Here is a 55,278-nt window from a genome sequence, read left to right on the forward strand (position 1 = left end):
TCCCGTCTTTCTCAAGGAGACTGAATTCCGCTTCAACACACGCGATCAGAACCTCTATAAACTCCTGCTCAGATCGTGCAGAATAAAACCGCTCAGGCGCTGAGCTGGAATAGACCCTTCTGAATTTACGGTCTCACGCCTGACGGCTGAGCAGCTCCACCCCCAGCACCGTCAGCACCTTTTCCTCGATATGCTTCGCGTCGAGCCCGGCGCTTTCATACATATCGTCGGGGCTGGCGTGGTCGATAAACGTATCCGGCAGCACCATGGAGCGGAACTTCAGCCCGTGGTCGAACACCCCCTCATCGGCGAGCAATTGCGCCACATGGCTGCCGAAGCCGCCCACGGCGCCTTCCTCGATGGTGATCAGCGCCTCATGCTCCGCCGCCAGCCGCAGGATCAGCTCGCGGTCGAGCGGCTTGGCAAAGCGGGCATCCGCGACGCTGGGTGAAATCCCCCGCGCTTCGAGCTTTTCGCAGGCCTTCATCACTTCCGAGAGCCGCGTGCCGAAGCTGAGCAGCGCCACGCGCTTGCCCTCGCGGATCATCCGGCCCTTGCCGATCTCCAGCAACTCGCCCTTTTCCGGCATCTCGACGCCCGATCCCTCGCCGCGCGGATAGCGGAAGGCGATGGGGCCGTCGTCATGCGCGGCGGCGGTGGCGACCATGTGCTTGAGCTCCGCCTCATCGGCGGCGGCCATCACCACCATGCCCGGCAGGTTCGCCATATAGGCGATGTCGAAGGCGCCCGCATGGGTGGCGCCGTCTGCGCCCACCAGCCCGGCGCGGTCGATGGCGAAGCGCACCGGCAGGCGCTGGATCGCAACGTCATGCACGACCTGATCGTAGCCGCGTTGCAGGAAGGTCGAATACATTGCGCAAAAAGGCCGCATCCCGCCCGCCGCGAGACCGGCGGAAAAGGTCACCCCGTGCTGCTCGGCAATGGCCACGTCGAACACCCGCGAGGGGTAGCGCTCGGCCATCAAGTCGAGCCCGGTGCCGTCGGGCATGGCGGCAGTCACCGCGCAGATCCGCGGATCCTCGGAGGCAAGCCGCGTCAGCTCGCGCGCAAAGACCTTGGTATAGGAGGGCGCGTTGGAGGGCGCTTTCTTCTGCTCGCCGGTGGCCACGTCGAACTTGGCGCGGGCATGGCCCTTGTCGGCGGCGCCCTCGGCCGGGGCATAGCCCTTGCCCTTGGTGGTCAGCATATGCAGCAGGATCGGCCCGGTGGCGCGCGCCTTGACCGTGCGCAGCACCGGCAGAAGCTGGTGCAGGTCATGCCCGTCGAGCGGCCCGATATAGGAAAAGCCCATCTCTTCGAAGAGCGTGCCGCCCACGGCCATGCCCTTGAGCATCTCCTTGGCGCGCTTGGCGCCTTCGCGGAAGGGTTCGGGCAGCAGCGAGACGGCGCCCTTGGCGGCGGCTTTCAGATCCTGAAACGGTGCCTCGGCATAGAGCCGCGAGAGATAGGAAGACATCGCACCGGTGGGCGGCGCGATGGACATCTCGTTGTCGTTCAGGATGACGATCAGGCGCTTTTTCAGGTGGCCGGCATTGTTCATCGCCTCATAGGCCATGCCAGCCGACATCGCGCCGTCGCCGATCACGGCAATCGCATCGCCCGCGCCGGTGTCGCAGACCCCGCCGAGATCGCGCGCCACGGCAAAGCCGAGCGCGGCAGAGATCGAAGTGGAGCTGTGGCCGGCGCCGAACGGATCGAAGGGGCTTTCGCTGCGCTTGGTAAAGCCCGAGAGCCCGTCCTTCTGGCGGATGGTGCGGATACGCTCGCGGCGTCCGGTGAGGATCTTGTGCGGATAGGCCTGATGGCTCACATCCCAGATGATCTTGTCGCGCGGCGTGTCGAACACCGCGTGCAGCGCCACGGTCAGCTCAACGACCCCAAGCCCGGCGCCGAGATGGCCGCCGGTTTCCGACACCGCCGAAATAGTCTCCGCCCGCAGCTCATGGGCGAGCTGATCCAGCTCGGCATCGGAGAAGCGTTTGAGATCGGCGGGGGTGGCGACCTTGTCGAGCAGCGGTGTTTGGGGCTTGTGAGGCATGGCGTCCCTTGGCACTCAGTTCCGGCGGGAGATAACGAAACGGGCGGCCTCCCGCAAGGTATCGGCCCGTTTACCATAGGGAGATAGGGCGTCGCAGGCCTCTGTCACAAGGGTTTGTGCACGCGCCTTTGCGCCGTCGAGCCCGAGCAGCGACACAAAGGTCGCCTTGCCGCGATCCGCGTCCTTGCCGACGGCCTTGCCGACCGTCGCCGCGTCGCCCTCGACATCGAGAATGTCGTCGGCGATCTGGAAGGCGAGCCCGAGCCGCTGCGCATAGGCGGTGAGCGGTGCCAGATCGGCCTCAGCCAGCCGCGCGCCGGCCTCTGCCGACCACAGGATCAGCGCGCCGGTCTTGCCGGCCTGAAGGGCGGTGATCTCGTCCAGCGTGAGCGGCGTGGCGGTGCTTTCGGCGGCCATGTCCAGCGCCTGGCCCAGCACCATGCCGCGCGCCCCCGCCGCGCGGGCAAGGCTCAGCGTCAGATCGGCGCGCACCTCCGAGCGGTCATGGCAGCGCGGGTCCCCCAGCATCTCGAAACCGAGCGCCTGGAGCGCGTCGCCCGCCAGCACGGCGGTCGCCTCGTCCCATTTGCGATGCACCGTCGGCAGGCCCCGGCGCAGCGCGTCGTCGTCCATGCAAGGCAGATCGTCATGCACGAGGCTGTAGGCGTGGATCGCCTCGATGGCACAGGCGGGCCAGAGCGCCTGCGCCTGCGGCACCTCGTGCAGCCGGGCGCTTTCCAGCACCAGCCAGCCGCGCAGACCCTTGCCGCCGGTCACCGCGTAGCGCATCGCATGGGTCACCGGCAGATCGGCGAAACCGCTCAGCACCATGTCGAAATGATCGGCCACGGCGCCTGCGCCGGCCTCCAGAGACTCGCTGAACATGGGGTGTCAGAGCCCTTCGGCGGCTTTCAGGCCGGCGGGCTGGCCCTCGGCGTCGAGGGTGATCTGGGCGACCTTTTCCTCGGCGTCCTTGAGCTTTTTCTCGCAATGCGCCTTGAGCTTGGCGCCGCGCGTATAGAGGTCGATGGACTGATCCAGCGGCACCTCGCCGCGTTCGAGCTGGTTCACCACCTGTTCCAGCTCGGCCATGGCCTGCTCGAAACTCATCTCCTCGACCGGTGTGTCGCTCATTTTCCTGCCTCGATCAGTTCTTCCACATGCGCCTTGGCCGACGCGGCCAGCGCGGAAAGATCATAGCCGCCTTCCAGCAGGGAGACCACCCGCCCGCGCGCATGTTCCGCCGCGATCCGGCAGAGCTCATGCGTGAGCCAGCGGAAATCCTCCGCCGACCAGGCGAGCTGCGCCAGCGGGTCGTCGCGATGCGCGTCGAAGCCGGCGGACATCACGATCAGGTTGGGCTTGAACGCGGCGAGCCGGGGAAAGGCGTCGCGCCGATAGGCGGCGCGCATCTCGTCGCCGCCGCTGCCCGGGGGCAGGGGGATGTTCAGCACATTGTCATGGCCACCGCGCTCGGTGGCGGCGCCGCTGCCCGGCCAGAGTGGGAATTGCTGCGACGAGATCAGGAGCGCGCGGGGTTCGTCCCAGAGCAGATCCTGCGTGCCGTTGCCGTGATGCACGTCGAAATCCACCACCGCCACGCGGTCGATCCCGTGATGATCGAGCGCGTATGTCGCCGCGAGCGCGGCATTGCCGAACAGGCAGAACCCCATGGGTTTCTCGCGCTCGGCATGGTGGCCGGGCGGGCGCGTGGCGCAGAAGGCATTCGCCACCTCGCGCGAGATCACCGCATCGACCGCCCGAATCGCCGCCCCCGCCGCGCGCCGCGCCGCCCGCATCGAGCCGGGCGACATCCAGGTGTCTTCGTCGAGCGGATGCTCGCCCGCTTCGGGCTCGGCAGCCTTGATGCGGTCGATATAGCGCTGCGGATGGACGCGGGCGAGATCGGCATCGCTGGCCGGCGGTGCCGCCAGCCGCAAGAGATCGAGCGGCGCCAGCGCGTGCAGCACATGGTCGAGTCGGGCGACCTGCTCGGGGTGGCCCGGCGGCGTGACGTGATCCAGACACTCGGCATGGGTGATCAGCGCGGTTGTCATGACGGAGCCTCCCTGACGTCACTCCGCGACAGGATTCCGCGAATGCCGCGCCCGGGCAAGCCGCGATTTGCGGAGATTTGAGCCGCATTGCCCGGATCGCGCGCATCTGCCGAAAAAGCGGCGTTCAGTCGGGGGCGAGCATGTAGCCGGCGCCGCGCACTGTTTGCAGATAGCGTGGCTGTTTTGGATCGCTCTCGATCTTGCGGCGCAGCCGGGTGATCTGCACATCCACGGCGCGCTCCTGCGCCTGACCCTTGTCGCGGCCGAGCTCTTCGACAAGCTTGCCCCGGCTCAGCGCCTCGCCCGGGCGGGCGGAGAAAATCCGCATGAGCTGGCTTTCGGTGGCGGTGAGCCGGACCATGTCCTCGCCTTTCCACATCTCGCCGCGTTCGATGTCGTAGCGGATCGGGCCGAGGCTCAGCAGCTTGGGCGTGGCCTCGTCGGCGGTGGTCTCGGGCATGCGCCGCAGGATCGCGTTGATGCGCAGCAGCAGCTCTTTGGGCTCGAAGGGCTTGGAGAGGTAATCGTCGGCCCCGGCCTCGAGCCCGGCGATGCGGTCTTCGGTCTCGCCCTTGGCGGTGAGCAGCATGATCGGCGTGGTGCTGGTCTGGCGGATCGCGCGGGTCAGGCTAACGCCATCCTCTCCCGGCATCATCACATCCAGCACGATCATGTCGAATTCCAGCCCTTCGAGCAGGCGCCTTGCATGCGCCGCGTCGCGCGCGGCGCTGACCAGGAAACCGTGGCGCATCAGGAATTTCTGAAGCAGGCCGCGAATGCGCTCGTCGTCATCGACGATCAGCAGGTGGGCGTCGGGATCGCTCATCCGCGTGCCTCCCTCAGGCCGGAGTAGTGGCGGTGCATGTCGGGATCCATCATCGCTTCGAGCACCTGGCGAAAGCCCGCCACCGCCTCGGGGCCGACCTGCCGATAGGCGGCGCGCATGCGCGCGCGCTGGGCATCTGACAGCTTGTGTTCGAGCTCCTTGCCCGCCTCGGTGAGATAGAGATGCCGCTCGCGCTTGTCGGCGCGGCCGATCCGGCTTTCGACCAGCCCGTCGCCGATCAGCGTGCGCAGCACGCGGTTGAGCGATTGCTTCGTGACGCCGAGGATCGACAGAAGGTTGTTGACCGTCGTGCCCGGAGCGCAGTTGATGAAGTGGATCGCGCGGTGATGCGCGCGGCCGTAATCCATGCTCTGCAAGATCCGGTCGGGATCTGCGGTAAATCCCCGATAGGCAAAGAACATTGCCTCGATTCCCTGCCGCAGCTGCTCGTCCGTCAGATACAGCAGCGACTCGCCGCCATGCCCCTGCGTGCCCGGCCCGTCTGCCATTGCCTTGCCTCTCGCCTCCCGTCTTTTGCGGCATTTTAAGTCAGTCTTGTTGACATTCCAAGAGCGAACTGTTAGCGAGTCTCAGTTTTTACGCAACATTGTGTCCGAAGCGGACGTAAGGCGCGCAACAAAAGTAAAAAGCACCTAGAAGGAGATCGACAATGGAAGGGGCTTATGACGACCGCGACGGCAAGATCTGGCTGGACGGCAAGCTGGTGGAGTGGCGGGACGCGCAGGTACATGTCCTGACCCATGCGCTGCATTACGCCAGCTCGGTCTTTGAGGGGGAGCGCGCCTATAACGGCAAGATCTTCCTCGGCCACGAACATTCCGAACGTCTGCATTTCTCTGCGGGCGAGCTGGATTTCGAGATCCCCTTTACCGCCGATGAGATCGACGCGGCCAAGGACGAGGTGCTCAAGGTCAACGGCTTCACCGATGCCTATGTGCGCGCGGTGGCCTGGCGCGGTGCCGGTCCGGATATGGGGGTCGCCTCGGCGCGCAACCCGGTGCGCCTCGCGATCGCGGCCTGGGAATGGGGCAATTACTATGGCGACGCCAAGATGAAGGGCGCAAAGCTCGACATCGCGCGCTGGAAACGCCCGAGCCCCGAGACCATCCCGGTTCATGCCAAGGCTGCGGGTCTCTATATGATCTGCACCATGTCCAAGCACGAGGCCGAGGCCAAGGGCTGCTCGGACGCGCTGTTCATGGATTACCGTGGCTATGTGGCCGAGGCGACAGGCGCCAACATCTTCTTCGTGAAGGACGGCGAGGTGCACACCCCCGAGGCGGACTGCTTCCTTAACGGGCTGACCCGTCAGACGGTGATCGGCATGCTGAAGGAGCGTCAGGTCAAGGTGCATGAGCGCCACATCATGCCGGGCGAGCTGGAAGGGTTCGAGCAGTGCTGGCTGACCGGCACTGCCGCCGAGGTCACCCCGGTCGGTCAGATCGGCGACTACAACTTCGAGGTCGGTGCGATGGCCAAGGACATCGCCGGCGCCTACGAAACGCTGGTGCGCAGCTAAGACAGATGTCCGGGGCGGGTGCTCTGCCCGCCCCGGTGGCCGCGCCGAAACGCGGCAGGCGCCAGCGTCCCCGCGCGTCGGAACCTTGCCGGGCGTGTCCCGCTTGGATCGCAGGCGCCGGCCGTACGGCGGGCCCGATGGCCGGTCCTCCGGCGCTGCCGGTTTTCCCCACAATTTGCTGCGAAAGCCGCCCGGGCGCATGGCTGGGGAGTTGCGTCCGGCATCCATACGTGTGCTAACATCCGGCGCAGACCGGCCAGGCGCCGGAGACGCTTTTCCGGGAGATATCAAGATGGACGGCACCCTCACGCAAAACGATCTCAGCCACGTTGTCGAGGCAGACAAGGCCCATGTCTGGCACCATCTGGTGCAGCACAAGGCGTTCGAGACCACCGATCCGCGCATCATCGTCGAGGGCAAGGGCATGCGCGTCTGGGACCAGCACGGGCGCGAGGCGCTCGACGCCGTGTCCGGCGCGGTCTGGACGGTGAATGTGGGCTATGGCCGCAAGACCATCGTCGATGCGATCTCGGAACAACTGCTGAAGCTCAACTATTTCGCTGGCGCCCTGGGCTCGGTGCCCGGCGCGCTCTTTGCCGAGAAGCTGATCGAGAAGATGCCGGGCATGAGCCGGGTCTATTACACCAACTCCGGTTCCGAGGCGAACGAGAAGGCCTTCAAGATGGTCCGCCAGATTGCGCACAAGCGCTATGGCGGCAAGAAGCACAAGATCCTCTACCGCGAGCGCGACTATCACGGCACCACCATCGGGGCGCTCTCGGCGGGCGGGCAACTGGAGCGCAATGCGCAATACGGCCCCTTCGCGCCCGGTTTTGTCGAGGTGCCGCATTGCCTGGAATACCGTGCGCAGTGGGATCTGACCGGCGAGGCCTATGGCAAGCGCGCCGCTGACGCCATCGAAGAGGTGATCCTGCGCGAAGGCCCCGACACCGTGGGCGCGATCTGCCTGGAGCCGGTGACCGCCGGCGGTGGCGTGATCGTGCCGCCCCCGGGCTACTGGGAGCGGGTGCAGGAGATCTGCCGCAAATACGACGTGCTGCTGCATATCGACGAGGTGGTCTGCGGCGTCGGTCGCACCGGCACCTGGTTCGGCTACCAGCATTACGGCATCGAGCCGGATTTCGTCACCATGGCCAAGGGCGTGGCCTCGGGCTATGCGGCCATTGCCTGCTGCGTCACCTCCGAGCGCGTCTTCGATCTCTTCAAGGACGATGCCAGCGATCCGATGAACTACTTCCGCGACATTTCGACCTTTGGCGGCTGCACCGCCGGGCCGGCGGCGGCGCTTGAAAACATGCGAATCATCGAAGATGAAGGGCTGCTCGACAACACCATTGCCATGGGGGACTACATGCTCGACCGCCTGTCCGAGCTGAAGGACAAGCACGCCGTGATTGGCGATGTGCGCGGCAAGGGCCTGTTCCTCGGCGCCGAACTGGTTGCCGACCGCACCACCAAAGAGCCCGTCTCGGAGAAAGAGGTAGGCGCGGTGGTCGCGGGCTGCAACGCGGCGGGTGTCATCATCGGGGCCACCAACCGCTCGGTGCCCGGCCTCAACAACACGCTCTGCTTTGCGCCTGCGCTGATTGCCACCAGGGACGATATCGACCAGATCGTCGACGCGGTGGACCAGAGCCTTACGAAAGTCTTTGCCTGACCCATGTCCCAGAACAGGATGAACGATCTCGGTCAGCCCGTCGGCCTTCCGGTCGACGGGTCTTTTCCGCGACCCCGCCCGCCGCATGAACCGCTCGACGGGCGCTATGTGCGGCTGGAACCGCTGAGCCCCGCCCATGCGGCAGGGCTCTACGCGGCCTTTGCCGAGGATGCCGCCGGGCGCAACTGGACCTATCTGCCACGCGGCCCCTTTGTCGATCTCGCCGAGGCCGAGAGCTGGGCGGCGGAGGCGGCGCAGAGCGCGGATCCGCTGTTCTTCGCCATCTGCGATCCTGACGGCACGCCGCAGGGGTTTTGCTCCTATCTGCGCATCGACCCTGCCAACGGGGTGATCGAGGTGGGCAATATCCACTACGCGCCAAAGCTCCAGAAGAGCGCCGCCGCCACCGAGGCGATGTATCTGATGATGGCGCGCGCCTTCGACACGCTGGGGTATCGCCGCTACGAATGGAAATGCGACGCGCTGAACACGCCGTCGCGCCGGGCGGCGCAGCGGCTGGGGTTCAAATATGAGGGCACCTTCCGGCAGGCGGTGATCGTCAAGGGCCGCAACCGCGACACCGCGTGGTTCTCGATCATCGACCGGGAATGGCCCGAGGTGAAAGCCCGGCTTGAGGCCTGGCTCGCGCCCGCGAACTTCACCGAAGACGGGCGACAGAAGGCGGCGCTCGCCAGCCTGGGCTGAGCGCGACGGAAAGGCCGGGACGCCTCCGGCGGGAGTATTTTGCGGAAAGATGAAAGCGCAAGTGCCGAGCCGGTGGGCAGTTTTTGCCCGCCCGCTTTGCGATGCGCGAAACCCGGCGCCGATCCGCAGCCATGTTTCGACAAATACCGCGCCATGGCCTAAGACGGGGAGAGGACGGGCGCGCGGCGGGTGCCGCCAGCGCCCCCAACCGGAGGGCCACGCGTCATGCGCATCAAATTCGGCTGCCGCTTTCATCTCGACCTGCCGCAGCCCACCCCGATGATCGCCCTGCTCAGCGCGCATTACTCGCGCGCCGGCGATCTCGAACGCCCCGATTATGTCGTCACCACGCCGTCGGTCCCGCTGACCGCCTATCGCGACGGGTTCGGCAACTGGTGCACCAAGCTGGTGGCCCCCGCAGGCGCCTTCAGCATCGGCAGTTCCGGCGTGCTGCACGATACGGGCGCGCCCGATCCGGTGCCGCCCGACCTGCCGCAGACACCGGTGGAGGCACTGCCGGAGGACACGCTGACCTATCTGCTGGGCAGCCGCTATTGCGACACCGACCTGCTCTCGGACGAGGCCTGGCGGCTCTTCGAGGCGGTGCCCTCGGGCAGCCGGCGGGTGCAGGCGATCTGCGATTTCGCCCACCGGCATGTCACCTTCGGCTATGAATACGCCCGTGCCACCCGTACCGCCTCGCAGACCTATGCCGAGGCGCGCGGGGTGTGCCGCGATTTCACCCATCTCGCGGTCACGCTCTGCCGCTGCATGAACATTCCGGCGCGCTACTGCACCGGCTATCTGGGCGATATCGGCGTGCCGCCGCCCTATCCGCCGGGGGATTTCTCGGCCTGGATGGAGGTCTATCTGGGCGGCGCCTGGTGGGTTTTCGACCCGCGCAACAACGACACGATGCCGCGCATCGGGCGGGTGCTTGTGGCGCGCGGGCGCGACGCGGCGGATGTGCCGCTGATCCACAGCTTCGGGCAGAACACCCTTACAGGGTTCGAGGTCTGGACCGAAGAGACCGTCTGACATTCGGGCAAGAAAAAAGGGCCGCCGGAGCGACCCTTGGTGCTTGCAGGCAGCGGAGGCGGATTAGCCGTTCACGCTGTCCTTGAGAGCCTTGGCAATGGTCATCTTGACCTGCTTGTCGGCCTCTTTCTTGAACTGCTCGCCGGTGGCGGGGTTGCGCACCATGCGCTCGGGGCGCTCGCGGCAGTAGATCTTGCCAACACCGGGCAGGGTCACGGCGCCGCCGGCGGCCACTTCCTTGGTGATGATATCGGTGATCGCGTCCAGCGCGGTGGTCGCGGTCTTTTTGTCGGCGCCCATCTCTTCGGCCAGAGCAGCCACCAGCTGGGTCTTGGTCATCGGTTTCGCCATTTCATGGTCTCCTTAACTGCCCGAAGGATTGGGCCTCATCGCGAGAATATAACATCATATGGAGTTCAATCACAACGATTAGGGGAGGTTTGCAAGTGAAAACTGCGCATTTTGTGCCGGTTTTGGCCGTTTTCCGCTGCGTCAGAGAAAAGCTGTTTCCTCGAAGCTACGCAACTTCCGGCTGTGCAGCCGTTCCAGCGGCATCCCCCTCAGTCGTTCCATGGCGCGTATACCGATCATCAGGTGACGCGCAACCTGAGTCTTGTAGAAATCGCTCGCCATGCCGGGCAGTTTGAGCTCTCCGTGCAGCGGTTTATCGCTCACGCAGAGCAGTGTCCCGTAGGGCACGCGGAAACGAAAGCCGTTGGCGGCGATGGTGGCGCTCTCCATGTCGAGCGCCACGGCACGGGATTGCGACAGGCGCTGCACCGGGCCGGACTGGTCGCGCAGCTCCCAGTTACGGTTGTCGACGCTGGCCACGGTGCCGGTGCGCATGATCCGCTTGAGATCGTAGCCGTCGAGCTGGGTCTCCTCGGCCACGGCGGTCTCCAGCGCCACCTGGATCTCGGCCAGCGCCGGGATCGGCACCCAGACCGGCAGGTCGTCGTCGAGCACCTTGTCCTCGCGCAGATAGGCATGCGCGAGCACGAAATCGCCAAGGCTCTGCGAGCTGCGCAGGCCGGCGCAATGGCCCACCATCAGCCAGGCATGCGGGCGCAGCACCGCGATATGGTCGGTGGCGGTCTTGGCGTTGGACGGGCCGACGCCGATATTGACCAGCGTGATCCCCGAGCCATTGGCGCGCTTGAGATGATAGGTCGGCATCTGCGGCATCTTGGGGCTGGGCGGGATCTCGGCGTCCGGGTCGGTGATCTCGACATTCCCGGTCGAGACAAAGCTCACATAACCGCTGTCGGGATCGGCCAGCCGCTCGCGGGCATAGGCCTCGAACTCGCTGACATAGAACTGGTAGTTGGTGAAGAGAACGTGGTTCTGGAAATGCACCGGATCGGTGGCGGTGTAATGCGCCAGCCGGGCGAGCGAATAATCGACCCTCTGCGCGGTGAAGGGCGCGAGCGGCCCGGCGCCGTCCGCCGCCGGCTTGGCGACGCCGTTGACGATGTCGTCATTGGTCACACCGAGGTCCGGCACGTCGAACACGTCGCGCAGGATGAAGCGTCCCGCCCCCTCCTGTGGCACCGAGAGGTCTGGGTAATTGGCGACGGCGAAATGCACGGGCATCGGGGTGGTCGAAAGCCCGATCTGCACCGGCACGCCGTGATTGGTGAGCAGGAGCCCGATCTGCTGCTTGAGATAGTGCCGGAAGAGATCGGGCCGAGTGATACTGGTGGCATGGGTTCCGGGTGCGGGGACGTGGCCGAAGCTCAGCCGGCTGTCGACCTTGGCATGGGTCGAGGTAGTGATCCGTACTTCCGGATAGAAGGCGCGATAGCGCGCGCCGGGATGGCCGCTGGCCATGGCATCGAGGAAGCGATCGTGCAGAAAGCCAACTGAGAGATCGTAGAGCTCGCAAAGCCGGTCGACAGCGGCGCTGGCATCGGAGAACAGCTCCGGATCCGGTGCGTCGGGAGAAACGATTTCCAGCGGTGCCTGACTGTCCTGCATTCCTGCCTCTTCTGCTTGCCGTTTTTCGCAGCGTGACACCAAGGGCGGGAGCGTTCAAGCCGCGCTGCGCCGGCATGTTGCGGAAAGGCGTTGGCAGCGGGAATGGCGGGCTGCCTGGGGTGGGCGGGAGTGCCCACCGTCCGGGCTATTCACCGGTCGCTTCGGAACTCATCCCGTCGAGCATCTGCAACAGCGCTGTCACCTGCCCGTCGAGCCACAGCCGCAGCCCATCGACCTGCGCCACATAGCCGTCGAGCGCCGGTGCGATGCCGGGCATCATCTCCGAAAGCTTGGGAGCGGCGAGATATAGCGCCACGGCGAAGATGGCGAGCCCCAGAACCAGCCGGAAACCGCTGGTGAAGCCGCCGCGCCTTGCGTCGTCCTCTTCCTCGATGGCGGCCCGGCCCTGCGGTGTTTCCATGCTGCGGCGCTCGGAGGAGGCGCGCAGCGTCTGGTTGATCTCTTCGATATCGGGCAGCAATTCGCGGCGTGAGCCGGCGGCGGCGGCAGCTGCCACGGTTTCCGGGGCTTCGTCTACCTGAGCCTCGGGCTCTTCCTCTTCGCCGCGCATCCGCGACATGCGTTCGCGCGCCTCGCGGGATCGGCGGGCGGCCTCGTCCTCGGCTGGTTCGGAGAGGCCCAGCTCCGGCTGGCTTTCCAGTGATCCGGCCTCGGCAGCGCGGCGGGCGGCCTCGCGCTGGGCCTCTTCGCGCAGCACCTCCGCCACGGACGGGTCTAGCCCGCGCGCTCGCTGCGCCGGTTGCGGCGCCGGCTCTTCGTCGGGTTCCGGTTCGGGTTCCCGGGCAGGTTCTGGCTCGGGCGCTTCGACGGTCATATCGGATTCCGGCTCGGGCTCCGGTTCGGGCGACCAGTCCGTATCGGGCAGGGCGCGGCCCAGCTCGTCGGCCAGATCGGCGTCGTCGTCAGGATGCGCCTGGAACCATGTGTGGCCGCAATTCGAGCATTGCACATCTCGCCCGCCCTCGGGGATGACGTTGGCGGGCACTTCGTATTGAGCGCCACAATTCGGGCAAATCAGCCGCATCTGGCCCCATCTTCCTGCATGTGTTCGGGCGGTCCTTATTGCGGGACAATAGGTTACCGCGATTGGCGGGGAAAGCCCATTTTCGGGCAGTGCGGCGGATTGCATATGCGGCGCGGCTCATGCACAACAGGGGCTGACTTCCCTGGGGTGCTTGCGCGTGATCGAGCTCGAAAATGTGGCCTATAGCTATGGCGGCGGAGAGCTTCTGTCCGATCTGTCGCTGCAACTGGGGGCCGGGTCGTTCCATTTCCTCACAGGCCCGTCCGGGGCCGGCAAGACGACGCTGCTCAAGCTCTGCTACGGCGCGCTGCGCCCGACCTCGGGGCAGGTGCGGCTCTTCGGCAGCGATGTGACGCATATGGACCGCGACGCGATTGCGCTGTCGCGCCGCCGCGTCGGGGTCGTGCATCAGGATTGCCAGTTTCTCGATCACCTGCCGGTTGCCGAGAACGTGGCGCTGCCGCTGGCCGTTGCCGGGCAGGCGGTGCCGGGGCAGGACGAGAACCTGCGCGAGCTTCTCGCCTGGGTCGGGCTGACCGGGCGCGCCATGGCGCTGCCGCCGGAGCTTTCGGGCGGCGAACGCCAGCGCGCGGCGCTGGCCCGCGCGGTGATCATGTCGCCCGAGGTGGTGCTGGCCGACGAGCCAACCGGCAATGTCGACTGGGAGATGTCGCAGCGGCTGCTGACGCTGCTGGTGGAGCTGAACCGCATGGGCAAGACCATCCTCATCGCAACCCACGATCTGCAACTGATCCGCGCTGCCAAGGCACAGGTGCAGGCGCGGGTGCTGCGGATCTCCAACCGCCGGCTCCAGACCGCGGGGGCGGATCTTTGAAGCTCTCGCCCGCCACCTTCCGCGCGCTCGCCAAGGGCGACAAGGCCGCCGACCGGGTGGTGCCGCCCACCGGCTTCACCGCGCGGCTGACGCTCTTTGTGGCCGCGGCGATGGCCTTTCTCGCGGTCTTCGCACTGGCGCTGTCGCTGGCCGCCGGGCGGCTCGCAGCAAGCTGGGGCGACGAGCTGGCCCGTGCCTCCACCGTGCGCATCTCGGCCCCCGAGGGGCAGATGGCGGCGCAGACCGCCGCCGCGCTGCGGCTTCTGGAACAGACCACCGGTGTCGCCTCGGCCCGCGCGCTGAGCGAGGCCGAGCAGCAGGCGCTGCTCGAACCCTGGTTCGGCCCGGATCTGCCGGTGGCCTCGCTGCCGGTGCCGCAGCTCATCGAGGTGATCGAAACCGAACAGGGCTACGATCCGGCGGGGCTGCGGCTGCGCTTGCAGGCCGAGGTGCCGGGCGCTGTGCTCGACGATCACGCGCGCTGGCGCAAGCCGCTGGTGGCGGCGGCGGCGCGGCTGAACCTGCTGGGCTGGGTCTCGGCGCTGCTGATCGCCGCCACGGTGGGCGCGATGGTGACGCTGGCGGCCAATGCGGCGCTGGCGGCGAATGCGCAGGTCATCGCGGTGCTGCGGCTGGTGGGCGCCACCGATATCTATATCGCCCGCGCCTTCGTGCGCCGCTTTACCCTGCGCGCGCTCACCGGGGCTGCGGCGGGCACGGCGCTGGGCATCGTCGCGGTGCTGCTGATGCCCGCCGGAAGCGAGACCGCCGGGTTCCTCACCGGGCTCGGCTTTCGCGACTGGCACTGGCTCATTCCGCTGCTGGTGCCGCCGTTGGCGGCGGCGGTGGCCTTTATCGCCACGGCGGTGGCCGCGCGCCGCGTATTGGGAGGCTTGAGCTGATGAGATATGCGTTCCGCTGGCTGCGTTCGCTGATCTTTGTCGGGCAGGTCTATGGGGCCATGGCGGTGATCGGCATCCTGTTCTTTCCCTGGGCGATGGTGTCGCGCCGGGGCGCCCGCGTGGCCTGCCAGCTCTGGTGCCGCTGGTCGCGCTGGACGGCGGCCTGGATGGTCGGGCTTAAATCCGAGATCCGCGGCACGCCGCCCACCGGCGAGGTGTTGATCGCCTCCAAGCATCAGAGCTTTTTCGACATCATCATGATCTTCAGCGCCGTTCCGGCGGCGAAATTCATCATGAAACGCGAGCTGCTCTGGGCACCGGTTCTGGGGCAATACGCGCTGCGCATCGGCTGCGTGCCGGTGGATCGCGGCAAGCGCGGCGCCGCCATCTCGCAGATGTTGAGCGATGTCGAGCGCGGCGCGGCGGAGCCCGGGCAGCTCATCATCTATCCGCAGGGCACCCGCGTGGCGCCCGGGGTGCACAAGCCCTACAAGGTAGGCGCGGCGCTGCTCTATGCGCAGAGCGGCCAGCCATGCGTGCCGGCGGCGACCAACGTGGGTGTGTTCTGGCCGCGCAAGGGCATCTATCGCAAGCCCGGCCTTGCCGTGGTCGAGTTCCTGCCGGTGATCGAGCCGGGGCTGCCGAAGGACGTCTTTCTCAAGCGGCTTGAGACCGAGGTCGAGACGGCGAGCGACGCGCTTTACGAGGAGGCGACAGGCCATGCGGCGGATTGAGGATATCGCGGAGCTGGAGACGCTCTATGGCACGCCCGGCGGCGCCTCGCTGCGCAAGGTCGCGCAGCGCATGACCCCGGCCTACCGGCGCTGGATCACCGCGTCGCGCTTCTGCGTGGTCTCGACCGTGGGGCCGGAGGGCACGGACGGCACGCCGCGCGGCGATGACGGTCCGGTGGTGCTGGAGCTCGATCCCGGCACGCTGGCACTGCCCGACTGGCGCGGCAACAACCGGCTCGATTCGCTGCGCAATATCGTGCGGGACGGGCGCATTTCGCTGATGTTCATGGTGCCGGGCGATACGCTTGTCGTGCGGGTGAACGGCACCGCCTGGCTCACCGACGACGCGGAGCTGCGCGCCCGGTTCGAGCACAAGGGCAAGCTGCCGGCCACGGTCGCGGTGATCGAGATCGCCGAGCTCTACGCGCAATGCCCCAAGGCGCTGCTGCGCTCAGGGATCTGGGGGCGCGACGACAGCGCCGAAACGCCGAGCATGGGCGAGATCCTTGCCGAGATGACCAGCGGCGAGATCGAGGCCGGCGCCTGGGACCGCAGCTATCCCGAGCGGGCGAAGACCACGCTCTGGTAACCCGCGAAAACGTGAAAAGGGTTTGGGACGGGCCTTTGCCGCCGTCGCGTTACACTCTGGATGATCACAATTCCGGAGACCCCCGATGTCCGCAGACCGTCCCGAGATCCCCCGCCGCGCCCTGCTGGCTGGCTTTGCCGCCTCCCCCATCGCCGCTTTCGGCATCGGCGTTTTTTCCCGGGCGGCGCGCGCCGAGGCACAATCCGCCGGGCTGATCACGCCGAATGTCTGCATGGTCATGCCCGAGGTGACCGAGGGGCCCTACTATCTGGGTGAGGGGCTGGTGCGCAGCGATATCACCGAAGATCGCGAGGGCGTGCCGATGCGGCTGCGCATGCAGGTGGTGACGGCGTCCTGCGAGCCGGTGCCGGGCGCGCGGGTGGATGTCTGGCATTGCGATGCGGAAGGGAACTACTCGGGCTATGCGCGGCAGGGCAGCGACCGGCGCGCCGATACGCGGGGCGAGACCTTTCTGCGCGGCACGCAGATGACCGGGGACGACGGGGTGGCGCGGTTCGCGACCATCTATCCCGGCTGGTATCGCGGGCGCTCGACCCATATTCATTACAAGGTTTATCTCGACGACCGTTCGGTGCTGACCAGCCAGATCTTCTTTCCCGACGCGCTGAGCCAGGTGCTGTTCCGCACGCGACCGCCCTATAATGCGCGGGGCGAGAGCGACACGAGGAACCGGAACGACCGGATCGCACAGCGCGCGGGCGAGGGGGCCTATGCGGCAATGCGCGAAGAGCCCGGCGGGTATGACGCCGCGCTGGTGGTGGGGATCGACGCCGGGATTTGAGCGGGCTTTCGTGCGAAGGTGGGTTGGAAACCCACCCTAGGGGCGACGCGCGATTGTGGTTGCAGGGCGGGCAATTTCCTTCGAAGGAAATTGCAAAAGCCTTCGAAGGCTTTTGACGCGAAAGGCCCCTGCGGTTGCGCGGGGGCCTTTGCCTTGTCTCGGGATCTTGGGGGCTCAGACGTGGATCGGGCCGTCGCCGCAGGCCAGCGCCGCCTCGCGCACCGCCTCGGAATAGGTCGGGTGGGCGTGGCAGGTCAGGGCCAGATCCTCGGCGGAGGCGCCGAATTCCATCGCCACGCAGACCTCGTGGATCAGATCGCCGGCGCCCGGGCCGATGATATGCGCGCCGAGGATGCGGTCGGTTTCCTTGTCGGCGAGGATCTTGACGAAGCCTTCGCTGGCGAACATCGCCTTGGCGCGGGCATTGCCCATGAACGGGAACTTGCCCACCTTGTAGGCCTTGCCCTCGTTCTTCAGCTCCTGCTCGGTGGCGCCGACCGAAGCGACCTCGGGCCAGGTGTAGATCACGCTGGGGATGACGCCGTAATTCACATGGCCGTGCTTGCCGGCGATCACCTCGGCGCAGGCCATGCCCTCGTCCTCAGCCTTATGCGCCAGCATCGGCCCGTCGATGGCGTCGCCGATGGCGTAGATGCCCTTCACATTGGTCTGCCAGTGGCCGTCCGTCTTGATCTGGCCGCGCTCGCTCACCGCGACGCCAAGCTTGTCGAGCCCCAGACCGTCGGTGAAGGGGCGTCGTCCGGTGGCGACGAGCACCACATCGGCGTCGACCTCATGCTCGCTGTCATCCTTGCGCAGCTTGTAGGTGACCTTGGCCTTGGTCTTGGAGGCCTCGACCTTCTGCACCGCCGCGCCGAGGGTGAAGTCCAGCCCCTGCTTGGTCAGCATCTTCTGGAAGCTGCGCTGCACCTCGGTGTCCATGCTGGGGGTGATGACGTCGAGGAATTCGATCACCGAGACCTCGGAGCCGAGGCGTTTGTAGACCGATCCCAGTTCCAGCCCGATCACGCCGGCGCCGATGACGACCATCTTCTTCGGCACTTTCGGCAGCTCCAGCGCGCCGGTGGAGCTGACCACGACCTTCTCGTCGATCTCGACGCCGGGCAGCGAGCTGGGCTCGGAGCCGCTGGCGACGATGATGTTCTTGGTCTCGTAGGTATCGTCGCCGACCACGACCTTGCCGGCTTCGGGGATGCTGGCCCAGCCCTTGATCCAGTCGATCTTGTTCTTCTTGAACAGGAACTCGATGCCCTTGGTGTTCTGGCCGATCACGTCGTCCTTGTAGGAGAGCATCTGTTTCCAGTCGACCGACGGCGCCTTGCCCTTCAGCCCCATGCTGGCGAAGTTGTGTTCGGCCTCGTGCAGCTGGTGGGAGGCGTGCAGCAGCGCCTTCGACGGGATGCAGCCGACGTTGAGGCAGGTGCCGCCGAGGGTGTCGCGGCCCTCGACGCAGGCGGTCTTGAGACCCAGCTGCGCGCAGCGGATGGCGGCGACATAGCCGCCCGGGCCCGCGCCGATCACGATGACGTCGTATTGTGCCATGGGATGTCCTTTCCTCTTTTGTTCGGGGAGGGGCCAGCCCCTCTGCGGCTGCGCCGCATTCACCCCGGGATATTTGGTGCCAATGGAAACGCTAGAAAAGCGCGGCGATCAGCAGAATTGTCGTTGCGAGCAGGCCAATGGCCCAGATGAGCGAGCGCCAGGGCGTCCAGGCGAAGAGATAGGCGGGTACATAGAGCACCCGGGCGATCAGGTAGGTCAGCGCGCAGAGCACGGTGATGGCGCTGGTCTTGTCGGTATAGGTGACAAGCAGCGTGGCGATGGCGAAGAGCAGCAGCCCCTCGAAATGGTTGTTCATCGCCCGCTGGGCGCGGCCCGCATGGCCGCTGAGCGTGCGCGGCGTGTCGCGCGGCGAGGCGGCATAGTCGCGGCCCACCTGTTTCTGTGCCAGCACGGAGAAGAGCGCCATCTGGCCGATCTGCAACAGCGCGGCGAGGGCGAGGGCGGTGAGTTCGGGGGTCATTCAGAAAACGCTCAACAGGATCATGGCAAGGGTGCTGACGAAACCGACCAGCCAGATGACCGACCGCCAGGGGACCCAGCCGAAGGCATAGGCGGGCAGGTAGAGCGCCCGCGCGGCCACGTAGATCCAGGCGAAGAGGGCGGTCAGCACGCCGTTGCTTTCAGTGAACTCGACGAGCATGACGGCTATGATGAACAGGCCGGTGTTCTCGACATGGTTGGCCAGCGCGCGGCGCATGCGTTTCGTGCGGTCCGAGAGACGGTCTTCGATGCCGTCGCGGGGGCCGGTGTTGCCCTCGCGACCGACATCGGCCTCGAGCGAACGCTGCGACCACATCATCGCGGCGAGATGGACGAACACGGTGGCGGCGAGGGCAGCGAGTTCGGGCGTCATGCGGTCCTCAGGAAATGTGCGGAACTGGGGGCGTGGCCGAGGCTTTGCGCCTTGCTCAGCCAGTTCTGTGCCCTGGCCCGGTCGTTGGCCTCGTAGAGCAGCCAGGTGGCGCCGCCCTCGGTTTCTGTCCAGCGTTGTAGCAAGGTGAGGCCGGCATTGGCGCGGTTCTCGGCGTCGGCGTCGTGATGCGCCTCGTCGAAGCTGGTGTGGCGGGTGAGAAGTTGCAGGGTCATGCCTTGGTCTCCGGTCGCGTTGCAGGCCGGGCGCGGTCGCCCACGATGACCTCTGCCCGGGTCGCGCTGAGGCGATGGTAGGTCAACGTCCTGTCCTCCGGTCGGTTGCGCGGCATGGTGCGTCAGGGAGCCCCGGGCCGGGGGGAACCGGCCCGGGGCGATACGATTACAGATCCATCAGCAGCCGGCGCGGATCCTCCAGCGCTTCCTTGACGCGCACGAGGAAGGTCACGGCGCCCTTGCCGTCGACGATGCGGTGATCGTAGGAGAGCGCCAGATACATCATCGGGCGGATCTTGATCTCGCCGTTGATGACCATCGGGCGGTCCTGGATCTTGTGCATGCCGAGGATGCCCGATTGCGGCGGGTTCAGGATCGGCGAGGACATCAGCGAGCCGTAGACGCCGCCGTTCGAGATCGTGAAGGTGCCGCCCTGCATCTCGGCCATGGAGAGCTTGCCGTCGCGGGCGCGCTTGCCCTTCTCGGCGATCTCCGCCTCGATCTCGGCAAAGCTCTTGGCATCGACATCGCGCAGGACCGGAACGACCAGACCCTGCGGGGTGCCGGCGGCGATGCCCATATGCACGAAGTTCTTGTAGACCACGTCGGTGCCGTCGATCTCGGCGTTCACCTCGGGCACTTCCTTCAGCGCGTGGCAGCAGGCCTTGGTGAAGAAGGACATGAAGCCCAGACGCACGCCGTGCTTCTTCTCGAAGAGATCCTTGTACTGGTTCCGCAGCGCCATCACCTCGGTCATGTCCACCTCGTTATAGGTGGTGAGCATGGCGGCGGTGTTCTGCGCGTCCTTGAGGCGGCGCGCGATGGTCTGGCGCAGGCGGGTCATCTTGACGCGCTCTTCGCGGGCAGCATCCTCTGCCGGGCTCGGCGCGCGCTGCGCCTGGGCCGGAGCCGCCGCTGGGGCGGGGGCCGATTTCGCGGCGGAGATGGCGGCGGAAACATCCTCTTTCATGATGCGGCCGTCCTTGCCGGTGCCGGTGACCTGCTTGGGGTCGAGCCCGGCTTCGGCCATGGCCTTCTTTGCCGACGGCGCGTCCTCGACATCCTTGCCGCCGGAGGAGGCGGGGGCTTCGGCGGGCGCCTTGCTTTCCGCAGGCGCGGAGGCCGCGGCGCCGGCGCCGCCCGACATCACCGCCAGCTTGCCGCCGGCCTCGACCGTGGCGCCTTCCTCGGCGAGGATCTCGGTCAGCACACCGGAGGCGGGGGCGGGCACTTCGACCGACACCTTGTCGGTTTCCAGCTCGCAGAGCATCTCGTCCTGCTGCACCGCGTCGCCGACCTTCTTGAACCAGGTCGAGACGGTGGCTTCGGTCACCGATTCACCCAAGGTCGGCACCATCACGTCGATCGGGGTCGCGTCGTCCGACGACGGCTTGGCCTCGGGCTTGGTGGCGGAGGGGCGTTCCTCGACGGTGGTCGAGCCGGCTTCGCCCGCCGGGGCGATATTGGCCAGCAGGGCGTCGACGCCCACCGTGTCGCCTTCCTGTGCGACGATATCTTCCAGAACACCTTCGACGGGAGAGGGAACCTCGACGGTCACCTTGTCGGTTTCCAGTTCGCACAGCATCTCGTCCACGTCGACACTGTCGCCCGGCTTCTTGAACCAGGTGGCAACGGTTGCCTCGGTCACGGATTCCCCGAGCGTGGGGACGCGCACTTCGGTCGTCATTGTCTTAATTCCCTTCGATGGTCAGCGCTTCGTTCACAAGCGCCTCTTGTTGTGCCTTGTGCTGGCTGGCCAGACCCGTCGCGGGCGAGGCCGAGGTGGCGCGACCGACATAGACCGGCCGCTTGTGGGTGGCGTCGATACGCCCCAGCACCCATTCGATATTGGGCTCGATGAAGGTCCAGGCACCCTGGTTCTTGGGCTCTTCCTGGCACCAGATCATCTCGGCGCCCTTGAAGCGTTCCAGCTCCTTGACCAGCGACAGCGCCGGGAAGGGGTAGAACTGCTCGATCCGCAGCAGATAGACGTCGTCGAGCCCGCGCGCGTCGCGCTCTTCCAGCAGGTCGTAATAGACCTTGCCGGAACACATCACCACGCGCTTGATCTCGGCATCGGGCTTCAGATTGGTTTCCGAATGCCCCTTCTCGGCGTCGTCCCACAGCACCCGGTGGAAGCTCGACCCGGTGGTGAAGGAGTCGGCATCCGAGACCGCCAGCTTGTGACGCAGCAGCGATTTCGGCGTCATCATGATCAGCGGCTTGCGGTAGGAGCGGTGCAGCTGCCGGCGCAGGATGTGGAAGTAGTTCGCCGGGGTCGAGCAGTTGGCGACGATCCAGTTGTCCTGACCGCACATTTGCAGAAAGCGCTCCAGACGGGCGGAGGAGTGCTCCGGCCCCTGGCCTTCGAAGCCGTGCGGCAGCAGGCAGACGAGGCCCGACATGCGCAGCCACTTGCTTTCGCCCGAAGAGACGAACTGGTCGAACATGATCTGCGCGCCGTTGGCGAAATCGCCGAACTGCGCTTCCCAGAGCACCAGCGCGTTGGGCTCGGCCAGCGAATAGCCGTACTCGAAGCCGCAGACCGCGTATTCCGATAGCGCCGAGTCGATCACCTCATAGCGCGCCTGACCCTCGCGGATGTTGTTCAGCGGGTAGTAGCGGTCTTCGTTCTCCTGGTTGATCAGGCCGGAATGGCGCTGCGAGAAGGTGCCGCGCGTGCTGTCCTGACCGGCCAGACGCACCGGATACCCTTCGGTCAGCAGCGAGCCGAAGGCGATGCTCTCGGCGGTTGCCCAGTCGAAGCCCTGACCGCTCTCGAACATCTTCTTGCGGTGATCGAGGAAGCGGCCCACGGTCTTGTGCAGCGGGAAGCCCTCGGGAACAGTGGTGAGGCCAGTGCCGATCTCTGCCAGCGTCTCGGGCTTGATCGCGGTTTCGCCGCGCTGGTAATTGCCCTCTTTCTGCCGGTCGAGATGCGACCAGCGCCCGTCCAGCCAGTCGGCCTTGTTCGGTTTGTAGGTCTTGCCGGCCTCGAACTCTTCGTTGAGATGCGCCTGGAAGGCGGCCTTCATGTCCTCGATTTCGCCCTCGGGGATCAGACCGTCCTTGACCAGCCGCTCGGTATAGAGCGTCAGCGTGGTCTTGTGGCTCTTGATCTGCTTGTACATCACCGGGTTGGTGAACATGGGCTCGTCGCCCTCGTTGTGACCGAACCGGCGGTAGCAGAACATGTCGATGACCACGTCCTTGCCGAATTTCTGGCGGAACTCGGTGGCCACTTTGGCGGCGTGCACCACGGCCTCCGGGTCGTCGCCGTTGACGTGGAAGATCGGCGCCTCGACCACCAGCGCGTTGTCGGTGGGGTAGGGGGAGGAGCGCGAGAAATGCGGCGCGGTGGTAAAGCCGATCTGGTTGTTCACCACGATATGGATCGTGCCGCCGGTGCGATGGCCGCGCAGGCCCGAAAGCGCAAAGCACTCGGCCACGACGCCCTGGCCGGCAAAGGCCGCGTCGCCGTGCAGCAGGATCGACAGCACCGCGCGGCGTTCGGTGTCGCCGAGCTGGTCCTGCTTGGCGCGGACCTTGCCCAGCACCACCGGGTTCACCGCTTCGAGGTGCGAGGGGTTCGCGGTGAGCGACAGGTGCACGTTGTTGCCGTCGAACTCGCGGTCCGAGGAGGCGCCGAGGTGGTATTTCACATCGCCCGAGCCGTCCACGTCGTCAGGCTTGAAGCTGCCGCCCTGGAACTCGTTGAAGATTGCGCGGTAGGGCTTGTTCATCACGTTGGCGAGCACCGAGAGGCGGCCGCGGTGGGGCATGCCGACCACGACCTCTTTCAGCCCGAGATTGCCGCCGCGCTTGATGATCTGCTCCATCGCCGGGATCAGCGATTCACCGCCGTCGAGACCGAAGCGCTTGGTGCCCATGTACTTCACATGGAGGAATTTCTCGAAGCCCTCGGCCTCCACCATCTTATTGAGGATCGCCTTGCGGCCCTCGCGGGTGAACTTCACCTCCTTGCCGTAGCCTTCGATCCGCTCCTTGAGCCAGGCCGATTGCTCGGGGTCCGAGATGTGCATGTATTGCAGCGCGAAGGTGCCGCAATAGGTGCGCTTGAGCACGCCCATGATCTCGCGCATCGAGGCGATCTGGAGGCCCAGCACGTTGTCGATGAAGATCGGCCGGTCCATGTCGGCCTCGGTGAAGCCGTAGGCCTTGGGGTCGAGCTCGGGATGCGCGTCGCGGCCATGCAGGCCCAGCGGATCGAGATCGGCGGCGAGGTGGCCGCGGATCCGGTGGGCGCGGATGATCATCAGCGCGCGGATCGAGTCGAGCACGGCGCGCTTCACCTGGTCGTCGGTGAGGCTCACGCCCTTTTCGGCGGCCTTGTCGGCGATCTTCTTGCCGGCGCCTTTCGCCTCGGCGGGCGCGACGGGCAGGGGCCACTCGCCGGTGATCGCGGCGGTCAGGTCGTCATTTGGGCTCGGCGGCCAGTCGGCGCGCTCCCACGAGGCGCCCTGCGCCTCGGCCTTCACGCTGGTCTCGTCATCGCCCAGGGCTTTGAAGAACTCGGCCCAGGCCGCATCGACCGCGTTCGGGTCGTTGGCGTAGCGGGCGTACATCTGTTCGAGATATTCCGCGTTCGCCCCCTGCATGAAGCTTGAGGCATGAAACTGGTCGTTGGGGCTTTGGTCCGTCATGGCGTCCTCTGATCTTCTCCGGCGGGAGTGTCTGCGTAACCAGCGTAGTCGAACAGCCATCCGTAGATCTTTTTAATGCTGTTCGCGGTTTTGTTATCGTAGTAGTCGGCTACGGAGAGGCCGCAGCGCATATTGCTTGTGCGTTTCGTGACCGGTAGCTGGCTGTATTCGAAGGGCAGGCCGAGCGCGTCGCACACGGCCTCGAGATCCTGTTCCATCGCTTCCTGACGTACCAGGAGCTGGGGCACGAACTGCCCTCTGTCAAACACGACGACATCGCTCGACCGCCACTTTTGCGTTCGCACGGCCTTGCGAAAGGCGGCGACATGGGCGTCGGGATCGTCGGGCAGGGCGGTGCCACGCGTCTCGTTGCGGAAATAGAATTGCGACACCGCGAGATCGAACGGATTCCGGACCGTCGCGATCTTGCGGTAGGAGCGCCAGGCGTCTTCGCCGATCTGCGTGCGGACGTCGCTGGCGGGCATGTGGTTGTACCACACGAGGTCGAGCGCGTTGCGCTCGTCTTCGGGAATGCGGCGACGCCCCACGATATAGTGCGGCGTCACAAGGGCATGCGTCTTCTCGACAGGCGGGCCGTCATCGGCCGCACAGAGCGATTGCAGGAACATCTCGACGGATGTTCCTGCGGTCTTCCGCGTTTTCAGGAAGACGAACCGCTTATCGTGGCACACCAGGACCATGGGTCGCGTTAGGCGCCCTTGATCGCTGCCATGACCGCCTCGCCGAGCGTGGCGGGGCTGTCGGCGACGACGATCCCGGCGGATTTCATCGCCTCGATCTTCGATTCCGCGTCGCCCTTGCCACCAGCGACGATGGCGCCGGCATGGCCCATGCGGCGGCCCGGAGGGGCGGTACGGCCGGCGATGAACCCGGCGGTCGGCTTCCAGCGGCCCTTCTTCTTCTGCTCGGCGAGGAACTCGGCGGCCTCTTCCTCGGCGGAACCGCCGATTTCACCGATCATGATGATGGATTCGGTCTCGTCATCGTCAAGGAACATGTCGAGCACGTCGATATGCTCGGTGCCCTTGATCGGGTCGCCGCCGATGCCCACGGCGGAGGACTGGCCGAGGCCCATGTCGGTGGTCTGCTTCACCGCCTCATAGGTCAGCGTGCCGGAGCGCGAGACGACGCCGACGGAGCCGCGCTTGTGGATGTGGCCGGGCATGATGCCGATCTTGCAGGCGTCCGGCGTGATGACACCGGGGCAGTTCGGACCGATCAGGCGGCAGGGGCTGTCGATCAGCGCGCGCTTCACCTTCATCATGTCGAGTACCGGGATGCCCTCGGTGATGCAGACGATGAGCGGGATCTCGGCGTCGATGGCTTCGAGGATCGAATCCGCTGCGAAGGGCGGCGGAACGTAGATCACCGAGGCGTTGGCTTCGGTCACATGCACGGCCTCGTGGACCGAGTTGAAGACCGGCAGGCCGAGATGCTCGGTGCCGCCTTTGCCGGGGGTCACGCCGCCGACCATCTTGGTGCCGTAGGCGATGGCCTGTTCGGAGTGGAAGGTGCCCTGCGAGCCGGTGAAGCCCTGACAGATGACTTTGGTATTTGCGTCTACGAGGACAGCCATTGCGGCCTCCTATTTTGCAGTTTCAAGTTTCGAAGCGTCGCGTTTGCGGGCTTCGATCCATAATCTGATGCTCAGGCCCAGCACGCTGATCGCGCCGGTCGCCAGAAAGGCGTGCATTCCGAAAAGCAGGGCCACCGCGCCGATGCCCCCCGGTCCGTCGACCTCGCCCGTGGCGAGACCCTGCCGGATCGGAAAGGTGACGCGCTGCCAGACCTGCCAGAGCAGAGCCAGAGCGGCGATAGAAGAGAACGGGATCGAGACGCGCGTCGCCTTCGCAAGCAGAGCGGCCAGAATCATGAGTACGCCGGCGGACACTGCGCCCGCAATCGCGCCCAGACAGACCGCTATGCCATAGATGAAGACCAACACGCACGGAGTCTCTTAGCCCTTCACGGCCTTCACGATCTTCTCGGCGCCATCGGCGAGGTCGTCGGCGGCGATCACGTCCATACCGGACTCGTTGATGATCTTCTTGCCGAGATCCACGTTGGTGCCTTCGAGACGCACGACCAGCGGAACCTGGAGGCCGACCTCTTTCACCGCGGCGATCACGCCCTCGGCGATGACGTCGCAGCGCATGATGCCGCCGAAGATGTTCACGAGGATGCCTTTGACGTTCTCGTCCGAGGTGATGATCTTGAACGCCTCGGTCACCTTCTCCTTGGTGGCGCCACCGCCCACGTCGAGGAAGTTGGCCGGTTCCGCACCGTAGAGCTTGATGATGTCCATGGTCGCCATGGCTAGGCCCGCGCCGTTCACCATGCAGCCGATCTCACCGTCGAGCGCGATATAGTTCAGATCGTGCTGGGAGGCGGCGAGTTCCTTGGGGTCTTCCTCGGTCTCGTCGCGCAGGCCGACGATATCGGGGTGACGGTAGAGCGCGTTGGAGTCGAACCCGGCCTTGCAGTCGAGGCATTTCAGATTGCCGTCGGTGGTCAGGATCAGCGGGTTGATCTCCAGCATCTCCATGTCCTTCTCGACGAACATCCGGTAGAGATTGCCGAGCAGGTTCTGGCACTGGCGGACGGTCTTGCCTTCCAGACCCAGCGCAAATGCGACGCGGCGGCCGTGGAAGCCCTGATAGCCGACGGCAGGGTCGATGGAGAAGGACAGGATCTTTTCCGGAGTGGAGGCGGCGACCTCTTCGATGTCCATGCCGCCCTCGGTCGAGCAGACGATCGAGATGCGCGAGGTCACGCGGTCGACCAGCAGCGCGAGGTAGAATTCGGATTCGATGTCCGAGCCGTCCTCGATATAGATGCGGTTGACCTGCTTGCCGGCGGGGCCGGTCTGGTGGGTCACCAGCGTGTGGCCGAGCATGCGGTTGGTTTCCTCGGCGGCCTCTTCGACCGATTTGGTCAGGCGCACGCCGCCCTTTTCGCCGGCGTCATGCTCTTTGAACGAGCCCTTGCCGCGACCCCCCGCATGGATCTGAGCCTTCACCACCCAGAGCGGGCCGTCGAGCTCGCCCGCCGCGGTCTTGGCGTCGTTGGCGGTCAGAACGACACGGCCGTCCGAGACCGGGCAGCCATAGTCGCGCAGAAGCGCCTTCGCCTGATATTCATGGATGTTCATGAAAGAATCTTCCCGTCTTGCTGCGATTTCGTTGCCGGTATACCCATGCATAGCGGCCTGCGTTAAACGAAATATCGTCAGGTCCCTCGAATTGCGAGGAATTTCTGCGATTTGTGATCACGCTTTTTGGAGCTGTGATCACAAACAAAAATTCTGTTTGCCCGATGTTAGCGATGTGATGGGAGAATCAGCGTTTTTATGCCGATTTGCCTTTGCGATTGTCGCCCGGCGAGGGCGGCGGTAACGAGGGGAAACAGCGCGCGGAGGGGCCAAAATGCGAAATCTGGAGAGATACGGGCCGGATCGCCACGATCCCGAGGCGCTGCCGGTGGTGGTGCTGGCCCATAACGAGGCCAATATCCTGCCGGACTTTCTCGACCATTACCGGCGCATCTGCCGCCCCAGCTTTCTCATCGTCGACGACCGGTCGAGCGACGGCACCGCCGAGTTTCTCGCCGCCCAGCCCGATGTCACCGTGTTCCGCCCGCTGCCGCATTCGCATTTCAAGACCGACAAGGCGGAGTGGCGCGGCGAGATCATGGATGCGCTCTGCGACGGGCGCTGGAGTCTGGTGCCCGATCTCGACGAGCATTTCGTGCCGCCGGTCGCGCTCGATACCCTGATCCCGCAGATCGAGGCGGAGGGCGCCGAGGTCGTGCTGACCATCATGATCGACATGTACGATGACCGCCCGCTCGCCGATCACGTCTATCCCGACCCGCGCGGCCTGTCGCTGGCGGAGAGCTTTCCGTTCTTCGACACCCAGGACGATTTTCCGCAGGGCTATATCATGCGTCCGGTGACCCCGAAGGTGCTGGCGCTGAACCCGTCGCCGCCGAAAATCTTCAACGGTGGCGCGCGGCACCGGATCTTTTACCCCAAGCCCAAGGGGGCGGGGCCTGTGGCGCAATGGGTGGTGCGCCACCGCTTCGGGCTGGATCGTCCGATCAACGCGCGCGCCTCCTGGCTGGATCGCCGCGTGTCGCGCAAGCTGTTCAGCGGCTCGCTCAATTGCACCAAGCTGGGGCTGCTGAAGTGGAAGAAGGGGATGCGCTTTGCCGGCGGGCCGCACAAGGCGGATACGGCGCTGCGCTGTTCCGAGGCGATAGCCGCCTTCCTGCATTACCCGCTGACGCGCGGCCGCAAGGGGGTGGAATATATCGCGCAGCGCGGCCAGCACGCCGATGACAGCGAGCATTACAAGCGGCTTCTGGAGGGAGGGGCGCTGGAGCGCTCGCCGGTCTTCGCGGGCTCGAAGCGGTATTCCGGGCCGGGCGATCTCGCCGGGCTGATCCGGGGAGTGCCGGGGCGCTGACGCCCCGGCGAAAGGCTTAGGCGAGCGAGCTGTCGATGCCTTTGCAGGCCTCGACCAGGCCCTTCACGGCGTTGACCGAGGTGTCGAACATCTCTTGCTCTTCCTTGTTGAGCTTGATGTTGACGATCTTCTCGATGCCGCCGGCGCCGATCACGGTGGGCACGCCCACATACATGTCGGAAACGCCGAGGTCGCCGTCGCAATAGGCGGCGCAGGGCAGAACGCGCTTCTGGTCTTTCAGATAGGCTTCGGCCATTTCGATGGCCGAGGTGGCCGGCGCGTAGAAGGCCGAGCCGGTTTTCAGCAGGCCGACGATCTCGGCGCCGCCGTCACGGGTGCGCTGCACGATGGCGTCGAGCTTCTCCTGGGTGGTCCAGCCCATCGCGATCAGGTCGGGCAGCGGGATGCCGGCGACGGTCGAGTAACGGACGGAGGGCACCATAGTGTCGCCGTGGCCGCCCAGAACGAAGGCGGTGACGTCTTTCATCGACACGTTGAACTCGGTGGCGAGGAAGTGACGGAAGCGCGCCGAGTCGAGCACGCCGGCCATGCCGCAGACCTTCTCGGCCGGCAGGCCGGAGAACTTTTGCAGCGCCCAGACCATCGCGTCGAGCGGGTTGGTGATGCAGATGACAAAGGCATCCGGAGCGTTGTCGCGGATGCCTTCACCGACGGATTTCATCACCTTGAGGTTGATGCCGAGCAGGTCGTCACGGCTCATGCCGGGCTTGCGCGGCACGCCTGCGGTCACGATGCAGACATCTGCGCCGGCGATGTCGGCGTAATCCTGCGTGCCCTTGAGCGTCGCGTCGAAACCTTCCGAGGGGCCGGATTCCGCGATGTCGAGCGATTTGCCCTCGGGGGTGCCTTCGGCGATGTCGAAGAGGACGACGTCACCCAGTTCCTTCAGGGCTGCGAGGTGGGCGAGCGTGCCGCCGATCTGTCCCGCGCCGATCAGGGCGATCTTGGGTCTTGCCATGGATCTAATCTCCGCTCCATTTGTCAATTCCGAGGTTTGCCTAAGGGTTTGGCCGGGCGCGCGCAAGAGCGCTGCGCGGCGGCAATCCCGGGCGGAGCGGGAGAGGCCCCGGAAATGGTGGCGCAAAAGGTAGCGAAATCTGCGGCTTAGGGTGGTGTTTCGCGGTATGCTTTTGAATACCGTTTTAACGAGACGCGCGTTCGGGACGCATCTTGAGGCATTTTTCGGGCAGCGTAGCGGGGCGGCGGACGATTCTCGCGCCGCCCAGGGGAGGAGTCAGGCGTCGCTTTCGGGGGCCTGCAAGACCTCGTTCAGCGCCTCGAAGGCCTGGCCGCTGGCAATGAGGCAGGTGAGGCCGGTGACCGAGGTGACGGTGATCGTCCAGCTTCCGGTTTCGGCGGAGGCAAAGACCTCCATCACATTGTTGTTGCTGCCGAGCCCGATGCTGCGCCGGGTTTCGCCATAGCTTTCCGCCAGTTTCGCCACCACCTGATCGCGCGGCGCGCAGGCGTTCTGCTGGGCGCCGGCAGCGGTCGCCCCGAATGCGATAAGGCCCGTCAGCGCGGCCAGTATCCGTTTCATCGCTCTGCCCTTTCGGCTGTCGCATGCGGTGCTTGCGCCCGCTGCGTGATGCCCTCTGCCTGATGCCGGCCCGAATGGGGCCTTGCGGTTTCCGCCCTGCGCCAACAGGCTGCGCAGAAAAGCCCAAGGAATGGTTAACAGGGCGGGCGTTCCGGCCCGGTCGTGCTGCCGGTCTCCTGCTTTCGTCGCTTTTTTCTGCGATGCGGCGACTCCGCTCTTGCACTTTTCGCAAAAAAATGACCTCTACCACGCAACTTTATTTCTTCGACAGGGAGAAGACTCATGGACCTCACGCTGCGCCCCTACCGTTCGGTGCTCTATATCCCCGGCTCCAAGGACCGGGCTTTGGACAAGGCGCGCGGGCTGCCCGTGGATGCGATCATTTTCGATCTCGAGGATGCGGTCTCGCCCGGCGAAAAGCCTGCCGCGCGCGAGACGCTGGCCGCCGCGCTGTCGCTGGGCGGCTATGGCAAGCGCACCAAGATCGTGCGGATCAACGGGCTTGAGACCGAATGGGGCGAGGCCGACGCCAGGGCCGCCAACGACATGGATTGCGACGCGGTGCTGCTGCCCAAGGTGGAAAGCCCCGAGCAGCTCGACGCGCTGGCCAGGCTCACCGACAAGCCGCTCTGGGCGATGATGGAAACGCCCAGGGGCATGCTGAACGCCGCCGCCATCGGCGCGCATCCGCAGCTCATGGGCATGGTGATGGGCACCAACGATCTGGCCAAGGAGCTGAACTCGCGCTTCCGCGCCGACCGGCTGCCGATGATGGCCTCGCTGGGGCTATGCCTGCTGGCGGCCAAGGCCACCGGCTGCGTGATCGTCGACGGGGTCTATAATGCCTTCAAGGACGATGCGGGGCTGAAGGCGGAATGCGATCAGGGCCGCGACATGGGGTTCGACGGCAAGACGCTGATCCACCCCGCACAGGTCGAGATCACCAACGCGGCCTTTGCGCCGACCGAGGCCGAGGTCGAACTGGCGAAACGGCAGATTGCGGCCTTTGAAGAGGCCGAGAAGGCCGGGCAGGGCGTTGCGGTGGTCGATGGCAAGATCGTCGAGAACCTGCATGTGGCGACCGCGCAGAGCGTCCTTGCCAAAGCGGAAGCCATTGCCGCGCTGGGAGAATAACCGCAGGGTGGCCGGAACGAATCCCGATCACAGGAGAGCCCCATGATCCTTCTCGTTCTCGGTGTCGCGCTCTGGTGGGCGGCGCATCTCTTCAAGCGCGTGGCCCCGGCGCAGCGCGCGGCGCTGGGCGGCAAGGGCCGTGGCCTCGTCGCATTGCTGCTGGTGGGCGCGGTGCTGCTGATGATCTTCGGCTATCGCATGGCCGATGGCGCGGTGTTCTGGGGCCGACACCCGGCGACGGTGGGGGTCAATAACCTGCTGATGCTGGCGGCGCTCTATTTCACCTCGCCCGGCCCGAAGAAAGGCGCGCTGTTCTACCGTATGCGCCACCCGATGCTGACCGGCATTCTGCTCTGGGCCGTGGCGCATCTGCTGGTCAATGGCGATGTGCCGAGCTTTGTGCTCTTTGGCGGGCTGGGCGCCTGGACGCTGGTCGAGATGGCCGTGATCAACCGCGCCGAACCGGGCTGGACGCCCCCCGCAAAGGGCGCAATCCGCAAGGACATCATCTTTGCCGCCGCCAGCGTGGTCCTGCTGCTTGTCATCGGCTGGATCCACACCTGGCTCGGCTACCCAACCTTTGGATAAGACCATGAAACTCTACCGCTTTCTCTCCGAAGACGACACTTCGGCCTTTTGCCACAAGGTGACCGCCGCCCTGAACAAGGGCTGGGAGCTGCATGGCGACCCGACCTATGCCTTCGACGCCGCCAATGGCGTGATGCGCTGCGGCCAGGCCGTGGTGAAGGAGGTCGACGGCACCTACACCCCCGACACGAAACTGGGAGAGCATTGATGGCAAAGACCAATCCGGGCCGTTTCTTCGAGGATTACCGCGTCGGTCAGGTGATCGACCACGCGGTGCCGCGCACCGTCACTTCGGGCGAGCGGGCGCTCTATCACGCGCTCTACCCGGCGCGGTATGCGCTCTATTCCTCCGACGCGTTCGCCCGCGCCTGCGGGTTGCCGGAAAGCCCGATCGACGATCTGGCGGCCTTCCATGTGGTGTTCGGCAAGACCGTGCCGGATATCTCGCTGAACGCGGTGGCCAATCTCGGCTATGCCGAAGGGCGCTGGCTGGTCCCGGTCTATGCGGGCGACACGTTGCGCTCGTCCTCCGAGGTGATCGGGCTCAAGCAGAATTCCAACGGCAAGAGCGGCGTGGTCTATGTGCGCACCACCGGCAGCAACCAGCGCGGCGAGACCGTGATGGAGTATTGCCGCTGGGTGATGGTGCGGAAGAACGATCCCGACGCGCCGGCGCCCGAGACGGTGATCCCCGATCTCAAGAAAGTGCTGACGCCGGAGGATCTGGCGGTGCCGCAGGGGCTGAATTTCGACAATTACGATTTCACCCTCGCGGGCGAGCCGCATCGCTGGGGCGATTATCAGGTGGGCGAGACCATCGACCATGTGGACGGGGTGACCATCGAAGAAGCCGAGCACATGATGGCGACGCGGCTCTGGCAGAACACCTCCAAGGTGCATTTCGACGCCACGATCCGGCCCGACGGGCAGCGGCTGATCTATGGCGGCCATGTGATCTCGATGGCCCGGGCGCTGAGCTTCAACGGGCTGGGAAATGCGCAGATGATCGTGGGTCTCAATGCCGGTGCGCACGCCAATCCCTGCTTCTCCGGCGACACGGTGAGGGCCTGGACCGAGGTGCTCGACAAGGCCGATACGCCGGCGCCGGGTGTGGGCGCGGTGCGGCTGCGGCTGGTGGCGACCAAGGGTGGTGCGCCGTTCGAGCTCAAGGGAGAGGATGGGAAATACCTGCCTAACGTCTTGCTGGATCTGGATTATTGGGCGCTTATGCCGCAGTAGGGTATGCCAGGCTGTTAACGATTTCGTCGCAATCATGTCGCGGTCCCGCTAAACTTGACCTCGGGGAGAGATTCGTTCCTGAAGAGGTGAGGGACCGCCATGTCTGCAAACAGCCTTCCGCACGGATCCGAAGACGTTCTGGCTCTGCCTGCCGGACAGATCCCCGACACGATCAGCGCGCTGGTCAGGAAACGTGAATTCAGCAGCCTTGTCTGCCGGATCCATCGCGAGATCCGCTCGCCCGATCCGGCGCTGCGCGCCAAGGGAACCGAGGCGCTGCAACGGCTCGGCTTCCCCGAGTGACTCAATCTGTCCGTGCGGGCTTTCGCGCGGACAGAATCAGACTTTCCAACATCTTCCGCGCCGCAGAATGTTAGCGTGCGAATTGTGATCACAGTTTTTGGCGTGTGATCACATAATCTGCTTATTTTTTCAAAAAGCGATCAAAAAAGCCGCCTGCTGCGCATGCACTCTGGTGACAGAGGGGCGGGAAACCCGCTAGAACCCTGCCACGAGGGAACCGAAAGGACACGCCATGGCCGAAGAGACCCGGATCGAGCGCCCGCTCTCCCCCTTCATGATCGGGCCGTATTATCGACCGCAGCTCACCTCGATGAGCTCCATCCTCACCCGCATCACCGGAAACGCCCTGATCGTCGGCACGCTGCTGATGGTCTGGTGGTTCCTGGCACTCGCCGCGGGGCCGGAATACTTTGAAACCGCCGAATGGTGGATCACCTCCTGGGTGGGCAATCTGATCATGTTCGGGTCGCTTTGGGCCATCTGGTACCACTACCTTGCCGGGCTGCGGCACCTGGTCTTCGACTCGGGCAAGGGGCTCGACATCAAGACCGCCGAAAAACTCGGCTGGGCCTGCATTTACGGCTCCGTGGCGCTGACCGTCGCGACCGTGATCATCTTCTGGATCTGAGGGAGGCATAAAGCATGCGTTACCTGACCGACCGCAAACGCGCCGTTGGCAAGGGCTCGGCCCATAGCGGCGCCGAACATCACTGGTACATGATGGTGAGCTCCGTCGCGCTCGCCTTTCTGGTTCCCACCTTCCTCATCATCTTCGGCCGGGCGCTGGGCTCGGGCTACGAGAACGCGCTGGCCACGTTCGAGCGGCCCTTTCCGGCGATCCTCGCGGGGCTCACACTCTTCGTCGGCATGCAACATTTCCACAAGGGCGCCCGCGTGATGCTCGAGGATTACACCAGCGGTTCCACCCGGAAGCTGCTGATCATGCTGGTTGTGGGCCTGTCCTATGCGCTCACCGCTGCCGGAATTTTCGGCATCGCCAAGATCGCCCTCTGAGACAGAAAGACCCGGAAAAATGGCTGCATACGAATACGAGACGCATGACTATGACGTCGTGGTGGTCGGGGCAGGGGGCGCTGGCCTCCGCGCCACGCTCGGCATGGCGGAGCAGGGGCTGCGCACCGCCTGCGTGACAAAGGTCTTCCCGACGCGTTCGCACACCGTCGCCGCACAGGGCGGTATCGCGGCGTCGCTGTCGAACATGGGCCCCGACAACTGGCAGTGGCACATGTACGACACCGTCAAGGGCTCGGACTGGCTCGGCGACACCGACGCGATGGAATATCTCGCCCGCTCGGCGCCCGCCGCCGTCTACGAGCTGGAGCATTACGGCGTGCCCTTCTCGCGCACCGAAGAGGGCAAGATCTATCAGCGCCCGTTCGGCGGCCACACCACCGAATTCGGCGAAGGCCCGCCCGTGCAGCGTACCTGCGCCGCAGCGGACCGCACCGGCCACGCCATCCTGCACACGCTCTATGGCCAGTCGCTGAAGAACAACGCCGAGTTCTATGTCGAATATTTCGCCATCGACCTGATCATGTCCGATGACGGTGTGTGTCAGGGCGTGGTCTGCTGGAAGCTCGACGACGGCACGTTCCACGTCTTCAACGCCAAGATGGTCGTTCTGGCCACCGGCGGCTATGGCCGCGCCTATTTCTCGGCGACCTCGGCGCATACCTGCACCGGCGACGGCGGCGGCATGGTGGCGCGCGCGGGCCTCGCGCTTCAGGACATGGAATTCGTCCAGTTCCACCCGACCGGCATCTACGGCTCGGGCTGCCTGATCACCGAAGGCGCGCGCGGCGAGGGCGGCTATCTGACGAACTCCGAGGGCGAGCGCTTCATGGAGCGTTACGCGCCGACCTATAAAGACCTCGCGCCGCGCGACTACGTTTCGCGCTCCATGACCATGGAGATCCGCGAGGGCCGTGGCGTGGGCGAGCATGGCGACCACATCCACCTGAACCTCTCGCACCTGCCCGCCGAAGCGCTGGCGGAGCGTCTGCCGGGCATTTCCGAGTCGGCCAAGATCTTTGCCGGCGTGGATGTCACCAAGGAGCCGATCCCGGTTCTGCCGACGGTGCACTACAACATGGGCGGCATCCCCACCAATTACTGGGGCGAGGTGCTGAACCCGACCGCCGACGATCCCAACGCCGTCGTGCCGGGCCTGATGGCCGTGGGCGAGGCGGGCTGTGCCTCGGTGCACGGCGCCAACCGTCTCGGCTCCAACTCGCTGATCGACCTCGTGGTCTTCGGCCGCGCCGCCGCGATCCGCGCCGGCAAGGTGGTCGACAAGGACGCGCCGAAGCATGCGCTGAACCAGCCGTCCGTGGACAGGGCATTCGACCGGTTCGACGGGCTGCGCAACGCCGATGGCGGCACGCCGACCGCCGAACTGCGGCTCGAGATGCAGCGCACCATGCAGGAGGACGCGGCGGTGTTCCGCACCGACAAGACCCTGAAGGAAGGCGTCGAGAAGATGACAGCCATCGCCGGCAAGCTCGGCGATCTTAAGGTCACCGACCGCTCGCTGATCTGGAATTCGGATCTGATGGAGACGCTGGAGCTGACCAACCTCATGCCCAACGCGCTCGCCACCATTGTGGGCGCCGAGGCGCGCAAGGAATCCCGGGGCGCGCATGCGCATGAGGATTATCCGACGCGCGACGACGACAACTGGCGGGTCCATACGATCAGCCGCGTCGAGGGCAATCAGGTCGCGCTCAGCCACCGTCCGGTGGTGCTCGATCCGCTGACCAAGGAAGACGAGGGCGGCATCAGCCTCGCCAAGATCGCGCCGAAGGCCCGCACCTTCTGATGCGTCACGCGCTTGCCCTTCTGCCGTTGCTGTCTCTGGTCGCTTGCACGCAAAAAGCCGATCCAGTGACGCAATGTATGTTCCAGGTCGATGCGCCTGGAACATACGAATACCCGGCAGGGGTGGCGAACCCGGTGATCACGCCGGGGCAGGGCGGTACGCAAGCCGGTGCAGATGCGCTGATGGCCTGCGTCGCCGCCAAGGTTGGCGAGGCGCCCAGCGTCTCCGGCGCCACTGGAGGGATCCCGGAAGAGACCGAGATTCGGCGCACCGAGAGCGGCGCAACCGTCAAGCGATACACCTACGGCACGCCCCCGTCTGCGGCGGCTCGTCAGCGCGACGCGGGCGAAATGTCTGCCGTGCCTGTGGCTGAGGCGGGATACGGGCAATGCCCTCCCGGGGCCTCCAGCATGTACAGGGGGACGCTTTATTGCCTGGGGCAGTGATCCTCACTGCTGGACGGGTGGCCTGTGCTGGGGCCTTTCTGGCCCTGAGCGGCTGCACGGTGCTCCAGCCCGCGCCGGACCGGGGCGATCTTGCGCTTGAGACGGCGCGCGCCGCCGTGGCGCCGGTGCTGATGGAGAAAGCGCCGGGCGTGCCGACAGAACGGGCGGTGGACTGCACACTCGAATATGCGACCAGGGGGCAGATCGAGGCGCTGGCGCAGAATTCAGCGCTGGGTCAGCCCGGCTTGAACGACGATATCGTGACCGATATCCTTTACACACAGGGCACTCGTGACTGCATGCGTGGCGGTTTGATCTACGAAGTGCTCAACTTCCAACTGTTTCCTTAGGAGACCCCGCTTTGCGCAAGGCCCTCCTCATCACCGTGCTTCTCGCCGCCTGCTCGCCGCAGAGCCAGGACGAGATTGCGCGCGCGGCGGCGCGGTCGACCGTGTCCAAGGTGGTGACCGAGCGCTTTCCGGGGGTGCCGGTGCAGCCGGCCATCGACTGCATCATCGACAACGCGACTGCGACGCAGATCTACGCGCTGGCCGGCGACAGCCTGACCGGACCGACGCAGAGCACCGTTCAGATCGTCAGCGAAATCGTGTCGAAACCCGAGACGCTGACCTGCCTCGCCGCCGAGGGGCTGCCGGCGCTGTTGCAGGGGAGGGCGCTATGACCGCGCTCCCGCTCTTCGGCAGCTCGCAACGTGTGGAGCCCTGGACAGGGCCGTCGCGCGTGGTGCTGCATTGCGGGTTCCGCAAGACCGGCACCACCTTCATTCAGGACGTACTGCGCGACAATGCGGCGAAACTGCCCGAGGGCTTTGCCGCCAGCCCGCGCGAGACGCTGACCCGGGGCTGGCGCCGCGCGGTCGCCGACGACATCCGCAAGCGCAATCGCGCCACTGCGCGCGAGCTTCAGCGCGAGGCGCAGCTGCTGCGCGCCGCCATCGCGGCGATGCCGGCGAAAACAGCGCTGATTTCCGACGAGAATCTCTTTGGCACCGATGTGGTCGCACCGGACGGGGCGACGATCTTCCAACTGGCCGCGCAGTATCTGCCGATGCTCGAAACAGCGCTGGCCGGCGCATCTCTGGAGCTGGTCTTCTATACCCGCGACATGGGCAAATGGCTGCGCAGCGCCTGGGGGCAGGCGGTCAAGCGCAAGGGCGAAACCGCGGATTTCGACACATGGGCTGCCCGTCAGCCCCCGCTCGACTGGGAGAGCGGGATCGCGACGATCCGTGCCGCGGTGGCCTCGCCGGTCACGGTTTACGCCATGGAGGACGATCTGGCCGGAGAGGCCCCCCTCATGGGGCGCGCGCTTTTCCGCCATGCCGGGCTCGACGACGCCACCGTCGCCACGTTCGACCTGCCCGATGCCTCCAACACCGCGCTGCCCGCCGGCGCGATGGATCTCATGCGCAAGCTCAACGGTCTGGGGCTTGCCCCCAAGGACCGGCGGGCGGTGTCGCAACTCGTCGAGGACAATCCGGAGGTGTTCCGGAGATGACCTTTCAGATCTTCACTTGGTCCGGCGCTCTAGCTGGACCGGACCTTGCCACCCCATAGACTCACCCGAAAGGACAGCAGAGGCTCGCCATGGTTCAGTTTACGCTTCCGAAGAATTCCAAGATCCGCACCGGCAAGACCTGGCCGAAGCCCGAGGGCGCGACCAATGTCCGGGCGTTCAAGATCTATCGCTGGAATCCCGATACCGGTGAAAACCCGCGCGTCGATACCTACTATCTCGACATGGACAAGTGCGGGCCGATGGTTCTGGACGCGCTGATCAAGATCAAGAACGAGGTCGACCCGACCCTGACCTTCCGCCGCTCCTGCCGCGAAGGCATCTGCGGCTCCTGCGCGATGAATATCGACGGGATCAACACGCTGGCCTGTATCTACGGGCTCGACGAGATCAAGGGCGACGTCAAGATCTACCCGCTGCCGCATATGCCGGTGGTCAAGGACCTGATCCCCGACCTCACGCATTTCTATGCCCAGCACGCCAGCATCATGCCCTGGCTGGAGACCAAGACCAACCGCCCCGAGAAAGAGTGGAAGCAGTCCATCGAGGATCGCAAGAAGCTCGACGGCCTTTATGAATGCGTGATGTGCGCCTCGTGCTCGACGGCCTGCCCGAGCTACTGGTGGAACTCCGACCGCTATCTCGGACCGGCGGCGCTGTTGCACGCCTACCGCTGGATCATCGACAGCCGCGACGAGGCGACGGGCGAGCGTCTGGACGGGCTGGAAGACCCGTTCAAGCTCTATCGCTGCCACACGATCATGAACTGCACCAAGACCTGCCCGAAAGGTCTGAACCCGGCGAAAGCCATCGCCGAGATCAAGAAGATGATGCTGAACCGGGTCGTCTGATCCTCCCGGGTATCGCTATTGAGCGCCGCGTCCTCCCGGGGGGGGCGCGGCGTTTTTTCTGCCCAAGGCAGCGCCGCTCCGCGCGGCTGCCCCTGGGGAACCATGCAAAAGATGCATTTCGCATTTGCAGCATCGTGGGGTGTGCTGCGCCGCGGCAAGGTCTATTTCGACCGGCAAGGGGAGGATACGGAGCAATACCGAAAGGCCAACCCGATGCAAAAACAATCCGACTCCAAAATCGACGCGCAGGAAGCGCTTGCCGTTCTCGAACAGGCCTATGCCTATTATCAGCCCGAGCCGGTGCTGGTGCACACTGCCGTGCGCGAGATCGAAGAAGACACCGACGGCTTTGCCTATTACCGCGCGGCCTGAGCCGCTGGACCCGCCGGCGCGGCGGGCTAGTCTACGCGTCATGAGAGCAGATATCCCGAAACGGAGCCGGCAATGATCTTTGCTGTCGGCTTCGTTGCCTTTTTCATCGGTCTGATGATCTACAACGCCCGGCATCGTGGCCGGCGCCAGTGCCGCTGGCGCGCCTATCGGCAGGGCGAGGGCGCCACGCGCTGGACCTGCGTGCACTGCGGCGCCGAGGTCGAGGGCGAGGCGGGAAAACCGCCGACGGTGTGCCTGCGCGACAACAGCTGAGCGGCCCGGAAAATTTTTGCGATTATCGCGAAATTTCCCCCTTGATCGAATCCGGCTCTGGCCTCATATGCCCGCTCAAGACGCCAACGCACGCGCCTCTGTCGAGGTGGGCAATTCCACACCCACGCGGTTACGTAGCGACGGTAACGTCTCCCTTGGAACTGAGCGGTCTGCGCCGGGAAACCGGAATGGCCGGGTCTGATTGGAGATGACCAATGAACGCATACGTGACCGGGCTCGCTGCCCGTCAATCCACCGTCTTTGCCCCCCAAGTCGCCGAAGCTGCCCCCGAGCAGCACCTCTCGCGCGCCGAGGCCTATATCCGCGCCCATGAGTTCGCGCGTCCGACCCTGGTGATCGACACCCAGGCGGTGGCCCGTCAATACGCCGCGCTGGCGCAGGGGCTGGGCCGTGCCCGCATCCACTATGCGGTCAAAGCCAACCCGGCGCCGGAAATCCTGCGCCTGCTGGCGCGTCTCGGCTCCAACTTCGATGCCGCTTCGCGTGTCGAGATCGCCATGTGCCTCGCCGCCGGCGCCACGGCCGACCGCATTTCCTTTGGCAACACCGTCAAGAAAGTGTCCGACATCGCCTGGGCGCATGCGCAGGGCGTGAGCCTCTTTGCCGCCGATGCCGAGGAAGAGCTGGAAAAGCTGGCCGAGCACGCGCCGGGCGCCCGCGTCTATATCCGCGTGATCGTCGAGAACTGCGAAGCCGACTGGCCGCTGACCCGCAAATTCGGCTGCGCCCGCGACAAGGCGCTGGAACTGATTGCGATGTCTAAGGCGCTGGGGCTCGACCCGGTGGGCCTGTCCTTCCATGTCGGCTCGCAGACCCGCCGCGCGCAGATGTGGGCACCGGTTCTGGATCAGGTCGCGGCCATCTGGCACGCCGCTGGCGAGGCCGGTCATGAGCTGTCGCTGCTCAACATCGGTGGCGGTTTCCCGGCCTTCTATGGCGAGGCGATCGAGGCGCCGATGAACTATGCCGCCGACGTGATGGGGCTGGTGCATGAGCGCTTTGGCGACGTTACCGAGATCATGGCGGAGCCGGGCCGGGGGCTGGTCGCCGAGGCCGGCGCGATTGCCGCCGAAGTGCTTCTGGTGTCGAAGAAATCCGACAACGACCTGCACCGCTGGGTGTATCTCGATATCGGCAAGTTCTCGGGGCTGGCGGAAACCATGGAAGAGGCGATCCGCTACCAGTTCCTGACCGACCGCGACGGCGACGATCTCGGCGCCTGCATCCTTGCCGGCCCGTCCTGCGACAGCGCCGATGTGCTCTACGAAAAGCGCCCGGTCGAGCTGCCGCTGGGCCTGAAAGCCGGCGACCGCATCATCATCCGCTGCTGCGGCGCCTATACATCGACCTATGCTTCGGTCGGCTTCAACGGCTTCCCGCCGCTGGATGTTGTTGCGATCTGAGATCTACCGCATGACTCACGGACCAAAGGCCGGCCCCCATCGGGGTCGGCCTTTTTCATTTTGCGAATGGCGGGAGGGGGCGGGCAATGGAGCAGAGGGGAATGGTGGGCAAATTGCCCACCCTACGGATCACGCGATCCCCGCCCCGGACCTGATCCGGGGCCTCGTCTTTTCAGTTGTCGAGGATATTCTCACCCAAGCTGCCGCGTCGAGTATCCGGACCCGAACATCGCCCCCCACGCCTCTGGCCCGGAAACAAGCCGAAGACGCCTCTCACACATCGCATAGCGATGTGTTGCCGGCAGGCGTTTGCTTGCAAACGCCGAGAGGCGAGCCCAGCGGCGGCCCCGTTCGGGCGAGCTGCCGTTTTGGTGACGGAAGTGCCTTGTTGAGAGGTCAGCCGGATTTGGCAGGGATAAAGTACGGAGCTCCAAGGCCAGTGCGGCATCCGACGGGCAGCCACTGCGCCCGGCTTTTGTTGCGCTTGTGGAGCGGTTTGACGAGCGCAAAGGCTTGTGGGCAGCCGAAGCTACAGGTCCTCTCCGTTAGCGCCGCCCCTTCAACCGCATGGACATCCCCGGCAATTCCGGTAACCGTAGCGCCGTCGCCGGGCGCAGATCCGGCAGGGGATAACAGGGATAAGACAGGGAGTTCCGCAATGTCCGTGAAAACGCTTCTCGCCGCCGCGAGCCTGGTGGCGATGGCCGCCACCGCGCAGGCCGAGGTCAAGGTCGGTCTGATCACCACGCTTTCGGGCGGCGGCGCGAGCCTCGGGATCGACACGCGCGACGGGTTCCTGCTGGCGATGGACGCGGCGGGGCGCGACGATGTCGAGGTGATCGTCGAGGACGATCAGCGCAAGCCGGACGTTGCCGTGCAGATCGCCGACAAGATGATCCAGTCCGACAAGGTCGACATCCTTACCGGCATTGTCTGGTCGAACCTCGCCATGGCCGTAGTGCCCGCCGCCACCGCGCAGGGCAAATTCTACCTCTCGACCAATGCCGCGCCGGCGCAGCTCGCGGGCAAGGGCTGCAACCCGAACTATTTCTCGGTCTCCTACCAGAACGACAATCTGCACGAAGCCGCCGGTGCCTTCGCCAAATCCGAAGGCTACAGCAAGCCCTTCATCATGGCGCCCAACTACCCCGCCGGCCATGACAGCCTGAACGGGTTCAAGCGCTTTTACGGCGGCGAGCTGGCGGGCGAGGTCTTTACCCAGCTCGGCCAGACCGATTACGCCGCCGAACTGGCGCAGATCCGGGCCAGCGGCGCCGACAGCATCTTTTTCTTCCTGCCCGGCGGCATGGGGATTTCCTTCCTCAAGCAATATGCCGACAGCGGCATCGAGCTGCCGGTGATGGGCCCGGCCTTCTCCTTCGATCAGGCGATCCTTCAGGCGGTGGGCGACGCCGCACTCGGCGTCAAGAACGGCTCCAACTGGTCCAAGGATCTCGACGTGCCGGCCAACGCCACCTTCGTCAGCGCGTTCGAGGAGAAATACGGCCGGCTGCCCTCGCTCTACGCCGCCTATGGCTATGACACCGCGAACCTGATGCTCTCGGCGCTGGACGAGGCCGAACCTGCCGATGCGGATGCCTTCCGCGCGGCGCTGAAGGCCGCCGAGTTCGACAGCGTGCGCGGCAAGTTCTCCTTCGATACCAACAATCACCCGATCCAGGACATCTATATCCGCGAGGTGATCAAGGAGGGCGACATCTACACCAACAAGATCGTCGCCACCGCGATCGAGGACCGGTCGAGCGCCTATGTCGCCGACTGCCCGATGCAGTAAACCCGGCGGCCCCGCCCGAGACGAGCGCCCGCAATGTCCCCGATCCTGCTTGCTGAACAGGTCCTGAACGGCCTGCAATCCGGTGTCATGCTGTTTCTCATGGCCGCCGGGCTGACGCTGATCTTCGGCGTCATGGGGCTGATCAACCTGGCGCACGGTTCGCTCTACATGGTGGGGGCCTTTGCCGCCGCCACGGTCGCGGGGCTCACCGGCTCGTTCCTGCTGGCGCTGGTCGCGGCGCTGGCCGCCGCCGCTGCCGCCGGTGCGCTGGTCGAGCTGCTGGTGATCCGCAGGCTTTACGCTAAGGATCATCTCGACCAGGTGCTGGCCACTTTCGCGCTGATCCTGATCTTTTCCGAAGGCACGCGCTGGCTTTTCGGCTCCTTCCCGCTCTATCTCGACATCCCCGAGGCGCTCTCGGGCACCGTGACCCTGCCCGGTGGCATCGCCTATCCCGCCTACCGGCTTGCGCTGATCGGGGTGGGGGTCGCGGTGGCGCTGGGGCTCTGGTGGCTCAACGCCCGCACCCGGCTCGGCATCCGCATCCGTGCGGGTGAGAACGACCGCGAGATGATCGCGGCGCTGGGGGTGGATATCGGCAAGCTCTACACGCTTGTGTTTGCGCTCGGCGCGGCGCTGGCGGGGCTGGCCGGCGCGCTGGTGGGGGCGATCCAGTCGGTGCAGGTCGGCATGGGCGAGCCGGTGCTGATCCTCGCCTTCGTGGTGATCGTGATCGGCGGCATCGGCTCTATAAAGGGCGCGCTGATTGGCGCGCTGCTGGTCGGGCTCACCGATACGCTGGGCGGCGTGCTGCTGCCCGAGCTCTTCAAGCTCTTCACCGATCCGGCCAGCGCCGCCGCCAGCGGTTCGGCCTTTGCCTCCATGGCGATCTATATCCTGATGGCGGCGGTGCTGATCTGGCGGCCCACCGGATTGTTCGGGGCGCGGACATGAGCCGGGAAAGCTGGCTCAACGCCGCGCTGCTGCTCGCGCTGGTGGTCGTGCCGGGATGGGCGCTCTGGGCCGACGAGCCCTTTACCATCACGCTTGCCACCCGCGCGGTGATCTTTGCGCTGGCGGCGGTGGGGCTGAACATCGCGCTTGGGATGGGCGGGCTGGTGAGCCTCGGCCATGCGGTGTTTTTCGGCATCGGCGGCTATGCGATGGGGATCCTTGCGAGCCATGCGCAGAATTATACCGCGCTGATGGAGTGGCCCTTTGTGATCGAGGGCACAAAATCCATGCCGGTGATCTGGCTTGTGGCGGTGGCGGCCTCTTCCTGCGCTGCGCTTGTCATCGGGTTGTTGAGTCTGCGCACCTCGGGGGTCTATTTCATCATGATCACGCTGGCCTTCGGTCAGATGATGTATTTTTTCGCGATCTCCTGGCCGGCCTATGGCGGCGAGGACGGGTTGTCGATCTATGTGCGCAACGGCTTTCCCGGTCTGAACACGCTGGTCCCGATCCAGTTCTACGGCATCTGCCTCGTCTGGCTCTGCATCGCGTTGCTGCTCTATGCGCGACTGATGCGCTCGCCCTTCGGACTGGCGCTGAACGCGGCGCGGCAGGTGCCGGCGCGGGTGCGGGCCGTGGGGCTCGACCCGAGGCGGCTGCAACTGGTGGCGCTGGTGATCTCGGGCGGGATCACCGGGCTTGCCGGGGCGCTCTTTGCCGATCTCAACCGCTTTGTGAGCCCCTCCATGCTGAGCTGGCAGATGTCTGGCGAGATCATGGTCTTTGTCATCATCGGCGGCGTGGCGCGGCTCTTCGGACCGGTGGCGGGGGCGGGGTTTTACGTGCTGCTGGAGCATCTTCTGGGCGGGGTCAGCGAGTTCTGGCAGATCTTTCTCGGGCTTTTCCTGCTGGCGGTGGTGCTGTTCGGCAAGGGCGGTCTGGTGGGCATGATCGCGGGGAGGCGGCGCGATGGCTGAGCCGGTTCTGGCCACCCATGGGCTAAGCAAGGCCTTCGGCGCGCTTCAGGCGAGCGACGGTATTTCCATCGACCTGCGCCCGGGCGAGATCCACGCCATCATCGGCCCGAACGGCGCCGGGAAATCCACACTCATCGCGCAGATCTGCGGCGCGCTGGCCCCCGATATCGGGCGGGTCGAGTTCCTCGGCCGCGACGTGACGCGCGCGAGCACCGAGGCGCGGGCGGCGCGCGGGCTGGCGCGGACCTTCCAGACCTCGGCGCTGGCGATGGAGGATACGGTTCTGCAAAACGCGCTGCTCGGTGCGCTGGGGGCCAGCGGGCGGCCATGGCGGTTCCTTGCGCGGGCGGATCGGGACGCAAGCCTGCGCACCCGTGCCGAGGCGGCGCTGGAGGCGGTGGGGCTCGCCGATCTGGCGGAGCTGCGCACCGCCGAGCTAAGCCATGGCCAGCGCCGGCAGCTCGAGGTGGCGGTCGCGCTGACGCTGGCGCCCAAGGCCTTTGTCATGGATGAGCCGATGGCGGGGCTGGGGCAGGAAGGCTCCAAACGTCTGACCGGCTTTCTCGACGGGCTGCGGGCGCAGGCGCCGATTCTGCTGGTGGAGCACGACATGGACGCGGTCTTTGCGCTGGCCGACCGGATCAGCGTGCTGGTCTATGGAAAGGTGATCGCCACCGGCAGTGTCGAGGAGATCCGCCGCGACCCGCGGGTGCGCGACGCTTATCTGGGGGAGGAGGCATGAGCCTGTTATCCCTGCACCGGGTCACCGCGTCTTATGGCGCGAGCCAGGCGCTCTTTGGCGTCGATCTGGAGATCGCGCCGGGGCAGGCGGTGGCGATGATGGGCCGCAACGGCATGGGCAAGACCACCACCGTGCACTGCATCTGCCGGATGCTGCCGGCGCAGGGCACGCTGGTTTTCGACGGCCACGATCTGAGCCGCCTGCCAAGCCACAAGGCCGCGCGGCTGGGCATTGGGCTGGTGCCCGAGGGGCGGCGCTGTTTCCGCGATCTGACGGTGAGCGAAAACCTCATCGCCGCCGCGCGCCCCGGCCATTGGGATGCGGCACGGGTCGAGGCGCTGTTCCCGCGTCTGGGCGAGCGGCGGCGCCAGCGCGCCGCGTCGCTCTCGGGGGGCGAGCAGCAGATGCTGGCCATCGGGCGGGCGCTGATGACCAATCCGCGCCTGCTGATCCTCGACGAGGCGACCGAGGGGCTGGCCCCGACCGTGCGCCGGGAGATCTGGGCCGCCATCGCGGCGCTCAAGGCCGAGAGCGGCATGGCGATGCTGGTGATCGACAAATCGCTGAAGGAGCTGCGCGGGGCCTGCGACCGGGCGGTGATCCTTGAACGCGGGCGCAGCGTCTGGAGCGGCGCCATGGCGGATCTCAGCGGCGAGATCGGCGAGACCTATCTTGGGTTGTAGGCCGCTGTTACCGTAAAGCGATTCGCCCGGTGTCAAAGGTGCAGACGGATACAAATTCGGGGCTTTTGCGCCTTTGTCGCTGTTTTCGCGCCGGGGTCGATTTGGCGGGTTGTTCCTGATTTCGACTATTGCATTGTACTGCAATAATAATTTGAAGATTGCGTATCGCTTTCGGGTGTTTCCGTTTTGGAAACGCATAGTTTTCGGCAAGTTTTCGCCACATTTCCTCTAGAGTTGCGCCACCGTAGCCCGACCGGCGGACAGGCGCGTGCCTGCGCGCGCCGTTCCCGGCGTAACAGGAGCCGCCATGCCTCCCTTCGACCCGAGCGCCGCCCTTGGCGACATGGAAGATATCAACGGTGCGTTCGAGATCGAGGTGGTCGCCCGCTTCGACGACATCCTCGCCGGGTACTGGCAGCGGGTCATTGACTTCGGCAGCGGGCCTGGCACCGACAATATCCTGCTGGCGCAGGTCGAGAACACCTCGGACATGGTGTTCGCCATCTATCAGGACGGAGAAAGCCACCGGGTGACCGCGTCGGATGTCATTGTCGAGGGCGAGGTGGCGACCTGGAATATCGGGGTGGAGCCGGACGGGCTGATGTGGATCGCCAAGAACGGCGAACGCCTGGCCGAGGCGCAGGGCGTGGTGCCTGCCGATACCAGCCGGCTCAACGAGCTTCTGGGCGAGTCGAACTGGGCCGATGACGCGCCGCTCGAAGGCGCGGTGCTGGGTCTCGACGTCACCAACGAGGGCGAGACGCCGGATGGCGGCTTTCTCAATGAACCCGAGAACATTGCGGGCGCGTTCCGGGTCGATGCGGCGGTGCGCTTCGACGATGTGGCGGGCCGGGCCTGGCAGGGCGTGTTCGACTTCGCCGACAGCGCCGGCACCAGCAGCATTGCGCTGACGCAGGACGGCGCCAGCAACGACATGACCTTTGTGATCGTGCAGGACGGCGAGACCCACAGCCTCACCGCCGAGGACGCGATCACGGAAGGCGAGATGGCGCATTGGGCCGTGGGCGTGGAGACCGACGGCACGATGTGGATGGAGAAGGATGGGGAGCGGCTGGCCGAGGGGCAGGGGGTGGTTCCCGCCGATGTGGCCCGCGATGATTTGAGCGTAGGCGATGCGACCGAGGCCGGCGGGGCGGCCATCGACGGGGTGGTGCTGGACCTGACCGTGACGCAGGACGGCACGCCGGTGCCGCCGGAGGAGCCCGAGGATCCGACCGTGCCCGAAGAGCCCACGCCGCCGGAAGAGCCCACCGACCCCGAAGAGCCGCCGGTGACCGACCCGTCGCCCGCGCCCGAGGAGCCGGTTGCCGAGGGCGAGATCCCGCAGATCGACGGCGCGTTCCGGATCGACGTCACCGTGCGCTTCGACGACCTTCAGGGCGCCTATTGGCAGCGGGTGGTGGATTTCGGCGACGGCCCCAACAGCAACAATATCATCCTCGGTCAGGTCGAGAATACCGGCGACATGATGCTGGAGATCTGGGCCGAGGGCGAGGCGCATCGCGTGGTGGCCGAGGGGGCCATCGTGCAGGGCGAGACCGCCGAGTGGAGCGCCGGGGTCGATCCGGACGGGCTGATGTGGATCGACAAGGACGGCGCGCGGCTGGCGGAGGCCGACGGCGTGGTGCCGGAGGATGTCGACCGCGAAAACCTGCTGGTCGGGGAATCGAACTGGCCGGAGGACGACGCGCTGGTGGGCGAGATCTCGGGCATCGCGGTCACCGCGCTGAGCGAGCCCTCCGATCCGGGCGAGGGCGATCCGACCGATCCGACCGACCCCGTCGATCCGGTGGACCCCACCGATCCGACCGATCCAACAGATCCCACGGATCCGACCGATCCCGGCGATCCGCCGCCTCCCGTGACAGGCGCCGGCGACATGATCTTTGTGGCGCATCAGGACGACGACCTGCTGTTCATGAATCCCACGATCAGCGATCTCATCGACGGTGACGCCCCGGTGACCACGGTCTACCTGACCTCGGGCGATGCCGGCATGGGCGAGGAATACTGGAGCGAGCGCGAGGCTGGCGAAAAGGATGCCTATGGCGAGATGGCGGGCGCCAATGACTGGGTCGATGAAACCGTCTCGATCTCGGCGGGCGGCGTCGAGCACGAGATCGCCAGCTCCTATCTCGCCAGCGACCCCGATATCCGGCTCTATTTCCTGCGCCTGCCCGATGGGTTCCAGGGCACCGGGTCGGAGACCTATGACGGCGAAAGCCTCGAAAAGCTCTGGGATGGGCGCATCGACACGATGACAGCCGTCGACGGCAGCGCCACCTATAGCAGCGAAGAGCTGACCGGCGTGCTGACCCAGCTCATGGAGCGGCACACGCCCGATCAGATCCACATTCAGGACCATACCAGCGAACACACGGATCTGGAGCATTCCGACCATGTGCACGCCTCGGAATTCTCCGCTCAGGCGGCGGCGGATTATAGTGGCGAGCTGACGGTGACCAGCTATTACGGCTATGCCACCTGGGGCTTCGAGGAGAATGTCGAGGGCGCAGAGCACGAGGAGATGCGCGACATCTTCCTGCAATACGCCGCGCATGACACGCAGGTCTGGGCGAGCGAGGGCATGCTGATCGATTCATATGAAGAATGGCTGCAACGGGAATATGTGCTCGACCAGTACAGTCATGACGGCTCTGCACTGGCGGCGCTGGCCAGCCAGTCCGAGGAGGACGCCGAGGCGGCGCGCCTGGCGCTCGAGGAACAGGAAGCCGAGCTCGATCCGGTGATCGTCTGAGCGCGTGGTCTTGCTGGCGCGGGCGTAATCGGCTTCAGTCGGGCTCTCGAAAGGAGTGCCCGACATGAGCCAAGCCCCCGCCGATGCCGATGACCGCCGCGCGATCGCCCCGGTAATCTGTTATCCGCCGGAAACCCTGCCACGGCCGGACATGGCGCTTTATTCTGCGGCGCTCTGCGAGGCGGAACCGGTCTCCGTCGCGGTTGCCGCGCCGCGCGAGGCCTGCCATTTTCGGGTGAAGGCCGGGCAGTTCTTTCGCATCGTAAGCGTCGAGGGGCCGCAGGTCGGCGATCTCAACCTCTGGCGGGACGGCGACCTCTCCGAGCGCTTCTATTCCGGTAAGACCCGTGCGCTGCACGGCACCCATGTGAGCACCGGCGAGCGGCTGTGGTCGTCTTTCCCGCATCTGCGGACCATGGCGACCATCGTCGAGGACACGCTGAGCTGGTATGGGATCGACGCCTATGGCGGCGCGGTGCATGACGTGATCGGCACCCGCTGCGATCCCTATACCGGCAATCTCCTCTCGGGCACGCAATACCACCATTGCTGCCATTCCAATCTGATCCGGGCGCTCTCCGATGCCACCGGCATGACGCGGCAAGAGGCCGAGCCGCATGTGCATGATGTGCTGAATGTCTTCATGTGCACCGGTTTTACCCGCGATACCGGCCAGTATTTCATGAAGGCGAGCCCGGTGCGCCCGGGCGATCATCTGACATTATTCGCCGAGATCGACCTGCTGGGCGCGCTCAGCGCCTGTCCGGGCGGCGACTGTTCTTCGGAACACAGCTCCGATAGCGCGCAATGCTATCCGCTGAGGGTGGAAATTCTTCAGCCGAAAGCGGGAGCGCTGGCCGGCTGGCAGTCTCCAGCGCGCAATGGCTATGACGGCAGCCATGGACGATAGGCGCGGCGTGCGCGCCTATCGGTAAGATCTGTGCCGCTATTCGGCGGGGGCGAAGGCGGCTTCGAGTGCGATCTGCACCATGTCGCCGAAAGAGCTTTGCCGGTCCTCTGAAGAGAGCGACTTGTGATACAGCAAATGATCGGATACGGTCAGCACAGCGAGTGCCCGCGCGCCATGTCGCGCGGCGAGATTGTAGAGTTCCGCTGTTTCCATCTCAACGCCGAGTATCCCGTGCCGTGTCATGATCTCATTGAGATCGGGGCGTTCATCGTAGAATACGTCTGCGGAATAGATTCCGCCGACATGGTATTTTGTTTTCAGCGTTCTGGCTGATGAAACGGCGGCTGCGAGCAATTCGTAATTCGCGCAGGGTGAGAAATTCAGCTCTCTGAATATTCCAGAGGAAGGGGTGGAAAGGGATGAGGCCGTCATTGCCAAAATGACGTCACGCAATTCCACGCTTTCCTGCATTGCACCGCAAGAGCCGATGCGGATCAACGTATTTACGCCATAATCTCGTATCAGCTCATTCGCATATATGGACAGGCTGGGCATTCCCATTCCGGAGCCATGGATGGTGACCCTGTGGCCTTGCCATGTGCCGCTAAACCCCAGCATGCCACGAACCCGGTTTATGCAAACCGGGTCCTCAAGAAAGGTCTTCGCGGCCCATTCCGCCCGTAGCGGATCGCCGGGCAGCAGCACCGTTTCGGCGATCTGCCCGGGCTCCGCAGCGATATGAATGGTCATTAAAGCGCCAGATCTTCCATGGACTTGCCCGACTCGAGCGCCTCGACCACCCAATTGGGTTTGCGACCGCGTCCCGTCCAGGTCTGCGACGGATCGGTGGGGTTTGCGTATTTCGGAGCGCCCTTGGACCCTTTGGTCCCGCCTGCGGAAAGGATCTCGTCGAGCGAGAAACCAAATTCTTTTGCGGCCTGTTCGGCAGCGCGTTTCGCCTCTGCCCGGCGTCTGGCGTCGATGGTTTTGAGCGCCTTCTCCACGTCGTTCTTCAGCTGTTTCAGTTCGTCTTTCGAAAGGCTTTCAAGTTCGATCTGCATGCTCGTCTCCATTTTGTAAGGGGAGCTTTTTTACAAGAATAGCATAATCGCAAGAGTGTAATTTGTGTCATGTCACATTTTCTTTAACGAAAAGCGAAAAGCCGCTCACCTTTCGGGTGAGCGGCTTTATTCAATTTCTATTCGCGAGTGGCGTCTGGCGCTATTCAGCGGCAACGGCCTCGGCATCGACGAGCGTCACGATATCCCTCATGATCGTGTTCAGCGCAAAGTCTTTCGGGGTGTAGACTTTGGCCACGCCCATTGCTTTCAGCCGCTTTGCATCCTCGTCCGGAATGATGCCGCCGACGACCACGGGAATATGCGACAGCCCTTCCTCGCGCATCCGGTCCATAAGGTCTTCGACCAGGGGGATATGGCTCCCTGAAAGGATCGAAAGACCGACCACATGGGCGCCATTCTTGGCCGCTTCAACAATTTGCTCCGGCGTCAGGCGGATGCCCTCATAGTCGATTTCCATGCCGCAGTCGCGGGCGCGGAAAGCGATCTGTTCGGCGCCATTGGAATGGCCGTCGAGTCCCGGCTTGCCGACCAGGAAGCGCAGGCGCCGGCCGAGACGGTCGCTGACCGCATCCACCGCCTCGCGGATATCCTCCAGCCCCTCGGTCTTGTTGCTGACCGCTTTCGAAACGCCGGTGGGGCCGCGATATTCGCCGTGCACCGCACGCATCTGCGAGGCCCATTCGCCGGTGGTTACCCCGGCTTTCGCCGCCGCGATAGAGGCGGGCATCACATTGCGCCCGTCGTTCGCCGCAGTGCGCAGCGCCTCCAGCGCGGCTTTCACCGCCGCCTCGTCGCGCTCGGCGCGCCAGGCGTTCAGTCGGTCGATCTGCTCCTGTTCGACCGCGGGATCGACGACCATGATGCCGCCGTCTTCGCCCATCAGCGGCGAGGGCTCGCCCTCGGTCCATTTGTTGACGCCGACGACGATGGTCTCCTCGCGTTCGATGCGGTTCAGCCGCTCGGCATTGGCATCGACCAGGCGGCTTTTCATATGGTCGATGGCGCCGATGGCCCCACCCATGGAATCGATATTGGCCAGCTCCGCCCGGGCGCCGTCTTTCAGCGCCTCGACCTTGGCGTCGACCACCGGGTTGCCGTCGAAGAGATCGCCATATTCCAGAAGGTCGGTCTCATAGGCCAGGATCTGCTGCATCCGCATCGACCATTGCTGGTCCCAGGGGCGGGGCAGGCCGAGCGCCTCGTTCCAGGCGGGGAGCTGCACCGCGCGGGCACGGGCCTTTTTCGAGAGCGTCACGGCCAGCATCTCGATCAGGATGCGGTAGACGTTGTTTTCCGGCTGCTGCTCGGTGAGCCCCAGCGAGTTCACCTGCACGCCATAGCGGAAGCGGCGGAATTTCGGATCCTCGACACCGTAGCGCTCCATCAGGATCTCGTCCCAGAGATCGACGAAGGCGCGCATCTTGCACATCTCGGTGACGAAACGGATGCCGGCATTCACAAAGAACGAGATCCGTCCGCAAAGCGCCGGGAAATCCTCGTCGGCGACGCGGGGTTTCAGCTCGTCCAGCACCGCGATGCCGGTGGCCAGCGCAAAGGCCAGCTCCTGCTCGGGCGTCGCGCCGGCCTCTTGCAGGTGATAGGAACACACGTTCATCGGGTTCCATTTCGGCACATTGGTATAGCAGTATTCGGCCACGTCGCCGATCATCTTCAGCGAGGGTTTCGGCGGACAGATATAGGTGCCGCGCGACAGGTATTCCTTGATCAGGTCGTTCTGCACCGTGCCCTGAAGCTTGGTGACATCGGCGCCCTGTTCCTCGGCCACCGCGATATAGAGCGCCAGCAGCCAGGGGGCGGTGGCGTTGATCGTCATCGACGTGTTCATCTGCTCCAGCGGGATCTCGTCGAAGAGCGTCCGCATATCGCCCAGATGGCAGACCGGCACGCCGACCTTGCCCACCTCGCCGCGCGCGAGGATGTGGTCGCTGTCATAGCCCGTCTGCGTCGGCAGGTCGAAGGCCACCGAAAGCCCGGTCTGCCCGCGCGCCAGATTGCTACGATAGAGCGCGTTCGAGGCTTTCGCGGTCGAATGCCCGGCATAGGTGCGGATCAGCCAGGGGCGGTCTTTTTGAACGTCCGTCATGTCGGTCTCCATCGGCAATCAGAATCAAATGGGTAAGCTTGTTGCGTTGTGGGTTGGATATGCGAAATATTATGTCTCGTCAATTCGCCGCGCTGCGGCGTTGTCCGGGCCGTTGCGTCAGAGAGCGGCACCATGCCGCCGCTGAGCTGTGTCCCCTGCGATAAATCTAGCTGGATTGAGCTGCATCTGCCTATTCTGAAGAGAATTCCCATCGGATCCGGGCCGCCCGGCGCCTCGGCAACCGGCATGGCCTCCGTGGTTTCTGCATCCGCTCGGTCATAAAATTACAAAATACACCTTAGTCGTTGTTGCATTGTTGCGCGGCGATCTTTATTTCACCTTGTTGAAGCCCAGCGATTCTGCGCTGCGGCGCGAGGCATTCGCACAACAGGACCAGCACTGGTCACATCAGGAAGGAGGCCCCGATGGCTTTGGACACGCAAACCGGGATCGCGCCTTACGAGGCGCCGGAGAAAGACCTCTACGAGATCGGCGAGATGCCGCCCCTCGGCTACGTACCGAAGAAGATGTATGCTTGGGCGATCCGCCGCGAGCGCCACGGCGAGCCGGACAAGAGCTTCCAGAAGGAAGTTGTCGACACCTGGCAGATCGACAGCCACGAGGTTCTCGTGCTCGTGATGGCGGCGGGCGTGAACTATAATGGCGTCTGGGCCGGTCTGGGCGTGCCGATCTCGCCCTTCGACGTGCACAAGCAGGAGTATCACATCGCCGGCTCCGATGCCTCGGGCATCGTCTGGGCGGTGGGTGACAAGGTGAAGACCTGGAAGGTCGGCGACGAGGTCGTGATCCATTGCAACCAAGACGATGGCGACGACGAGGAGTGCAACGGCGGCGACCCGATGTTCTCGCCCACGCAGCGGATCTGGGGCTACGAGACCGGCGACGGCTCTTTCGCGCAGTTCGCCCGTGTGCAGGCGCAGCAGCTCATGCCGCGCCCCAAGCACCTGACCTGGGAGGAGAGCGCCTGCTACACGCTGACGCTGGCCACCGCCTACCGGATGCTCTTCGGTCACCATCCGCATGAGCTCAAGCCCGGGCAGAACGTGCTGGTCTGGGGCGCCTCGGGCGGGCTCGGCTCCTATGCGATCCAGCTCATCAACACCGCCGGCGCCAATGCGATCGGGGTGATCTCGGAAGAGGACAAGCGCGATTTCGTGCTTGGGTTGGGCGCCAAGGGCGTGATCAACCGGAAGGACTTCAAGTGCTGGGGGCAGCTGCCCACGGTCAACACGCCGGAATACAATGAGTGGATGAAAGAGGCCCGCAAGTTCGGCAAGGCGATCTGGGACATCACCGGCAAGGGCGTGAATGTCGACATGGTGTTCGAGCACCCGGGTGAGGCGACGTTCCCGGTCTCCACGCTGGTCTGCAAGAAGGGCGGCATGGTGGTGATCTGCGCCGGCACCACCGGGTTCAACTGCACCTTCGACGTGCGCTACATGTGGATGCACCAGAAGCGCCTTCAGGGCTCGCATTTCGCGCATCTCAAGCAGGCGGCATCCGCCAACCGGCTTATGGTCGAGCGGCGGCTCGATCCCTGCATGTCGGAGGTGTTCGAGTGGGAGCAAATCCCCGATGCGCATATGAAAATGCTCCGGAACCAGCACAAGCCCGGCAACATGTCGGTGCTGGTGCAGGCGCCCAAAACCGGGCTGCGCACCTTTGAAGAGGCGTTGACCGCGCGGCGCTAACCGGGCCGCCACAGAGCCGCCACAATCAAGCCGCGAATCGGCCCGCCGGTTCGCGGTTTTTTGTGTCGAAATCAGGGCACGGTAAATCGCATCAATGGCTTCCACATTTTTGCCTCACTATTTCTGGGGAGTTGGAATCCGTGAATGTTGGCGCGCGTTGGGCAGGTCTAGAGTGGATTTACTGATTGTTAATAATCTGCGGGAAGGCTTATGATGCGACATGATTGGATCATCGACGTATTGACCGACCTGAAGACGTTTGCGCGCGCCAACTCCATGGACGCGCTGGCCGAGCAGTTGGATGAAGCTCAGCTCGTCGCACAGATCGAGATTGCGTCGAGCGCCGAAGGGAATGAACTTGGGCTT

General features: G+C 65.1%; 60 protein-coding genes (2 of these 60 cut by a window edge). 36 read left to right on the forward strand and 24 right to left on the reverse strand.

The window, feature by feature from the left end; genetic code table 11:
- Positions 1-133 precede the first annotated feature (133 nt).
- From dxs to I6N89_RS17650, 6 genes are all read right to left on the reverse strand, one after another.
- Complete coding sequence (gene dxs, locus I6N89_RS17625) at positions 134-2,059, reverse strand: 1-deoxy-D-xylulose-5-phosphate synthase (RefSeq protein WP_207019840.1); 1,926 nt, start codon at positions 2,057-2,059, stop codon at positions 134-136.
- A 15-nt stretch (positions 2,060-2,074) separates the two neighbouring features.
- A complete protein-coding gene (locus tag I6N89_RS17630; RefSeq protein ID WP_207019841.1) occupies positions 2,075-2,944 on the reverse strand; it encodes a polyprenyl synthetase family protein in 870 nt (289 codons plus the stop codon).
- Between the two features lie 6 nt (positions 2,945-2,950).
- Positions 2,951-3,193, reverse strand: coding sequence for an exodeoxyribonuclease VII small subunit (locus tag I6N89_RS17635; RefSeq protein WP_076701659.1), 243 nt, complete (start codon positions 3,191-3,193; stop codon positions 2,951-2,953).
- The gene (locus I6N89_RS17640) at positions 3,190-4,116 is read right to left on the reverse strand and encodes a histone deacetylase family protein (protein ID WP_207019842.1); all 927 of its coding nucleotides are present in this window, start codon (positions 4,114-4,116) and stop codon (positions 3,190-3,192) included. Before I6N89_RS17640 ends, I6N89_RS17635 begins: the two co-directional genes overlap by 4 nt.
- A 124-nt stretch (positions 4,117-4,240) precedes the next feature.
- Positions 4,241-4,942 (reverse strand): response regulator, encoded by a 702-nt coding sequence (locus I6N89_RS17645; RefSeq protein WP_207019843.1) that lies wholly within the window; start codon positions 4,940-4,942, stop codon positions 4,241-4,243.
- Positions 4,939-5,451, reverse strand: coding sequence for a MarR family winged helix-turn-helix transcriptional regulator (locus I6N89_RS17650; protein WP_207019844.1), 513 nt, complete (start codon positions 5,449-5,451; stop codon positions 4,939-4,941). The genes I6N89_RS17645 and I6N89_RS17650 overlap by 4 nt, the downstream gene beginning before the upstream one ends.
- A 161-nt stretch (positions 5,452-5,612) precedes the next feature.
- On the opposite strand from I6N89_RS17650, the gene I6N89_RS17655 reads away from it, so the two are divergent.
- The 4 genes from I6N89_RS17655 to I6N89_RS17670 all read left to right on the forward strand — a co-directional run bounded on the left by I6N89_RS17655 (position 5,613) and on the right by I6N89_RS17670 (position 9,903).
- Positions 5,613-6,482, forward strand: coding sequence for a branched-chain amino acid aminotransferase (locus I6N89_RS17655; RefSeq protein ID WP_207019845.1), 870 nt, complete (start codon positions 5,613-5,615; stop codon positions 6,480-6,482).
- A gap of 292 nt (positions 6,483-6,774) precedes the next feature.
- Positions 6,775-8,160: an aspartate aminotransferase family protein gene (locus I6N89_RS17660; protein WP_207019846.1), complete on the forward strand. Its 1,386-nt coding sequence runs from the start codon at positions 6,775-6,777 to the stop codon at positions 8,158-8,160.
- Positions 8,161-8,163: 3 nt separating this feature from the next.
- A complete protein-coding gene (locus tag I6N89_RS17665) occupies positions 8,164-8,865 on the forward strand; it encodes a GNAT family N-acetyltransferase (protein ID WP_207019847.1) in 702 nt (233 codons plus the stop codon).
- Between the two features lie 225 nt (positions 8,866-9,090).
- Entirely contained in the window at positions 9,091-9,903 is an 813-nt protein-coding gene (locus I6N89_RS17670; protein WP_236016707.1) for a transglutaminase-like domain-containing protein, read from the forward strand.
- 63 nt (positions 9,904-9,966) lie between these two features.
- Here the strand turns inward: I6N89_RS17670 and I6N89_RS17675 are convergent, their stop codons facing one another.
- From I6N89_RS17675 to I6N89_RS17685, 3 genes are all read right to left on the reverse strand, one after another.
- Positions 9,967-10,254, reverse strand: a complete 288-nt coding sequence (locus I6N89_RS17675) for an HU family DNA-binding protein (RefSeq protein ID WP_076701683.1) — start codon at positions 10,252-10,254, stop codon at positions 9,967-9,969.
- A 141-nt stretch (positions 10,255-10,395) separates the two neighbouring features.
- Complete coding sequence (locus I6N89_RS17680; protein ID WP_207019848.1) at positions 10,396-11,880, reverse strand: AMP nucleosidase; 1,485 nt, start codon at positions 11,878-11,880, stop codon at positions 10,396-10,398.
- Positions 11,881-12,025: 145 nt separating this feature from the next.
- A complete protein-coding gene (locus I6N89_RS17685) occupies positions 12,026-12,925 on the reverse strand; it encodes a zinc-ribbon domain-containing protein (RefSeq protein ID WP_207019849.1) in 900 nt (299 codons plus the stop codon).
- Positions 12,926-13,082: 157 nt separating this feature from the next.
- Here I6N89_RS17685 and I6N89_RS17690 point away from each other — a divergent pair, with 157 nt between their 5' ends.
- From I6N89_RS17690 to I6N89_RS17710, 5 genes are all read left to right on the forward strand, one after another.
- Entirely contained in the window at positions 13,083-13,760 is a 678-nt protein-coding gene (locus I6N89_RS17690) for a cell division ATP-binding protein FtsE (RefSeq protein ID WP_207019850.1), read from the forward strand.
- Positions 13,757-14,662: a cell division protein FtsX gene (locus I6N89_RS17695; RefSeq protein ID WP_207019851.1), complete on the forward strand. Its 906-nt coding sequence runs from the start codon at positions 13,757-13,759 to the stop codon at positions 14,660-14,662. The genes I6N89_RS17690 and I6N89_RS17695 overlap by 4 nt, the downstream gene beginning before the upstream one ends.
- Positions 14,662-15,396: a lysophospholipid acyltransferase family protein gene (locus tag I6N89_RS17700; protein WP_207019852.1), complete on the forward strand. Its 735-nt coding sequence runs from the start codon at positions 14,662-14,664 to the stop codon at positions 15,394-15,396. Before I6N89_RS17695 ends, I6N89_RS17700 begins: the two co-directional genes overlap by 1 nt.
- Positions 15,383-15,985, forward strand: a complete 603-nt coding sequence (locus tag I6N89_RS17705; RefSeq protein ID WP_207019853.1) for a pyridoxamine 5'-phosphate oxidase family protein — start codon at positions 15,383-15,385, stop codon at positions 15,983-15,985. The genes I6N89_RS17700 and I6N89_RS17705 overlap by 14 nt, the downstream gene beginning before the upstream one ends.
- Before the next feature lie 85 nt (positions 15,986-16,070).
- Positions 16,071-16,787 carry an intradiol ring-cleavage dioxygenase gene (locus I6N89_RS17710; protein WP_207019854.1) on the forward strand — a complete coding sequence of 239 codons (717 nt, stop codon included), beginning with the start codon at positions 16,071-16,073 and terminating at the stop codon, positions 16,785-16,787.
- Between the two features lie 174 nt (positions 16,788-16,961).
- On the opposite strand, the gene lpdA is transcribed toward I6N89_RS17710, so the two are convergent.
- The 10 genes from lpdA to sucC all read right to left on the reverse strand — a co-directional run bounded on the left by lpdA (position 16,962) and on the right by sucC (position 27,293).
- A complete protein-coding gene (gene lpdA / locus I6N89_RS17715) occupies positions 16,962-18,350 on the reverse strand; it encodes a dihydrolipoyl dehydrogenase (RefSeq protein WP_207019855.1) in 1,389 nt (462 codons plus the stop codon).
- A gap of 91 nt (positions 18,351-18,441) precedes the next feature.
- Positions 18,442-18,831: an MAPEG family protein gene (locus I6N89_RS17720; RefSeq protein ID WP_207019856.1), complete on the reverse strand. Its 390-nt coding sequence runs from the start codon at positions 18,829-18,831 to the stop codon at positions 18,442-18,444.
- Complete coding sequence (locus I6N89_RS17725; protein ID WP_207019857.1) at positions 18,832-19,224, reverse strand: MAPEG family protein; 393 nt, start codon at positions 19,222-19,224, stop codon at positions 18,832-18,834.
- Positions 19,221-19,457, reverse strand: coding sequence for a DUF3303 family protein (locus I6N89_RS17730; RefSeq protein WP_207019858.1), 237 nt, complete (start codon positions 19,455-19,457; stop codon positions 19,221-19,223). The genes I6N89_RS17725 and I6N89_RS17730 overlap by 4 nt, the downstream gene beginning before the upstream one ends.
- Before the next feature lie 166 nt (positions 19,458-19,623).
- Complete coding sequence (odhB, locus tag I6N89_RS17735) at positions 19,624-21,144, reverse strand: 2-oxoglutarate dehydrogenase complex dihydrolipoyllysine-residue succinyltransferase (protein WP_207019859.1); 1,521 nt, start codon at positions 21,142-21,144, stop codon at positions 19,624-19,626.
- Positions 21,145-21,148: 4 nt separating this feature from the next.
- Entirely contained in the window at positions 21,149-24,121 is a 2,973-nt protein-coding gene (locus I6N89_RS17740) for a 2-oxoglutarate dehydrogenase E1 component (RefSeq protein WP_207019860.1), read from the reverse strand.
- Positions 24,118-24,822 carry a sulfotransferase family 2 domain-containing protein gene (locus I6N89_RS17745; protein WP_207019861.1) on the reverse strand — a complete coding sequence of 235 codons (705 nt, stop codon included), beginning with the start codon at positions 24,820-24,822 and terminating at the stop codon, positions 24,118-24,120. Before I6N89_RS17745 ends, I6N89_RS17740 begins: the two co-directional genes overlap by 4 nt.
- 8 nt (positions 24,823-24,830) lie before the next feature.
- Positions 24,831-25,718 (reverse strand): succinate--CoA ligase subunit alpha, encoded by an 888-nt coding sequence (sucD, locus tag I6N89_RS17750; RefSeq protein WP_207019862.1) that lies wholly within the window; start codon positions 25,716-25,718, stop codon positions 24,831-24,833.
- A 9-nt stretch (positions 25,719-25,727) separates the two neighbouring features.
- On the reverse strand, positions 25,728-26,087 hold the full coding sequence (locus I6N89_RS17755) for a hypothetical protein (protein WP_207019863.1): 360 nt from the start codon (positions 26,085-26,087) through the stop codon (positions 25,728-25,730).
- A gap of 12 nt (positions 26,088-26,099) precedes the next feature.
- Positions 26,100-27,293: an ADP-forming succinate--CoA ligase subunit beta gene (sucC, locus tag I6N89_RS17760; RefSeq protein ID WP_207019864.1), complete on the reverse strand. Its 1,194-nt coding sequence runs from the start codon at positions 27,291-27,293 to the stop codon at positions 26,100-26,102.
- Positions 27,294-27,567: 274 nt separating this feature from the next.
- Here sucC and I6N89_RS17765 point away from each other — a divergent pair, with 274 nt between their 5' ends.
- On the forward strand, positions 27,568-28,608 hold the full coding sequence (locus I6N89_RS17765; RefSeq protein ID WP_207019865.1) for a glycosyltransferase family 2 protein: 1,041 nt from the start codon (positions 27,568-27,570) through the stop codon (positions 28,606-28,608).
- A 16-nt stretch (positions 28,609-28,624) separates the two neighbouring features.
- Here I6N89_RS17765 and mdh read toward each other — a convergent pair whose 3' ends face one another.
- Together mdh and I6N89_RS17775 are read right to left on the reverse strand one after the other, a co-directional pair.
- Positions 28,625-29,587, reverse strand: coding sequence for a malate dehydrogenase (gene mdh, locus I6N89_RS17770; protein WP_207019866.1), 963 nt, complete (start codon positions 29,585-29,587; stop codon positions 28,625-28,627).
- 276 nt (positions 29,588-29,863) lie between these two features.
- Positions 29,864-30,169, reverse strand: coding sequence for a hypothetical protein (locus I6N89_RS17775; protein ID WP_076701765.1), 306 nt, complete (start codon positions 30,167-30,169; stop codon positions 29,864-29,866).
- A 282-nt stretch (positions 30,170-30,451) separates the two neighbouring features.
- On the opposite strand from I6N89_RS17775, the gene I6N89_RS17780 reads away from it, so the two are divergent.
- The 23 genes from I6N89_RS17780 to I6N89_RS17890 all read left to right on the forward strand — a co-directional run bounded on the left by I6N89_RS17780 (position 30,452) and on the right by I6N89_RS17890 (position 50,014).
- Positions 30,452-31,303, forward strand: coding sequence for an HpcH/HpaI aldolase/citrate lyase family protein (locus I6N89_RS17780; protein ID WP_207019867.1), 852 nt, complete (start codon positions 30,452-30,454; stop codon positions 31,301-31,303).
- Positions 31,304-31,345: 42 nt separating this feature from the next.
- Positions 31,346-31,891: an NnrU family protein gene (locus I6N89_RS17785; RefSeq protein WP_207019868.1), complete on the forward strand. Its 546-nt coding sequence runs from the start codon at positions 31,346-31,348 to the stop codon at positions 31,889-31,891.
- Positions 31,892-31,895: 4 nt separating this feature from the next.
- The gene (locus tag I6N89_RS17790; RefSeq protein ID WP_076701777.1) at positions 31,896-32,099 is read left to right on the forward strand and encodes a DUF1737 domain-containing protein; all 204 of its coding nucleotides are present in this window, start codon (positions 31,896-31,898) and stop codon (positions 32,097-32,099) included.
- Complete coding sequence (locus tag I6N89_RS17795) at positions 32,099-33,130, forward strand: MaoC family dehydratase (protein ID WP_207019869.1); 1,032 nt, start codon at positions 32,099-32,101, stop codon at positions 33,128-33,130. Before I6N89_RS17790 ends, I6N89_RS17795 begins: the two co-directional genes overlap by 1 nt.
- A gap of 99 nt (positions 33,131-33,229) precedes the next feature.
- The gene (locus I6N89_RS17800; RefSeq protein ID WP_076701786.1) at positions 33,230-33,433 is read left to right on the forward strand and encodes a hypothetical protein; all 204 of its coding nucleotides are present in this window, start codon (positions 33,230-33,232) and stop codon (positions 33,431-33,433) included.
- A 232-nt stretch (positions 33,434-33,665) separates the two neighbouring features.
- Complete coding sequence (gene sdhC, locus I6N89_RS17805; protein WP_076701791.1) at positions 33,666-34,061, forward strand: succinate dehydrogenase, cytochrome b556 subunit; 396 nt, start codon at positions 33,666-33,668, stop codon at positions 34,059-34,061.
- A gap of 14 nt (positions 34,062-34,075) precedes the next feature.
- Positions 34,076-34,447 (forward strand): succinate dehydrogenase, hydrophobic membrane anchor protein, encoded by a 372-nt coding sequence (gene sdhD / locus I6N89_RS17810; RefSeq protein ID WP_076701795.1) that lies wholly within the window; start codon positions 34,076-34,078, stop codon positions 34,445-34,447.
- A gap of 19 nt (positions 34,448-34,466) precedes the next feature.
- Positions 34,467-36,272, forward strand: coding sequence for a succinate dehydrogenase flavoprotein subunit (gene sdhA / locus I6N89_RS17815; protein WP_207019870.1), 1,806 nt, complete (start codon positions 34,467-34,469; stop codon positions 36,270-36,272).
- A 77-nt stretch (positions 36,273-36,349) separates the two neighbouring features.
- Positions 36,350-36,718 carry a hypothetical protein gene (locus I6N89_RS17820; RefSeq protein ID WP_207019871.1) on the forward strand — a complete coding sequence of 123 codons (369 nt, stop codon included), beginning with the start codon at positions 36,350-36,352 and terminating at the stop codon, positions 36,716-36,718.
- Positions 36,703-37,068: a hypothetical protein gene (locus I6N89_RS17825; RefSeq protein ID WP_236016709.1), complete on the forward strand. Its 366-nt coding sequence runs from the start codon at positions 36,703-36,705 to the stop codon at positions 37,066-37,068. Before I6N89_RS17820 ends, I6N89_RS17825 begins: the two co-directional genes overlap by 16 nt.
- An 11-nt stretch (positions 37,069-37,079) precedes the next feature.
- Positions 37,080-37,400, forward strand: a complete 321-nt coding sequence (locus tag I6N89_RS17830; protein ID WP_207019872.1) for a hypothetical protein — start codon at positions 37,080-37,082, stop codon at positions 37,398-37,400.
- Complete coding sequence (locus I6N89_RS17835) at positions 37,397-38,236, forward strand: hypothetical protein (protein WP_207019873.1); 840 nt, start codon at positions 37,397-37,399, stop codon at positions 38,234-38,236. The genes I6N89_RS17830 and I6N89_RS17835 overlap by 4 nt, the downstream gene beginning before the upstream one ends.
- Positions 38,237-38,325: 89 nt before the next feature.
- Positions 38,326-39,105 (forward strand): succinate dehydrogenase iron-sulfur subunit, encoded by a 780-nt coding sequence (locus I6N89_RS17840; protein ID WP_076701816.1) that lies wholly within the window; start codon positions 38,326-38,328, stop codon positions 39,103-39,105.
- 18 nt (positions 39,106-39,123) lie between these two features.
- On the forward strand, positions 39,124-39,477 hold the full coding sequence (locus I6N89_RS17845; RefSeq protein WP_207019956.1) for a hypothetical protein: 354 nt from the start codon (positions 39,124-39,126) through the stop codon (positions 39,475-39,477).
- A gap of 72 nt (positions 39,478-39,549) precedes the next feature.
- Positions 39,550-39,750, forward strand: coding sequence for a hypothetical protein (locus I6N89_RS17850; protein WP_207019874.1), 201 nt, complete (start codon positions 39,550-39,552; stop codon positions 39,748-39,750).
- 215 nt (positions 39,751-39,965) lie between these two features.
- Complete coding sequence (locus I6N89_RS17855; protein ID WP_207019875.1) at positions 39,966-41,174, forward strand: type III PLP-dependent enzyme; 1,209 nt, start codon at positions 39,966-39,968, stop codon at positions 41,172-41,174.
- Positions 41,175-41,832: 658 nt separating this feature from the next.
- Positions 41,833-42,969 carry an ABC transporter substrate-binding protein gene (locus I6N89_RS17860; protein ID WP_207019876.1) on the forward strand — a complete coding sequence of 379 codons (1,137 nt, stop codon included), beginning with the start codon at positions 41,833-41,835 and terminating at the stop codon, positions 42,967-42,969.
- Positions 42,970-43,002: 33 nt separating this feature from the next.
- Complete coding sequence (locus I6N89_RS17865) at positions 43,003-43,923, forward strand: branched-chain amino acid ABC transporter permease (RefSeq protein ID WP_207019877.1); 921 nt, start codon at positions 43,003-43,005, stop codon at positions 43,921-43,923.
- On the forward strand, positions 43,920-44,900 hold the full coding sequence (locus I6N89_RS17870; RefSeq protein ID WP_207019878.1) for a branched-chain amino acid ABC transporter permease: 981 nt from the start codon (positions 43,920-43,922) through the stop codon (positions 44,898-44,900). The genes I6N89_RS17865 and I6N89_RS17870 overlap by 4 nt, the downstream gene beginning before the upstream one ends.
- Entirely contained in the window at positions 44,893-45,642 is a 750-nt protein-coding gene (locus I6N89_RS17875; RefSeq protein WP_207019879.1) for an ABC transporter ATP-binding protein, read from the forward strand. The genes I6N89_RS17870 and I6N89_RS17875 overlap by 8 nt, the downstream gene beginning before the upstream one ends.
- Positions 45,639-46,325 (forward strand): ABC transporter ATP-binding protein, encoded by a 687-nt coding sequence (locus tag I6N89_RS17880; protein WP_207019880.1) that lies wholly within the window; start codon positions 45,639-45,641, stop codon positions 46,323-46,325. Before I6N89_RS17875 ends, I6N89_RS17880 begins: the two co-directional genes overlap by 4 nt.
- Positions 46,326-46,632: 307 nt before the next feature.
- On the forward strand, positions 46,633-49,104 hold the full coding sequence (locus I6N89_RS17885) for a PIG-L family deacetylase (protein ID WP_207019881.1): 2,472 nt from the start codon (positions 46,633-46,635) through the stop codon (positions 49,102-49,104).
- A 64-nt stretch (positions 49,105-49,168) separates the two neighbouring features.
- On the forward strand, positions 49,169-50,014 hold the full coding sequence (locus I6N89_RS17890; protein ID WP_207019882.1) for an urea carboxylase-associated family protein: 846 nt from the start codon (positions 49,169-49,171) through the stop codon (positions 50,012-50,014).
- Positions 50,015-50,050: 36 nt separating this feature from the next.
- On the opposite strand, the gene deoD is transcribed toward I6N89_RS17890, so the two are convergent.
- The 3 genes from deoD to I6N89_RS17905 all read right to left on the reverse strand — a co-directional run bounded on the left by deoD (position 50,051) and on the right by I6N89_RS17905 (position 53,200).
- Positions 50,051-50,764: a purine-nucleoside phosphorylase gene (gene deoD / locus I6N89_RS17895; protein WP_207019883.1), complete on the reverse strand. Its 714-nt coding sequence runs from the start codon at positions 50,762-50,764 to the stop codon at positions 50,051-50,053.
- Entirely contained in the window at positions 50,764-51,075 is a 312-nt protein-coding gene (locus I6N89_RS17900) for an H-NS family nucleoid-associated regulatory protein (protein ID WP_207019884.1), read from the reverse strand. The genes deoD and I6N89_RS17900 overlap by 1 nt, the downstream gene beginning before the upstream one ends.
- Before the next feature lie 160 nt (positions 51,076-51,235).
- Positions 51,236-53,200, reverse strand: a complete 1,965-nt coding sequence (locus I6N89_RS17905; RefSeq protein WP_207019885.1) for a protein meaA — start codon at positions 53,198-53,200, stop codon at positions 51,236-51,238.
- Between the two features lie 425 nt (positions 53,201-53,625).
- Between I6N89_RS17905 and ccrA the strand changes: the two genes are divergently transcribed.
- Complete coding sequence (ccrA, locus tag I6N89_RS17910) at positions 53,626-54,912, forward strand: crotonyl-CoA carboxylase/reductase (RefSeq protein ID WP_207019886.1); 1,287 nt, start codon at positions 53,626-53,628, stop codon at positions 54,910-54,912.
- Positions 54,913-55,122: 210 nt separating this feature from the next.
- A protein-coding gene (locus I6N89_RS17915) for a hypothetical protein (RefSeq protein ID WP_236016710.1) crosses the window boundary here: on the forward strand, positions 55,123-55,278 show its 5' portion. It continues 45 nt past the right edge of the window; 156 of the gene's 201 nt are visible here — the first part of the coding sequence; it begins with the start codon at positions 55,123-55,125; its stop codon lies beyond the right edge, outside the window.
- Positions 55,265-55,278 carry the 5' end (the start) of a helix-turn-helix transcriptional regulator gene (locus I6N89_RS17920; protein WP_207019887.1) on the forward strand. The gene runs 721 nt beyond the window's last position, so only the first 14 of its 735 coding nucleotides appear in the window; it begins with the start codon at positions 55,265-55,267; its stop codon lies beyond the right edge, outside the window. The genes I6N89_RS17915 and I6N89_RS17920 overlap by 59 nt, the downstream gene beginning before the upstream one ends.

This window comes from Salipiger abyssi (assembly GCF_017311415.1).
GTDB lineage: Bacteria > Pseudomonadota > Alphaproteobacteria > Rhodobacterales > Rhodobacteraceae > Salipiger > Salipiger abyssi_A.

Coding starts and splice junctions, on each gene's coding strand:
- I6N89_RS17885 (WP_207019881.1), top strand. CDS start 46,633: ATGCCTCCCTTCGACCCGAGCGCCGCCCTTGGCGACATGGAAGATATC.
- I6N89_RS17705 (WP_207019853.1), top strand. CDS start 15,383: ATGCGGCGGATTGAGGATATCGCGGAGCTGGAGACGCTCTATGGCACG.
- I6N89_RS17765 (WP_207019865.1), top strand. CDS start 27,568: ATGCGAAATCTGGAGAGATACGGGCCGGATCGCCACGATCCCGAGGCG.
- I6N89_RS17675 (WP_076701683.1), bottom strand. CDS start 10,254: ATGGCGAAACCGATGACCAAGACCCAGCTGGTGGCTGCTCTGGCCGAA.
- I6N89_RS17680 (WP_207019848.1), bottom strand. CDS start 11,880: ATGCAGGACAGTCAGGCACCGCTGGAAATCGTTTCTCCCGACGCACCG.
- dxs (WP_207019840.1), bottom strand. CDS start 2,059: ATGCCTCACAAGCCCCAAACACCGCTGCTCGACAAGGTCGCCACCCCC.
- I6N89_RS17875 (WP_207019879.1), top strand. CDS start 44,893: ATGGCTGAGCCGGTTCTGGCCACCCATGGGCTAAGCAAGGCCTTCGGC.
- I6N89_RS17710 (WP_207019854.1), top strand. CDS start 16,071: ATGTCCGCAGACCGTCCCGAGATCCCCCGCCGCGCCCTGCTGGCTGGC.
- I6N89_RS17685 (WP_207019849.1), bottom strand. CDS start 12,925: ATGCGGCTGATTTGCCCGAATTGTGGCGCTCAATACGAAGTGCCCGCC.
- I6N89_RS17790 (WP_076701777.1), top strand. CDS start 31,896: ATGAAACTCTACCGCTTTCTCTCCGAAGACGACACTTCGGCCTTTTGC.
- I6N89_RS17700 (WP_207019852.1), top strand. CDS start 14,662: ATGAGATATGCGTTCCGCTGGCTGCGTTCGCTGATCTTTGTCGGGCAG.
- odhB (WP_207019859.1), bottom strand. CDS start 21,144: ATGACGACCGAAGTGCGCGTCCCCACGCTCGGGGAATCCGTGACCGAG.
- I6N89_RS17840 (WP_076701816.1), top strand. CDS start 38,326: ATGGTTCAGTTTACGCTTCCGAAGAATTCCAAGATCCGCACCGGCAAG.
- I6N89_RS17785 (WP_207019868.1), top strand. CDS start 31,346: ATGATCCTTCTCGTTCTCGGTGTCGCGCTCTGGTGGGCGGCGCATCTC.
- I6N89_RS17740 (WP_207019860.1), bottom strand. CDS start 24,121: ATGACGGACCAAAGCCCCAACGACCAGTTTCATGCCTCAAGCTTCATG.
- sucC (WP_207019864.1), bottom strand. CDS start 27,293: ATGAACATCCATGAATATCAGGCGAAGGCGCTTCTGCGCGACTATGGC.
- I6N89_RS17870 (WP_207019878.1), top strand. CDS start 43,920: ATGAGCCGGGAAAGCTGGCTCAACGCCGCGCTGCTGCTCGCGCTGGTG.
- I6N89_RS17900 (WP_207019884.1), bottom strand. CDS start 51,075: ATGCAGATCGAACTTGAAAGCCTTTCGAAAGACGAACTGAAACAGCTG.
- I6N89_RS17835 (WP_207019873.1), top strand. CDS start 37,397: ATGACCGCGCTCCCGCTCTTCGGCAGCTCGCAACGTGTGGAGCCCTGG.
- I6N89_RS17670 (WP_236016707.1), top strand. CDS start 9,091: ATGCGCATCAAATTCGGCTGCCGCTTTCATCTCGACCTGCCGCAGCCC.
- I6N89_RS17905 (WP_207019885.1), bottom strand. CDS start 53,200: ATGACGGACGTTCAAAAAGACCGCCCCTGGCTGATCCGCACCTATGCC.
- I6N89_RS17635 (WP_076701659.1), bottom strand. CDS start 3,193: ATGAGCGACACACCGGTCGAGGAGATGAGTTTCGAGCAGGCCATGGCC.
- sdhA (WP_207019870.1), top strand. CDS start 34,467: ATGGCTGCATACGAATACGAGACGCATGACTATGACGTCGTGGTGGTC.
- I6N89_RS17730 (WP_207019858.1), bottom strand. CDS start 19,457: ATGACCCTGCAACTTCTCACCCGCCACACCAGCTTCGACGAGGCGCAT.
- I6N89_RS17850 (WP_207019874.1), top strand. CDS start 39,550: ATGATCTTTGCTGTCGGCTTCGTTGCCTTTTTCATCGGTCTGATGATC.
- I6N89_RS17725 (WP_207019857.1), bottom strand. CDS start 19,224: ATGACGCCCGAACTCGCTGCCCTCGCCGCCACCGTGTTCGTCCATCTC.
- I6N89_RS17890 (WP_207019882.1), top strand. CDS start 49,169: ATGAGCCAAGCCCCCGCCGATGCCGATGACCGCCGCGCGATCGCCCCG.
- I6N89_RS17860 (WP_207019876.1), top strand. CDS start 41,833: ATGTCCGTGAAAACGCTTCTCGCCGCCGCGAGCCTGGTGGCGATGGCC.
- deoD (WP_207019883.1), bottom strand. CDS start 50,764: ATGACCATTCATATCGCTGCGGAGCCCGGGCAGATCGCCGAAACGGTG.
- I6N89_RS17820 (WP_207019871.1), top strand. CDS start 36,350: ATGTTCCAGGTCGATGCGCCTGGAACATACGAATACCCGGCAGGGGTG.
- I6N89_RS17650 (WP_207019844.1), bottom strand. CDS start 5,451: ATGGCAGACGGGCCGGGCACGCAGGGGCATGGCGGCGAGTCGCTGCTG.
- I6N89_RS17645 (WP_207019843.1), bottom strand. CDS start 4,942: ATGAGCGATCCCGACGCCCACCTGCTGATCGTCGATGACGACGAGCGC.
- I6N89_RS17640 (WP_207019842.1), bottom strand. CDS start 4,116: ATGACAACCGCGCTGATCACCCATGCCGAGTGTCTGGATCACGTCACG.
- I6N89_RS17630 (WP_207019841.1), bottom strand. CDS start 2,944: ATGTTCAGCGAGTCTCTGGAGGCCGGCGCAGGCGCCGTGGCCGATCAT.
- I6N89_RS17880 (WP_207019880.1), top strand. CDS start 45,639: ATGAGCCTGTTATCCCTGCACCGGGTCACCGCGTCTTATGGCGCGAGC.
- I6N89_RS17745 (WP_207019861.1), bottom strand. CDS start 24,822: ATGGTCCTGGTGTGCCACGATAAGCGGTTCGTCTTCCTGAAAACGCGG.
- I6N89_RS17855 (WP_207019875.1), top strand. CDS start 39,966: ATGAACGCATACGTGACCGGGCTCGCTGCCCGTCAATCCACCGTCTTT.
- sdhD (WP_076701795.1), top strand. CDS start 34,076: ATGCGTTACCTGACCGACCGCAAACGCGCCGTTGGCAAGGGCTCGGCC.
- I6N89_RS17800 (WP_076701786.1), top strand. CDS start 33,230: ATGTCTGCAAACAGCCTTCCGCACGGATCCGAAGACGTTCTGGCTCTG.
- I6N89_RS17795 (WP_207019869.1), top strand. CDS start 32,099: ATGGCAAAGACCAATCCGGGCCGTTTCTTCGAGGATTACCGCGTCGGT.
- I6N89_RS17775 (WP_076701765.1), bottom strand. CDS start 30,169: ATGAAACGGATACTGGCCGCGCTGACGGGCCTTATCGCATTCGGGGCG.
- sdhC (WP_076701791.1), top strand. CDS start 33,666: ATGGCCGAAGAGACCCGGATCGAGCGCCCGCTCTCCCCCTTCATGATC.
- I6N89_RS17780 (WP_207019867.1), top strand. CDS start 30,452: ATGGACCTCACGCTGCGCCCCTACCGTTCGGTGCTCTATATCCCCGGC.
- I6N89_RS17720 (WP_207019856.1), bottom strand. CDS start 18,831: ATGACCCCCGAACTCACCGCCCTCGCCCTCGCCGCGCTGTTGCAGATC.
- mdh (WP_207019866.1), bottom strand. CDS start 29,587: ATGGCAAGACCCAAGATCGCCCTGATCGGCGCGGGACAGATCGGCGGC.
- I6N89_RS17865 (WP_207019877.1), top strand. CDS start 43,003: ATGTCCCCGATCCTGCTTGCTGAACAGGTCCTGAACGGCCTGCAATCC.
- sucD (WP_207019862.1), bottom strand. CDS start 25,718: ATGGCTGTCCTCGTAGACGCAAATACCAAAGTCATCTGTCAGGGCTTC.
- I6N89_RS17660 (WP_207019846.1), top strand. CDS start 6,775: ATGGACGGCACCCTCACGCAAAACGATCTCAGCCACGTTGTCGAGGCA.
- I6N89_RS17655 (WP_207019845.1), top strand. CDS start 5,613: ATGGAAGGGGCTTATGACGACCGCGACGGCAAGATCTGGCTGGACGGC.
- lpdA (WP_207019855.1), bottom strand. CDS start 18,350: ATGGCACAATACGACGTCATCGTGATCGGCGCGGGCCCGGGCGGCTAT.
- ccrA (WP_207019886.1), top strand. CDS start 53,626: ATGGCTTTGGACACGCAAACCGGGATCGCGCCTTACGAGGCGCCGGAG.
- I6N89_RS17665 (WP_207019847.1), top strand. CDS start 8,164: ATGTCCCAGAACAGGATGAACGATCTCGGTCAGCCCGTCGGCCTTCCG.